This window comes from Paenibacillus lautus NBRC 15380 (assembly GCF_004000945.1).
Lineage (GTDB): Bacteria > Bacillota > Bacilli > Paenibacillales > Paenibacillaceae > Paenibacillus_AQ > Paenibacillus_AQ lautus.
Window position 1 is genome coordinate 115,343 of the sequence record NZ_BIMF01000008.1, and the last position, 57,671, is coordinate 173,013.

The 57,671-nt window shown below is 47.6% G+C and carries 53 protein-coding genes and 1 riboswitch (2 of these 54 running past the window's edge); of the genes, 9 read left to right on the top strand and 44 right to left on the bottom strand.

Annotated features, from left to right (window positions below; translation table 11 throughout):
• The 30 genes from PLA01S_RS16110 to PLA01S_RS33045 form a co-directional block, all read right to left on the bottom strand.
• Positions 1–566, bottom strand: partial view of a short chain dehydrogenase gene (locus PLA01S_RS16110; RefSeq protein ID WP_127593088.1) — the 5' portion only. Its footprint begins 34 nt before the window's first position; the window shows 566 of its 600 coding nt (coding positions 1–566); the start codon lies at positions 564–566; its stop codon lies beyond the left edge, outside the window.
• Positions 567–821: 255 nt separating this feature from the next.
• Positions 822–3,095: an FIMAH domain-containing protein gene (locus PLA01S_RS16115; protein WP_127593089.1), complete on the bottom strand. Its 2,274-nt coding sequence runs from the start codon at positions 3,093–3,095 to the stop codon at positions 822–824.
• Between the two features lie 297 nt (positions 3,096–3,392).
• Positions 3,393–4,766: an extracellular solute-binding protein gene (locus tag PLA01S_RS16120; protein ID WP_127593090.1), complete on the bottom strand. Its 1,374-nt coding sequence runs from the start codon at positions 4,764–4,766 to the stop codon at positions 3,393–3,395.
• A 198-nt stretch (positions 4,767–4,964) separates the two neighbouring features.
• Positions 4,965–5,894 (bottom strand): dihydrodipicolinate synthase family protein, encoded by a 930-nt coding sequence (locus PLA01S_RS16125; RefSeq protein ID WP_127593192.1) that lies wholly within the window; start codon positions 5,892–5,894, stop codon positions 4,965–4,967.
• Positions 5,895–5,933: 39 nt separating this feature from the next.
• Complete coding sequence (locus PLA01S_RS16130) at positions 5,934–6,902, bottom strand: phosphoglycerate dehydrogenase (RefSeq protein WP_127593091.1); 969 nt, start codon at positions 6,900–6,902, stop codon at positions 5,934–5,936.
• Positions 6,902–7,729: a carbohydrate ABC transporter permease gene (locus PLA01S_RS16135; protein ID WP_127593092.1), complete on the bottom strand. Its 828-nt coding sequence runs from the start codon at positions 7,727–7,729 to the stop codon at positions 6,902–6,904. Before PLA01S_RS16135 ends, PLA01S_RS16130 begins: the two co-directional genes overlap by 1 nt.
• A 12-nt stretch (positions 7,730–7,741) precedes the next feature.
• The gene (locus tag PLA01S_RS16140) at positions 7,742–8,668 is read right to left on the bottom strand and encodes a carbohydrate ABC transporter permease (RefSeq protein ID WP_127593093.1); all 927 of its coding nucleotides are present in this window, start codon (positions 8,666–8,668) and stop codon (positions 7,742–7,744) included.
• 107 nt (positions 8,669–8,775) lie between these two features.
• Positions 8,776–10,101, bottom strand: coding sequence for an ABC transporter substrate-binding protein (locus PLA01S_RS16145; protein ID WP_246059591.1), 1,326 nt, complete (start codon positions 10,099–10,101; stop codon positions 8,776–8,778).
• Positions 10,102–10,304: 203 nt separating this feature from the next.
• Complete coding sequence (locus PLA01S_RS16150) at positions 10,305–11,951, bottom strand: response regulator (protein WP_127593095.1); 1,647 nt, start codon at positions 11,949–11,951, stop codon at positions 10,305–10,307.
• A complete protein-coding gene (locus PLA01S_RS16155; protein ID WP_127593096.1) occupies positions 11,929–13,665 on the bottom strand; it encodes a sensor histidine kinase family protein in 1,737 nt (578 codons plus the stop codon). The genes PLA01S_RS16150 and PLA01S_RS16155 overlap by 23 nt, the downstream gene beginning before the upstream one ends.
• 33 nt (positions 13,666–13,698) lie before the next feature.
• Positions 13,699–15,003, bottom strand: a complete 1,305-nt coding sequence (locus PLA01S_RS16160) for an ABC transporter substrate-binding protein (protein WP_127593097.1) — start codon at positions 15,001–15,003, stop codon at positions 13,699–13,701.
• 223 nt (positions 15,004–15,226) lie between these two features.
• A complete protein-coding gene (locus PLA01S_RS16165) occupies positions 15,227–16,165 on the bottom strand; it encodes a copper amine oxidase N-terminal domain-containing protein (protein WP_127593193.1) in 939 nt (312 codons plus the stop codon).
• Positions 16,166–16,312: 147 nt separating this feature from the next.
• Complete coding sequence (locus PLA01S_RS16170; RefSeq protein WP_127593098.1) at positions 16,313–17,134, bottom strand: GNAT family N-acetyltransferase; 822 nt, start codon at positions 17,132–17,134, stop codon at positions 16,313–16,315.
• Between the two features lie 73 nt (positions 17,135–17,207).
• The gene (locus tag PLA01S_RS16175; protein ID WP_164817444.1) at positions 17,208–21,620 is read right to left on the bottom strand and encodes an S-layer homology domain-containing protein; all 4,413 of its coding nucleotides are present in this window, start codon (positions 21,618–21,620) and stop codon (positions 17,208–17,210) included.
• 179 nt (positions 21,621–21,799) lie between these two features.
• A complete protein-coding gene (locus PLA01S_RS16180) occupies positions 21,800–24,319 on the bottom strand; it encodes a winged helix-turn-helix domain-containing protein (RefSeq protein ID WP_246059593.1) in 2,520 nt (839 codons plus the stop codon).
• A 151-nt stretch (positions 24,320–24,470) separates the two neighbouring features.
• Entirely contained in the window at positions 24,471–25,091 is a 621-nt protein-coding gene (locus PLA01S_RS16185; RefSeq protein ID WP_246059595.1) for a histidine phosphatase family protein, read from the bottom strand.
• 238 nt (positions 25,092–25,329) lie between these two features.
• The gene (locus PLA01S_RS16190) at positions 25,330–25,983 is read right to left on the bottom strand and encodes a M48 family metallopeptidase (RefSeq protein WP_127593101.1); all 654 of its coding nucleotides are present in this window, start codon (positions 25,981–25,983) and stop codon (positions 25,330–25,332) included.
• Positions 25,984–26,599: 616 nt separating this feature from the next.
• Entirely contained in the window at positions 26,600–26,941 is a 342-nt protein-coding gene (locus PLA01S_RS16195; RefSeq protein ID WP_127593102.1) for an alpha/beta hydrolase, read from the bottom strand.
• 45 nt (positions 26,942–26,986) lie between these two features.
• Complete coding sequence (locus PLA01S_RS16200) at positions 26,987–28,492, bottom strand: arylsulfatase (RefSeq protein ID WP_127593103.1); 1,506 nt, start codon at positions 28,490–28,492, stop codon at positions 26,987–26,989.
• Between the two features lie 289 nt (positions 28,493–28,781).
• Positions 28,782–29,171, bottom strand: a complete 390-nt coding sequence (locus PLA01S_RS16205) for a YkvA family protein (protein WP_127593104.1) — start codon at positions 29,169–29,171, stop codon at positions 28,782–28,784.
• A gap of 270 nt (positions 29,172–29,441) precedes the next feature.
• Entirely contained in the window at positions 29,442–30,236 is a 795-nt protein-coding gene (locus PLA01S_RS16210; RefSeq protein WP_127593105.1) for a DUF2935 domain-containing protein, read from the bottom strand.
• A 155-nt stretch (positions 30,237–30,391) separates the two neighbouring features.
• A complete protein-coding gene (gene hprK / locus PLA01S_RS16215; protein WP_127593106.1) occupies positions 30,392–31,309 on the bottom strand; it encodes an HPr(Ser) kinase/phosphatase in 918 nt (305 codons plus the stop codon).
• Positions 31,310–31,536: 227 nt separating this feature from the next.
• Positions 31,537–31,983, bottom strand: coding sequence for a nitroreductase family protein (locus PLA01S_RS32615; RefSeq protein WP_246059597.1), 447 nt, complete (start codon positions 31,981–31,983; stop codon positions 31,537–31,539).
• A complete protein-coding gene (locus PLA01S_RS32620; RefSeq protein WP_246059599.1) occupies positions 31,983–32,564 on the bottom strand; it encodes a nitroreductase family protein in 582 nt (193 codons plus the stop codon). The genes PLA01S_RS32615 and PLA01S_RS32620 overlap by 1 nt, the downstream gene beginning before the upstream one ends.
• Before the next feature lie 74 nt (positions 32,565–32,638).
• Positions 32,639–33,112 (bottom strand): MarR family transcriptional regulator, encoded by a 474-nt coding sequence (locus tag PLA01S_RS16225; RefSeq protein WP_127593107.1) that lies wholly within the window; start codon positions 33,110–33,112, stop codon positions 32,639–32,641.
• 350 nt (positions 33,113–33,462) lie between these two features.
• A complete protein-coding gene (locus PLA01S_RS16230; RefSeq protein WP_127593108.1) occupies positions 33,463–34,626 on the bottom strand; it encodes an MFS transporter in 1,164 nt (387 codons plus the stop codon).
• Positions 34,627–34,693: 67 nt separating this feature from the next.
• A riboswitch (purine riboswitch) is annotated at positions 34,694–34,793 on the bottom strand.
• Positions 34,794–34,825: 32 nt separating this feature from the next.
• On the bottom strand, positions 34,826–35,251 hold the full coding sequence (locus PLA01S_RS16235; protein ID WP_127593109.1) for a VOC family protein: 426 nt from the start codon (positions 35,249–35,251) through the stop codon (positions 34,826–34,828).
• A 112-nt stretch (positions 35,252–35,363) separates the two neighbouring features.
• Positions 35,364–36,191, bottom strand: coding sequence for a helix-turn-helix transcriptional regulator (locus PLA01S_RS16240; protein WP_127593110.1), 828 nt, complete (start codon positions 36,189–36,191; stop codon positions 35,364–35,366).
• A gap of 111 nt (positions 36,192–36,302) precedes the next feature.
• Positions 36,303–36,905, bottom strand: coding sequence for an aminotransferase class I/II-fold pyridoxal phosphate-dependent enzyme (locus PLA01S_RS33040; RefSeq protein ID WP_371860422.1), 603 nt, complete (start codon positions 36,903–36,905; stop codon positions 36,303–36,305).
• Positions 36,884–37,168, bottom strand: a complete 285-nt coding sequence (locus PLA01S_RS33045; protein ID WP_371860423.1) for a hypothetical protein — start codon at positions 37,166–37,168, stop codon at positions 36,884–36,886. The genes PLA01S_RS33040 and PLA01S_RS33045 overlap by 22 nt, the downstream gene beginning before the upstream one ends.
• A 151-nt stretch (positions 37,169–37,319) precedes the next feature.
• Here PLA01S_RS33045 and PLA01S_RS16250 point away from each other — a divergent pair, with 151 nt between their 5' ends.
• A complete protein-coding gene (locus tag PLA01S_RS16250) occupies positions 37,320–38,525 on the top strand; it encodes an MFS transporter (protein ID WP_127593111.1) in 1,206 nt (401 codons plus the stop codon).
• Positions 38,526–39,342: 817 nt separating this feature from the next.
• On the opposite strand, the gene PLA01S_RS32000 is transcribed toward PLA01S_RS16250, so the two are convergent.
• From PLA01S_RS32000 to catA, 3 genes are all read right to left on the bottom strand, one after another.
• Positions 39,343–39,507 (bottom strand): hypothetical protein, encoded by a 165-nt coding sequence (locus PLA01S_RS32000; protein WP_164817434.1) that lies wholly within the window; start codon positions 39,505–39,507, stop codon positions 39,343–39,345.
• Positions 39,476–39,757 carry a four-helix bundle copper-binding protein gene (locus PLA01S_RS16255; protein WP_246059601.1) on the bottom strand — a complete coding sequence of 94 codons (282 nt, stop codon included), beginning with the start codon at positions 39,755–39,757 and terminating at the stop codon, positions 39,476–39,478. Before PLA01S_RS16255 ends, PLA01S_RS32000 begins: the two co-directional genes overlap by 32 nt.
• 257 nt (positions 39,758–40,014) lie before the next feature.
• Entirely contained in the window at positions 40,015–40,668 is a 654-nt protein-coding gene (gene catA, locus PLA01S_RS16260; RefSeq protein WP_127593112.1) for a type A chloramphenicol O-acetyltransferase, read from the bottom strand.
• 434 nt (positions 40,669–41,102) lie between these two features.
• Between catA and PLA01S_RS32280 the strand changes: the two genes are divergently transcribed.
• The 3 genes from PLA01S_RS32280 to PLA01S_RS32005 are packed head-to-tail and all read left to right on the top strand — an operon-like array spanning position 41,103 to position 42,586.
• Positions 41,103–41,309 carry a hypothetical protein gene (locus PLA01S_RS32280; protein ID WP_218033655.1) on the top strand — a complete coding sequence of 69 codons (207 nt, stop codon included), beginning with the start codon at positions 41,103–41,105 and terminating at the stop codon, positions 41,307–41,309.
• Positions 41,306–42,379 carry a beta-propeller fold lactonase family protein gene (locus tag PLA01S_RS32230; protein ID WP_218033656.1) on the top strand — a complete coding sequence of 358 codons (1,074 nt, stop codon included), beginning with the start codon at positions 41,306–41,308 and terminating at the stop codon, positions 42,377–42,379. The genes PLA01S_RS32280 and PLA01S_RS32230 overlap by 4 nt, the downstream gene beginning before the upstream one ends.
• A 36-nt stretch (positions 42,380–42,415) precedes the next feature.
• Positions 42,416–42,586, top strand: coding sequence for a hypothetical protein (locus PLA01S_RS32005; RefSeq protein WP_164817445.1), 171 nt, complete (start codon positions 42,416–42,418; stop codon positions 42,584–42,586).
• A gap of 200 nt (positions 42,587–42,786) precedes the next feature.
• On the opposite strand, the gene PLA01S_RS16270 is transcribed toward PLA01S_RS32005, so the two are convergent.
• From PLA01S_RS16270 to PLA01S_RS16310, 9 genes are all read right to left on the bottom strand, one after another.
• The gene (locus tag PLA01S_RS16270) at positions 42,787–45,033 is read right to left on the bottom strand and encodes a stalk domain-containing protein (protein ID WP_127593113.1); all 2,247 of its coding nucleotides are present in this window, start codon (positions 45,031–45,033) and stop codon (positions 42,787–42,789) included.
• Between the two features lie 235 nt (positions 45,034–45,268).
• Complete coding sequence (locus PLA01S_RS16275) at positions 45,269–46,498, bottom strand: S-layer homology domain-containing protein (protein ID WP_127593114.1); 1,230 nt, start codon at positions 46,496–46,498, stop codon at positions 45,269–45,271.
• Positions 46,499–46,549: 51 nt separating this feature from the next.
• Complete coding sequence (locus PLA01S_RS16280) at positions 46,550–47,164, bottom strand: histidine phosphatase family protein (RefSeq protein ID WP_127593115.1); 615 nt, start codon at positions 47,162–47,164, stop codon at positions 46,550–46,552.
• Between the two features lie 31 nt (positions 47,165–47,195).
• A complete protein-coding gene (locus PLA01S_RS16285; RefSeq protein ID WP_127593116.1) occupies positions 47,196–47,570 on the bottom strand; it encodes a VOC family protein in 375 nt (124 codons plus the stop codon).
• Between the two features lie 267 nt (positions 47,571–47,837).
• Positions 47,838–48,290 carry a hypothetical protein gene (locus PLA01S_RS16290; protein ID WP_246059603.1) on the bottom strand — a complete coding sequence of 151 codons (453 nt, stop codon included), beginning with the start codon at positions 48,288–48,290 and terminating at the stop codon, positions 47,838–47,840.
• Positions 48,291–48,345: 55 nt separating this feature from the next.
• The gene (locus tag PLA01S_RS16295; protein ID WP_127593117.1) at positions 48,346–48,855 is read right to left on the bottom strand and encodes a GNAT family N-acetyltransferase; all 510 of its coding nucleotides are present in this window, start codon (positions 48,853–48,855) and stop codon (positions 48,346–48,348) included.
• A 79-nt stretch (positions 48,856–48,934) separates the two neighbouring features.
• Positions 48,935–49,474 carry a GrpB family protein gene (locus PLA01S_RS16300; RefSeq protein ID WP_127593118.1) on the bottom strand — a complete coding sequence of 180 codons (540 nt, stop codon included), beginning with the start codon at positions 49,472–49,474 and terminating at the stop codon, positions 48,935–48,937.
• A gap of 51 nt (positions 49,475–49,525) precedes the next feature.
• Complete coding sequence (locus PLA01S_RS16305) at positions 49,526–50,398, bottom strand: phosphotransferase family protein (RefSeq protein WP_127593119.1); 873 nt, start codon at positions 50,396–50,398, stop codon at positions 49,526–49,528.
• A 355-nt stretch (positions 50,399–50,753) separates the two neighbouring features.
• Positions 50,754–51,044 (bottom strand): CD3324 family protein, encoded by a 291-nt coding sequence (locus PLA01S_RS16310; protein WP_127593120.1) that lies wholly within the window; start codon positions 51,042–51,044, stop codon positions 50,754–50,756.
• 378 nt (positions 51,045–51,422) lie between these two features.
• Here PLA01S_RS16310 and PLA01S_RS16315 point away from each other — a divergent pair, with 378 nt between their 5' ends.
• The 3 genes from PLA01S_RS16315 to PLA01S_RS16320 all read left to right on the top strand — a co-directional run bounded on the left by PLA01S_RS16315 (position 51,423) and on the right by PLA01S_RS16320 (position 53,367).
• Positions 51,423–52,292, top strand: coding sequence for a hypothetical protein (locus tag PLA01S_RS16315; RefSeq protein ID WP_246059605.1), 870 nt, complete (start codon positions 51,423–51,425; stop codon positions 52,290–52,292).
• A complete protein-coding gene (locus tag PLA01S_RS32625) occupies positions 52,267–52,704 on the top strand; it encodes a hypothetical protein (RefSeq protein ID WP_246059607.1) in 438 nt (145 codons plus the stop codon). The genes PLA01S_RS16315 and PLA01S_RS32625 overlap by 26 nt, the downstream gene beginning before the upstream one ends.
• Positions 52,705–52,953: 249 nt before the next feature.
• Entirely contained in the window at positions 52,954–53,367 is a 414-nt protein-coding gene (locus PLA01S_RS16320; RefSeq protein WP_127593121.1) for a hypothetical protein, read from the top strand.
• A gap of 40 nt (positions 53,368–53,407) precedes the next feature.
• On the opposite strand, the gene PLA01S_RS16325 is transcribed toward PLA01S_RS16320, so the two are convergent.
• Complete coding sequence (locus tag PLA01S_RS16325) at positions 53,408–54,511, bottom strand: threonine aldolase family protein (protein ID WP_127593122.1); 1,104 nt, start codon at positions 54,509–54,511, stop codon at positions 53,408–53,410.
• Positions 54,512–54,773: 262 nt separating this feature from the next.
• Between PLA01S_RS16325 and PLA01S_RS16330 the strand changes: the two genes are divergently transcribed.
• Together PLA01S_RS16330 and PLA01S_RS16335 are read left to right on the top strand one after the other, a co-directional pair.
• Complete coding sequence (locus tag PLA01S_RS16330; protein ID WP_127593123.1) at positions 54,774–55,697, top strand: cation diffusion facilitator family transporter; 924 nt, start codon at positions 54,774–54,776, stop codon at positions 55,695–55,697.
• Between the two features lie 155 nt (positions 55,698–55,852).
• On the top strand, positions 55,853–56,059 hold the full coding sequence (locus PLA01S_RS16335) for a hypothetical protein (protein WP_127593124.1): 207 nt from the start codon (positions 55,853–55,855) through the stop codon (positions 56,057–56,059).
• A 51-nt stretch (positions 56,060–56,110) separates the two neighbouring features.
• On the opposite strand, the gene PLA01S_RS16340 is transcribed toward PLA01S_RS16335, so the two are convergent.
• Positions 56,111–57,671, bottom strand: partial view of an SgrR family transcriptional regulator gene (locus PLA01S_RS16340; protein ID WP_127593125.1) — the 3' portion only. It continues 227 nt past the right edge of the window; the window shows 1,561 of its 1,788 coding nt (coding positions 228–1,788); its start codon lies beyond the right edge, outside the window; it ends in the stop codon at positions 56,111–56,113.

Sequence of the window (57,671 nt, forward strand, 5' to 3'; positions counted from 1 at the left end):
CCTTCTACGCTTTTTTTGAAAGCAAGGGCTACGCGACTAGCAGGAACTGCTTCAAAGCCCGGAAAAAATTCGCCATATTTTCCTAGTGATTCTTGTAAGACATTAGGGCTAACACTATTTATCCGGATTCCCCTAGGCATTTCAATGGAGGCGGACTTCACGAACGCTTTAACACCACCATTTGCCATGGCTGCCGATGCACCTAGCGGAATTGGATCATCCATCATGATCCCCGTAGTTAAAGTAAAGCTTCCACTGTCATTAACATAGTTCATTCCCAAAAGAACTAAATTGATTTGTCCTTTCAGTTTGCTTTCAATCCCTATTTCGTTTAACTCTGGCGTTAATTCTGTAATAGAAGCAAAATGAGCGCCACCTGTTGCACTGATGACTGCATCCACTTTCCCAACTTGCTCATACATGTTTTTGATGCTATCCATCGATGTAATATCAACCGTTACGTCCATTCCGTTCCTTCCGGCACGAATAATTTCATGTTTTTTTCCTAGTTCCTTGGCGACTGCTTGTCCAATCGTACCGCTTGCCCCGACAATGATTATTTTCATGTTTGCTCTCCTTTCCGTCTAAAAACTTGCACCATGATTCATTTTGGGAATTTCCCTTGGAGATAAGAATCCCATAGCTGATGAATAAGTTCAATATTGATCTTGTTTTGGAAAAATCCATTCAGCTCATCTTAAAAACCATGTTTATATTAACACATCATCGGGATGAGAAAAAAAGTCGCCCATTAGGCGACTTTTTATACGTAGATGTTTTTCCTGCAAAGTAAATCTATTTAAAGTGATTCTCTGCCAAAATCAGGACCATTCACCAATGACCGCTTGTATGCGCTGCTCCACTTCCGAACGTTTCTCTTCCGTAATATTTTCCGCTTTGGCTTTATTCAGATGTTTGAGCGCATCGTTCAGATGCTTCACGGCCTGATCCTTCTTGCCCTGCTTATGCTTCAGCTCTGCTTGTTTCAGCGCATTGCCGATCTGCTGACTAAGCGGATGGCTGATATCCCCCTGCGACTTCCAGGACTGAATATCGTCCATCAGGGAGCCCAGCCTATCCGGTGCCGCCGCATCAGACACTTCAATCTTCATCAGCTGCGTATCGTTCGTGTAGTATAAGTTGCCGTCATGTCCCAAGTTCACATGCTGGGATTCCGCCAGTGTCTTGTGCTCCATCGTTTCCGGATCGACCACGGTGACATGACCGGCAAGCGTCAGATACATGAGGCCGTCCTCGCTCCAGCGAATATAGACCGGACGCCAATTGCCGTATTTCTCAACACCTTCGTAAATCGTCTTGCTTTTCACAATTTCCTGGGTGTTCGGGTCTACAGCGAAGAGCGTTCCGTCAAAAGCCGCCCACAGCAGCCCGTCCGGACCAAAACTGGTACCGCTGATGATATGAGGCGTAGGAGAAGCGCCTTCAATGGAAGGTACCCATTCCTTCTCTACTTTACCGGTCGCGATGTCCCAGATAAACAATTTGGCCGCCGGTTCTGAAGGCGTGATGCCCAGTCCGCCAGCAACGGTAGTGGACCCGTAAACCTTGCCGTCTTTCACCGCAATGCCGACAATCGACTGATTGTTGATGACGTTCTTGTATTCGGTATAATTGCTGCCATTGGCCGGATCATAAATGGTTAGGGATCCGCCGAGTTTGCCGTAATCCGGAATGGTACCGATAAACAGCTTGCCCTCCGCGGCTCTCATGATGAACGGACGGTCCTGCCCGGTAATTTTAAACAGGCTTTTGCGCTGCGTCGGATTTTCCGCATTGTATTCAAAGATATCCGCACCAGGATAAACGCCCATATACATCTTGTCGTTCATGGATACCATCCCTTCCGACTGCCCCATAGGGAAGGTCTCGAAGGTACCGGTCTCTATCGAATACGCAGACCCTGTACCCCCAGGGTAACCGCTAATGAACAGACGTCCATCCGGACCGTTCTCCATCGTCTGAACAGGAATCGGGTTGCCATTCACCGGATACGGAATCGCCTTGACCTGCTTGGTCGTAAGATTCATGAAGGCCACGCTGCCGCCGAATTGAACGGTTGCAAGAGAAACACCTGGAAGATCCGGATCGTTCGGAACCTCCACCCAGGCCGTATTACGCAGGAACGTTCCGTACACCACACCGGTGTCAACAGCAGCAAGGGTATTCAAATCCACTTCCATCAGATGGTTATTCTGCACGAAATAGATTTTATTGCTGCCCTCCGGTCCATAAGAGAGACGAATGCCTTTATTGTTCAAGTGGTATGTCTCGCTCCACTGCTGCAGCTCCAGATCATAGAACAGAAGCGCGTTGTTTCCTTTGCTGATGCCCGCAACCAAATATTTGCCCGCGACATCCAACTGGTTCACCATGCCGATGTCAACCGCTCCGTTGTAGCTTGGAAGCTGGATGGTCTCCTTCTCGCCAGACTCCACATTGACCTTCACAATGCTGCCTTCTATCCCGATACCGACATACAGATATCCGTTATGATACGCAGTGGAACGACTGTAGCTTTGGCCCGTGCCTACGATGCCGTAGTCTTTCATTTCCCCTGTAGAAGGATCATAGCGGCCCGCTTTCGCATGGGGATAAGAACCGAAGTAGACCCGGCCCTCCTCATCGTGAGACAAGCCATATACGACCTGCTCACCGATGCCGCCCAGAACTTTCAATTGTTTAGTCACCGGAGAGTAGGAGTACAGTGTACCGTTCCCCCCGATATACACCGTCCCGTCAGGGGTCGTCAAATGCGTCCAAGAGCTTTCGGATCCCGTTAACGGGTGCGTGCTCAGCACTTCTTTGGTTTTCAGATCAATGACATGAAAGATAGCCGGCTTGCCGGATACCGTTGTATACATAACCTCGCGCCCGTCCTGAATTCCGAATGCCCCGTCATAAATCGCAACGCTTTGCATCGGGGAACCCAAATCGATAGGATGACTGTAAGTTTTTCCAATGTCCGCCGAGGCGCTTGCCGGGAAGAAAACCGCCGTCAGTAACGTGACACAAATCGCGAGACACAGGCGATGGAGTCCCTTCTTCAAGCGAGGCTTGCTGTGGGTTACGTTCATTAATTCATCCTCATTTCTATAATGGAATGTACTATAGACAAAACAACTGTCCGACCTGTAGCGGTAAAAATGGATCGTTTTACCAAGTAAGGATCGCGGCATCCCTCCCCGAATCAGAATGGTTACATCATGATGTTCTGGTATTTATGTAGTTCATATACTTGCAAAGAATTTAGCATATCCCCTCTACAGTGTCAATTGGTTCTTATCTGGTCATTATCTTAAAATAAAAGAATCGTTCAGCATCGCTAAAAACTTGTAAATTCCATAATGTAAAAAAAGCTGTGACCACGGTGGTCACAGCTTATGAATCCATTTGTCTCTTGTTGTTTTACTTCCCAGCACGGACATCAGCTCTTCCTCATCGATCAGATAAGAGAAGTATTGCTTCAACTGGTCGCGGAACAGCAGCATCTCATCCAGGCCCAGTGGTATATCTTTGCAGGTCTTATATAGATGAGCCATCTCACGGTGCAGGTTGAGACGGGATGGCCGTCCCTCCAGCTCCGGGTCTACATTCTCGGTAATATAGCGGTTTGCTGGTAGGCTGTACGAATGCTCGCGGATGTATTCCTGCACTTCGTCTGAGACCAGAAAATCGGCAAAGCTTTGGGCCAGATCCCGCTCTTTGGAGTGAGCACTTACGCCGATCCCGGTGCCCAATAGCAGAGTTGTCCCATTATCAAAATGCGGCAGAGGCGCCACGTCATAAGTAAAGGACGCTCCCTTCAGCTGGTTGAGCAGATAATACGTCGTCAGAATGACGGAGACCTTCTGCTCGCGGAACAGATTCTCCGCTTCAAAAGCCCCTTGAGCCAGCGCTAACGGGAACATGCCGTCCTCATGAATCAGCCCGCGGAGCCAGGACAGACCCTCGATCGCCCGGCTCCATGACGAATCAATCTTCGTATCGCCTCTACTCTGCATGAGGAAAATGGGCCACCGGTTCAGCGAATACAATTGCAGAGCCAGACTATATCGTCCGGGGCTTTTCAACTCCCGCAGCATTTGCTTAAGGTCGTCCCAGCTCCATCCACTGTCCGGCTCAAACTGGCGTTTTTCCCGAAGGTGCTCTTTGTTGTAAGCCAAAATCACGGGAGAATGAATGAACGGCTGTGCCGCCAGCTGGCCTTCTGCATCCACGAAGGGAGCATGCAAAAAAGTGTAGGTTGACGCATAGGGCTGCTGCGGGAGAAACAGATCGGTACTTCCGCTCTCCTGAAAGTGCATCATATCCTGCATGTTGACGGACAGCACGTCCACAATACCGAGCCGCATCAGGTTCGCGATGCTTTCCGCATGTTCATAGGGTAAGTCCACGATTTCCACCAAAATATCCGGGTGCCGTTCCTGAAATAGGGAAAGCAAGGCCACCATTTCCGCCTCTGCATATAGAGATGGATACATACCGAAACGAATCTTCCGGACTTGTCCGGAAGAGGTAACCACCTGGGTGCCCACACGGGGCACTTTAACGATCAACCCTTCCTGGACCAGCTGGTCCAGCGCTTGCCGGACTGAATTTTTGCTCAGACCGTACAGCTCGATCAAAGACATTTCCGACGGAAGATAATCGCCCTGAGCATAAATGCCGCCTTTAATTTTTTGGCGCAGGTCGGTCACCATACGCTTCATTTTATTTTGAAAAGTATACCGGTCGGATTTAGCCATATGTGTCCACCTTTATTTACCATATCTGGTTTACTCCATCAATCCATTCTTATAGTATACTCACTCTTCAGCACGTTTGGCAAAATGAATTCCCATGAAAACTGTATCTGGGCAGATCATCGTTGAATTAATAATCAACAAAAAAAGCCGCCATGATAGGCGACTTTACTCTTCAACGTTATATTATCCTAAATCGATTCAAGCAAAAACGGGATACTTTCGGGCATATTGTTTGGACACCCGGTACAATTGCTCGACCTCCAACCGGTGGGTGGCACTGAACTCCTCGTGATTTTTCGAACGGCAGCGATAGTTCGTCAGTACGCCCTCCAGCATGAGATAATACTTGGCGTTCACCGGGTAGAGCTGCCTTTCAAGAAATGACGACACACTGAGAAAATCGGACAGTTCCCCTGCCGCTTCCGGTTGACTTTCCCAATTTCGGAACAGCCACGTATACAACTCCGGGTGGAAGTTGGCCATCACGCCGCTGAAGCCGAAAGCGCCGAGCCGGTAGCTGTCCAGAAGCGTCGCCGTATTGGCGTTGAAGATTTTCAGACTCCCGCCCTGGACCGCCTTGAGTTTATCCCCGATCAGCTGCAGGTCGCAGCTCACATCCTTGATAAACCGGAAGCGTCCGGTATCCGAGCATTTCTTCAGCATCTCCGGCGTCAGAAGGCGCCGGTACGGGGCTGGACACTCATACAATCCGAGGAGTACGTGTTCCGGAATGCGCGCGAGCAGCTTATCGAGATTCGCCAGCCATACATCATCGGACTCCTCAGCACCGGCGAGCCGGTTCGTGATTAGGACGACAGCGTCGACACCGGTTTTCGCGATTGCGTTCAGCTCCGCTACTTGATCTTCAAACGCTTCCGATACATGACCCGATGCAATGACCGGGACCCGGCCGGCAGCCTTCGCTTTGACGAAGGCTGCGATCAATACGCGCTCCTCCAGGGTCAATGTATACATTTCGCTGGATTGACATACGGCAAACAGGCCGTCGGCCCCCCGCTCGATATACCAGTCGATAAGCCGCTCCAAGGCCTCGTAATCCACTTCGTTCTGCTCCGTAAACGGCGTTAGCATAACCGGCCAGTTGCCGTCGGTAATGATCTGATAGATATGCGTCCCCTCCCGAATGGTTCGTATCAATGGTTAACATTATTCTTTTGCTGTGAGTATATTTTGTGGTTCCCTTCCTTCGAATATATCCAGCAGCGCCTGAGCGGTAATCATGCTGACCCGCGTATACGTCTCGAAAGTCTCGGCTGCGGTGTGCGGCGTCGTAATCAGGTTCCCGATCTGCAGAATCGGATGGTCGGCGGATACGGGCTCGGACTCGTAGACATCGATTGCCGCCCCGGCGATGACGCCGGACGACAGCGCGCGCGACAGCGCCTGCTCATCCACGACGGCTCCTCTCGCGGTGTTAATGAAAATGGCAGATGGTTTCATCCTGGCAAAAGCCTTGTCATTCATCATATGGTGCGTCTCTAACAGGCTGGGTAGATGCATGCTGACGATGTCGCTATGCGCCAGCACATTCTCGAAGGTTGTCATTTTGACGCCGTATTCCGACGCTTTGGCTTTATCTGGGTATTTATCATAGGCGATAATCTCGACGTCAAAGCCCTTCAACTTCTTCGCGGTGAGCTGGGCGATATTGCCGAACCCTAGAAGGCCGATCGTTCCCCCAGCAAGCTCGGAGCCGACAAAGCGTTCCCAGTAACCGTTCTTCGTCGATCGATCCAGCGCCGGAATGTGCCGACGGACCGAGATCATCAATCCGATCGCCAGCTCGGCCACCGCGTTGGCATTGCCTCTTGGTACATTGGTCACTTGTATTCCATATTTCCTTGCAGCATCCAAATCGATATTGTCCACGCCGACGCCGAAACGGGCGATGCCTTGAAGCTGCGGCGCAAGCTTGAATATCGCCTCATTCCAAGTGTCCACACCGGCAATGACGCCGTCGACCGACCCCACCACTTCCTTCAGTTCCTCGAACGTCAGCGGACGTCCGAAACGATTCTCGATTATCTCGCATCCATGGCTTTCGAGCAGCCGCTTCGCATCCGCGCACAGTTTGGAGTAATTCGTAGCCGTTACTAACACTTTTTTCGCCTTCATTATTTAACTCCTCCTACCGTCATTCCGCTTACCATATATTTTGATGTAAACAAATACATCACGATGACCGGAATCGATGCAATAATGGAGCCACCCATCAGGGGTCCCCATGCGAAGACGTCGCCGACGATCATATCCGAAAGTCCCAGCGTGATCGTCTTGTCAGCGCCTTTTGTGACAACAACCAAAGCGTACAAGTATTCGCTCCAGCACAACGTGAACGAAAAAATGAAGGTAGCCGCAATTCCCGGAGCCGATAACGGAAAAATGATCTTGGTCATCGTACGGATCCGCGAACATCCATCGATCATGGCCGCTTCCTCGATTTCGTCCGGGATGGATTTAAAATAGGAAATGAGCATCCACGTAGCATACGGAATCGTGATCGTCGGATAAATCAGCATGAGGCCGTAAATGGAATTGTTGATGCCGATGGCCGTCACCAGCATGTACAGCGGGATAAACAAAACGGCTCTCGGCATCAGGTAAGCATAGAGGATGCTCTTGGAGATGAAGCTTCTCCCTCTAAACTTGAGCTTGGAGATCGCATACGCAGCCAGCATGCTGACCGTGATCGAGAACAAGGATACGATCAATGAGACAAACAAGCTGTTTTTGATATTCGTCATAAAGCCCTTTTCGTTGATCAGCTTATCGTAGGCGGTTCCGAGAAATTCCTTCGGCCAAAACGTAGGCGTCATGGAATAGATCTCCCCGTTGGATTTGAAAGAGGTAATCACCATCCAATATAAAGGGAAGAGAGCGAATATTAGCAGCAGCGCGAGCGTCGAGTATACCGTAATTTGCTTGCCGAGCGAATTCTTCATTAAGATCACTCCTTACTTGTCGGACGCCAGCGAACGCTTGGTCACATAATGGATCAGCATGATCAACGGCGGCAGCGTAATGAGGGAAATCGCAATGGCTTTGCCGAGACTCATGTTCAGAAAGCCGACGGTATAGCTAAGCGTGGACAGCACCTGGGTGCCATTGTCCGGGCCGCCGCGTGTCAGCAGCCAGATGATCTCGAAGTCGTTCAGCGTCCAGATGGTGGTGATGACGGAAGACAGAATGGTCACTTCTTTTACCGAGGGGAGCGTCATGTAGAAAAACCGCTTGACCGCTCCCGCTCCATCCAGCATGGCGGCTTCACACATCTCTTTGGACACCGTCTGCAGGCCGGCCAGAATGGCAATGCCCATGAACGGAATGCCACGCCACACGTTAACGAGTATGACGGAGAACATGGCCAGGTCCGGTGTGGCCAGCCAGCCGACGGGACTGTCGATGAGCCCTGTTTTGAGGAGCATGGCATTCAGCACGCCGCCGACGTCGGAATAAATCCACTGCCAGGTGAATACGGAGACGATCGTCGGAATGGTCCACGGAAGAAACAGCATCACCCTAAAAAAGTTTCGAGCTACGATATTCTCGTTGAGCACGAGTGCCATAATCATCCCGAACACCGCTTTCAAAATGACGGCCACCATCGTAAAGACAGCCGTGTTCCATACCGCCTTCCAAAACACGGAATCGGTAAACAACTCCGCATAGTTTCGTAAACCGATGAACGTTTCGGGAACGCCGACCACTTTGTTGGTCAAACTAAGATAAACCGCCCAGCAAAAAGGGATCGCCATGACAGCCAGCAAATATATTAGCACCGGACTCATGAGGAGATAAGCCAGCCTGCTGCTTGTATCGCCTCGTTCCCGCCTAGGCGCCGGGGTCTTCCCCGGTGTTGTTTGGACTTCCAAGCTTTTCATTGAGAGCACCTTCTTTCTGTAGCCTCAGGCTCGTCCGCAGCCACGGACCTTGCATCCATTGCCTTGTATTCGGACTGCGGAGCCTGATGCGCGGTTAAGTCATAACCCTACTTCGCGTATACCGCCTCGATCTTGCTCTGTAATTCGTCCACTGCTTGCTGAGCCGTGAAGCCGGAATCCAGCAGCATCTTTTGGAAGACGTCGTTGACATATCGAAGGTTATAAATCTCTCCAGCCTTCGGGTTATATTCCGCGGGGTATCCGAGGAAAGCGAAATGTGCGATGGAGTCGACGAATCCTTTGTTCTTCTCCTCCTGCCAGACGGATTCGTTTGCCAGACCCGTGTAGATCGGACCGGTCAATGGAGCTCCGTTATGCACCCACTGTCCGTACCACGCTTTGTCCGTCATATATTCGATGAAGGATTTGGCAAGCTCCTTGTTCGCGGATGCCTTGAATATGCCCAGATTGTTGCTGATGCCAGGCACTACCGCTCCCTTCGGTCCTGCGGGCAGCATGGCGATCCCCGTATTCTCGTACAATTCGGGATTATCGTTTTTGATCGTCGCAGCCAAGCTGCCGACGTTGAAGATCATGGCCGATTGGCCGCTTAAATACGATTTGTTGTTGCCGCTGTCATCCCATCCGATGGAGCTCGGAGGCGTCACCTTATCTTCGATGAAAATGTCCCTGATCAACTGAACCGCCTGAAGAGTTTCGGGTGAATTCACCGTTACATTCTTGCCGTCCTCGGTATCGAGGGAACCTCCATAGGACCAGATGATCGCCCGGGTCAGCCATTCGGCATCGGAATTGCCTTTCCCGTACCCGAGTCCTGCGCCGTATATCCCTTTGGAAGAATCCGTGAGTGCCTTCGCCATTTCGCGGAAATCCTCCCAGGTTCCAGGCGGCTCGCTGTAACCGGCTGCCTGAAGCATGTCCTTGCGATAATATAAAGCCGTGGACTCGGTCCAGAACGGCACTCCGTATAACTTGTCCTCGAACGTTACGGAGGTTTTCAGGCTGTCCTGTATTTCCCCGTTTGCGTTCTCCACGCTGCCCACAACGTCGGTTACATCCTCAAGAACATCCTTGGCATAGAATTGACCGACTTCCTGGTAGCCGAAGAAGGAGACGTCCGGCGTTGTACCCGATTCGATGGCTGCCGACCATTTCGGATAAAAGTCCTCGTACGCGATAAACTCCACGTTGACGTTCACGTCATGCTCTTCCCCGAACTGCTTTGCCCTCTCTTGGATCATCTGGTTTTGCTCTTCGAACATCTGTTTCTTCATCCAGAATGTCAGGGTTTCCTTGCCCGGCTCGGCATTCCCTGATCCGCTGCCTCCTGTTCCCCCTACGGTGCATCCTGCCATCAATATCATGACTAAAGCTGCCGTTACCCATCGTATGGAGTTTTTCTTCATCTTCATCATGTTCACCCCTCAGCATATAGTGGAATGTCCTTACACCATTCATTGTAAGGGCTTCATAAACAGGGTTAAATGATATAGGCTTAACATCCGCTCTCCTTACTTAACATGATGAAGCAATCGAAAGCAGCGGCCGAATGAGACAAAAAAAGCCCGCTTCCAGCGCAAACGCATGGCTGAAAACGGACGGAATACAGGCTTTATTACGGCTTTCCGGCTTCCAAGCTGTTTCGGTATTCTTGGGGCGTCACGGAATAATACTTTTTGAACACCCGAATAAAATAGTTCGGGTTGTGGTATCCCAGCTTCAGGGCAACTTCGAAGTTCTTCAAGGAGTGGTCGGCCAGCAGCTCGGCCGCTTGCTCCATCTTTAGCCGGAGCACATAATCACTCACGTTTGATCCAGTCTCCATTTTAAAGAGGCGGGACACGTGAACCGGATGCATATACATATGGTCCGCAATGGCTTGCAGGGAAATATCCTGAGACAGATGGTCCCGTATGAACCGTTTCATCCGGGACACGGCAGCGCTCCGGTCGCTGCGCGTTGCCTGTTCGGCGCTCGACTCCAGTAGAGGCAGCACTTGGCCCACCCACTTGCCGAGCGTGGCCGCTGTCGTGCATGGCGACAGTCCCGTTACGTCCGCAAGGGACGCTCCGACGATATCGGCCAGACTGCGTCCGTTCTTGTGCGCATACGCGCTTAGCGAGGAATATATATAGAAAAAGGCTTCGATTACATGCTCCTGCGATTGGCTGTGCGCGAGCGACAATTCCTTCAGAATCTGCTCAAACTTCTCTTTGATCTGCTTCCAACTGCCGGATTCCAGCAGATGAGGGAGCAGCGGAGGCTCATAACACTTTTGCAAGGAACGGACCGGATGAAGCTCCTCCTCATCCTCTGCGTAAACGAACATATCGCTGTGGCTGCCGATGTGGCGGCGCAAAGCGAAAAGACTGTCCTGATACAGCTTTCGGACATCTTCCGGAAAGGAACCCCGTTTTCCTATCAGGACGGAGATCGTTCCTTTCAGATAACGGCTTACATTCATCTGTAACTGCGCCGCGAGATGCTTGAGTTCATTCTCCTGCGCATGCTCATGGGGGTGCATCCTATCCGCCGATTCATCGCTTACAAAAACAAAAAAGACGAGATATCCGTGTATGTCCCTGCATCGCCACAGCCGAAACCGTTCCCCGAAGATCTCGTCCGCCATGTTACCGATCGCGTACTCCATGATGGAGGAGTCATAAGGGCTCATTTCCGTCAGGCGGTCCTCCATCCGTACGAGCATCAAGGCCGCTTGATTGCCGATGGCGGATTTCATATCAAGCAGCTCCAGTTTTTCGGCCCAAACGTTCTTCGGTGATTTCATGCCTTGAAGCAGCTGATTCAGGAATTCGCCTCGAATTTGAGGCAGATTAGCCCGAAAAGCCTGAACCGCGCGGTTGTAGGTTTCGCTGGACTCACGCTCTTCCCGCAGCGATTCCACAGCTCCGCCTACTTTTTCAAGAACGACTTCGTCGCTGACGGGCTTAAGCAGATACTCGTAAGTGCCAAGTGTTATGGCTTCCTTCGCGTAAGCAAACTCGGCATACCCGGACAGCAGGATTGTTTTGATCTTCTTCCATCTCGATCTCGTGATCTCGACAAGCTCGAGCCCGTTCATCCGTGGCATCGTGATGTCGGAAATCATAATGTCGACCGGCTGCGTCTGCAGGATTTCCAGCGCTTCGAAAGCGGAGTATGCCTTGTGCACCTCATCAATCCCGATTGTCTGCCAAGGTATCGTATGCGCCAGCCCCTCTACTACGCTTGCTTCATCATCAACGATCAGCAATGTATACAACGTCATCCCCCCTTGCCCTACTTGGATCTTCCCAACATAATTCTACGCGAAGCCCTCCTGACGGCGATTCCGAGAAGGTCAAGCCCGCATGTTTGCCGTACCGGGTGATCAGTCTCTGATGAATGTTCCACAGACCGAATCCCCCGCTTTCGTTCAAGGGCTCTTCGACCTGCCGCTTCAGCTTGTCAATGATGCCAACGTCCATGCCCTGGCCGTTGTTGTCAATTCTGATCCTGCATCGTCTCCCTTCGGTTTCTCCGGAAATATGAATCATCGCGAAATCCAATTGATCTTCAACGCCATGGATGACGGCATTCTCCACGATAGGCTGGAGCAGTAAGCGCGGAATCTCCAGCTGCATCATACTTTCGGGAACCGCGATCTCGAAGGTTAGGCGCTGAAGCCGCAACATCTGAATCGTTAAATAATTGTCCACCAGCTTCACTTCCTCTTCAAGCGGCGCGGTCGGTTTTTCCAGTCGAGTCGTGTACCGGTAATAGTCCCCCAAGTTCAGGGCCATGGCCACGACGGCTTCCTTCTCGCCGAGATTTGCCATGTTTTTGATGTAGAACAGGCAGTTATACAGGAAGTGAGGGTTAATTTGCGATTGGAGCTGCTTCAGCGTGGCTTCCTTGGATCGCAAAGACTCTTTGTATACCCGTTCGATGAGCTCCTCGATTTGCTCCGCCATGTTATTGAAGGAGTGAAATAGATACATGAATTCGTTCTTCGGCACATCCTTCAAGCGCGTCATGTATTGACCGTCCCTTATCCTTCTTACCGCATGAAGCAGGCGGGAAATCGGACGCTGAACATTGCGGTACAACAACAAGGTCAGCAGTAAGACGAGAACAAGCAGGAGCGATACGGAAATATAAAAGAGGGCGCTGCTTAAGGTAATCGGGGAATATACGCTGTCCAGCCGGACGAAATCCACCAGATACCAGCCTAAACTGCTGGACAAGACGTAATTCATTACATATTTGCCCTGCCCCGATTGCACGATTCGGCTGCCCTCTTCCCCAAGCTGCATCTCGTTCAGGATGCCCGCCGCCATTTGAATCGTCTCCTCGACCGATGTGCTGTTGGCAATAACGGTTCCGTCAGGGGCATACAGGAATGGCTCGCTGTCCCCATCCTGTTTCAACCGATTCAGCATATTGACCAGATTCTGGCCGGTGAAACGGACCTCCACGATCAGATCCTGCGAAGAAGCGGACGTTCTCATCCAGCTAAAAAAGGCTTGTCCTCGCGAATCCCGATGATAAGTCCAGTTCTGTTTATGGGCATGAGCCAAGTATTCGGCATCAAACCTTGCCGACAAGTCGGTAGTCAGCAATTCACGATACTGCGTCAGGTACATTAGGATTTGGCTGTCCCAGCTGCTAGTTGCAATCTGCATGTTCAACATATCCGTGATCCGCTGCTGGCTGTCGATTCGTTCCATGGGAGTGCTCCCTGAGCGCTCCGCCAGATAACTCCTAATCCCATCATCATTGCTCGCGATCACCGAATATTTCGTTAGCTGATCGATCATGGTGTCCATCTGACTCATGAAGAACGTCAGTCGGTTCCGCTGGCCCTCCTCCACAGCCGACCGGACGACGTTGATGCTGACCTGATGGGAGTAGGCATACAGCATAATAATCGGAATAACCAGGACCGCCAGCAATGTTGTAAGCTTCGCAAACGTACTTGTTCTTAACCGCTTCATCAAAAACATACCCCCGTGTCAGAGCGTTTCGCTCTACTTCTCGCTGTCGATCAGTTCTTGCAATTGAACGTTTGCCGACTCGGCAGCACCCCCGACATCTTCGCCGATAAGTCCTTTCACCACGATACTGCCGATAATGTCCCGTGCTTCCTTCACGTGAATGACTTTTGGACGGTCGTAGCTCATTCCGATCGGAATGGATTCGTTGATCACCGGAATCAGCTCCTCCGGAAAGCCGGAGATGCCTTCCTTTTCATGCCACAGTGAGCTCCGGGCACCCGGGTTACCGATCTTCTGGGCTTGCAGCACCATGTCACGGCTCGAAGCCCACTCGATGAAAGCCCAGGCCGCATCCTTACGGGCCGAATTCGCATTGATCGCAATGCCCCAAGCGGTAGTGCTGTAGGGTTTGCGGCCGGCATCGCCTGCCGGAAACAGTGCATACCCAATCTTCCCCTTCGCCAATCCTGATTGCGTGAGCATGGGGTAGATCGCGCTGGCATCGGTGAAAAACGCCGCCTTTCCTTGAGCGAACAAATCCGCAGACTGAGTCCAGCTGTAGTTCAGCACATCGGGTGGACCATATTTTCCGAGCAGCCTTACATACCGTTCAATTCCCTTGACCGCTTCCTTTGCGTTCAGTGCCGCCTGATCCTCGTTCATAAAATCTCCGCCTTCGGAGTAAACGAAGGACGAGAGCTGGGTGACGAGAGCGCTTCGCTGCCCTCTTGCAACAAAACCGTAGATGCCATGCTCGGGATCGTGCATTTGCTTGACCGCAGCTTCCAGCTCGTCCAAAGTCTGCGGCACTTCGATTCCTTTCTTCTCCAGCAAATCCTTGCGATAAAATAGAATCTGCTGCTCGGTTGAAAGCGGGACGGCAAGCAGCTTTCCGTTCACCGTTACCGATTCCAGCGCCGTTGAAGAAAAATCGGCAAAGTCGTAATGTGGGTCCGATACGGCATACGATTCCAAGGGCGTTAGCCAGCCATTGTTCTCATACAGACTTAGCTCTTCCAAAGGCCGGATCATGAACACGTCGGGACTTTCGCTACCTACCGTCATCTGTACGAACATCTTTTGGCTGAGCTGCTCATTGGTCAACGCTTGAAAATCAACCTTGATGCCCGTTTCCTTCTCGAATTCGGGAAGATGGGCGCGAAGGATATCCGCAACCGGGTTTTTGGCCATATATGCGGTAATCCGCACGTTGCCAAAGGGTCGTTCCGATTCGGACATTCTGTTGTCAGCTCCGTTCCTCCCCGCCATGCATCCAGTTGCCGACACCATCATGACAACAATCCATAACACCCTGCAGAAACGTCCTGCAACCTTCATAACTCCCCCTCCTGTTCAGTCGGTCATAAATCGATATTAAAGCGTTTACAATGAAGAAGACACTGAAAAAATTTAACATATGGTACACATATTTAGCGTCATGTATAGCCCTGATTCTCGTACAGCTTTACGGGAGACGAAATACCCATCTTTATCAAAGACTTTATTTATACAAAAAAGCCGCTGATCTCATTCCAGATTAGCGGCTAAAGAAATTTACCTATTATGCTTCCTCTTCATAAACAACAACGGTCTGACTTTCTGATTCCCACTTGACGGTTGCATTCAATGCCTCACTTATAAAGCGCACGGGCACATACGTATTGCCCTTTGTAACGGTAGCTGGTGCATCCAATGAGACCTTCTTCCCATTAACGGTTGCTGTTTTACTGCCCACCAGCAGTTGAATGCTCACTCCGTCCTTCGTAACGGTGATGGAACGCTTTTCCGGATTCCATAGGACCTCGGCTTCCAAAGCCTCGGCTATGGCGCGAAAAGGAACATAGGTATTGCCTTTTTTGACAAAAGGTTCGGTATCCGAAGCTTCGCCGTTCACATACAGCTTAACCCCATTCTTTTTACCTGCCTTTTCGTTAAGCTCACCCATGGTTTTGTATAGATCCAGATTTTTGAAATTTGCTTGAATAGCTTCTTCTTGCAAATACACGGCGTCCGTCACGCTGCCGTTTGTTTCAAGCATGCCCGCCGCCGCTTCTAATGCCTTGTCCTTTTCAATAATGGCTTCAAGTTGTTTTTGTTGTTCGTCCGTCAGCTTGGCCGCATAATCGGTAAGTAAAATATTCGCTAAAACGGCGCCTGCCGGTTTATCTCCCACGTTTTGTATGGCATTTAGCAAACCTTTGTATCCTTTGTGACCTTTGTTCTTGGAATCGACTTTATCGGTGGAATTGTCGTTTGTATTCTCTGTTTCTGAGAGCGAGGAATCCTCAACTTGCTCTTCTTCTTTGCTGGTCGTATCAGATCCCTCGACTTCCTCGGTTTGTGGCTCTTCATTTCGGGTTTCTTTTTCTTTAGGTCCCTTTGGCGATGCCGCGTTACTCGTCTTGCCAGGTGGGGTGTTACCCGGTTTGGCTGAGATCGTGCCTGCGGCGGTTGCAAACATCAATGCCGCACTGGTGAGCAGAATAACTGTTTTTTTCATCATAATTCCTCCTGAATGATAAAAATATATGCCCCTTCATTATCGGCAGAATAAATAGACTTCAATAGATACGTTAAATTGATTAATCCCAGGTAAAAGAAAAAGTCGCCCCGATGGCGACTTTTCTTGCGCATATTTCGATTTTTATCATCTGCATTCGTATTTATAATAATCTTGTACATGCACTGCCTTAAACCCAACCGACTCATATAACCTCAGAGCATGGTCGTTTTTCGTTTCGACTTCTAAGTGTACCGTAAATCCGGCAGAGCTTTGCTCTTTAACGACTTGGCAAAGCGCTTTTCTGCCTATCCCTCTGCCCTGATATTCTGGCAATATGGAGAAACCATAGATCCACGCCTGCCCCTCTTCACGACTTACCCGAAGCTTCCCAACCGTTTCTTCGTTCACGTCAATCATGAGCATATCCGTATGATCCGCGAAACGGTGGCTCTCCATCGCTCTGGCATCTTCTTCGTCCAATCCGAACGCCGTTACGGACAAACGAACACTCATTTCGTAGTCTTCTTCGGTTGCCTGTCTGAGAAGAATATCGGTTGTCTCCTCCAGAGGCGTATGTCGCCATTCCATTTGATGCTCCGAGAATGCATATTCAGCACCTTGTTTATTCAAAAAGAATGTTGCCGCATCGGATCTCGCAGGCGCGTTCAACAAGATTTTTTTGTATCCATTGGATTTTACTTGTTCCATTGCAAGGTGAAACAATCGCCCGAAATGCCCCTTTCGACGTTCATTAGGCTTTACCATGCCGCATACTTCGACAGTCGAACCAAAAGGATATAAACCTAGAAACGCTACAAGTTCGTTTTCCTCATAATGAAAAAAATCCAGATTCTCCGTTTTGCGTTCTCTGAGCATATCCCAGTTTAGCTTCAGTTGTACATGATCATGAAGTTCACACTCTTTTTGCAATTGTTCAATATCTTGTAGTTGCTGTGTCGTTAACATTTTTTTCTCCTTTTAACTGTCGAAATCAATAAACTCTGCTATAAATATTCGGCAACTCGTTAATCGACACCTTTTATTTTGCCTCTATGGCGCGCCAAATCACGGTAATCGCTTCTGCACGGCTAGCGTGAGATTTGGGTTTTAACATGTCGTTTGGATAACCCTTCATGATTCCATGATCTACGGCAATCAACATCGCTTTCTGTGCCCAAACCGAAATCTTATCCTGATCGGCAAAGGTTTTGCTGGTAAACGCATGGCTCAATTGAAAAGCTTGAACCACCATTTGTGCCATTTGTTCGCGCGTAATGAAATCGTCGGGGCCAAAGGTAACCGAATCGTATCCTTGGATGATTCCGAAAGCATACGCTGTTGAAATGGCTTGCCTCGCCCAATGATCCTTGGTATCGGCAAATTCCTTACTACCTTTATTAGTGAGACCTAATGCTTGAACCAAGATTGTCGCGAATTCTGCTCGGCTCATCGTACGGTCAGGTCTGAAGCTTCCGTCTGTATAACCGTTCACAACGCCTTTTTCTGCGAGATTCTCAATGTTCTTTTGCGCCCAATGACCTTTTATATCGGTAAACGCAACACCGATTTCAACAGGCACAATCGTTCTCGCAAAAATCGCAAATGGAGTAAAGTGGTCGGTAGTACCACTTATTGTCCCCGCATTCCAGTCTATGTTGACGTTATCCAGCGCTACCCATTCCTTCGTTTCTTCGTTAAACTGACGAAGTTGGAGCTCATGACTGCCTTTTTGTATGGTGTTGGCGTCAAATTTCAGGCTGATGGTTACGTCTTTATCGAATTTTCCGGACACATCTTTCTTAAACTCAACGACTTTGCTAGCTAATCGTTCTCCTTCGGATAGGGAAAAATCATCATCTGGAAGTGTTAGATTGATGGATAAATAAAATGGCCGATACAGTGCTTTAGCAGGGATGTGAATCTGTCCCCCCTCAAAAGCAATGGTTCTCCCTTCCAAGCCTACAAGAAAAGTGTTGTTCGGCAGCGGATAACCATGGCTACCGTTAGAGGGATTTGAATTGCTTGTTTCACTTGCCTTCCGGGTTATCAAACGATACCGGCTGGACGTCACACTCACGGCATTACCTGTTTGGTCTTGTGCTCTTACATGCAAGTACCAATCACCGTCAACGCCACTTTTCATAAGCGTGGCCTCGTTCACAAACGGTTTCCAGCCTGTAGTTGGCATGGACGAATCGGTCGTCCACTGAAACTCCAGCGAGGCTTTATCTATGCCGCTTCCAGAATCAATGACCGATACCCTCGGTGTTACCGATGTAACCTGCATTTCGCTTCCATTAGGGTGAATCGTAATCGATGGCGGTGTATGGTCAATCTTCACCGTGATGTCGAGGAATAACGTATTGCCTGCTTGATTGGACGCCTCAAATCGAATGTTCGTCTCGCCTTCGCTCGAAATCTCGATGAGTGCTTTGTTTTCGTAGGCTTGTGAAGGCCCCCCGTTCAGCGAGTAGGTAAGATTGGCGATCTCGCTGACTCCTGATTCGGCATAGACACTCAAGGTTACGCTTGACCTACTCCATTCGCCGCTCGTATATTCACTTCCGTCCGCCTTCACTAATGAAGGCGTCAAGTTTATTCCAGTTGTGCTGATGCAGACTGTGCGTCGTTCAATCGATTCATTGCCCGCAGTATCGACGGCTTTGAATGCGATTCTATGAACACCTTCATCGCGCAGGACGATATCAGATAAATAAGGGCTCCACGACACTCCGTCATTTAGCGAATACGTAAATGAAGTGACGCCAGACTCGTCAGATGCTTCTGCACTTACGTTAACCATTTGATGGCTCCACGTGCGATCAACATACTCCATTCCATCCGCCGTGGTCATCGTAATGGCGATGGATGGCGGTATATGGTCAACGGGACGAGTCAGGTTATCGACGATTCGATCCGTTAAACTGAGCAACGCATTGTTCGCGCGGTCGGAAATGTTTCCGGATGGTTTATCGTAGGATAGGAGAACTTGTTGGTCTTCTTCAAATGCTTTATCTACTTTAAGGACAAGCGTATTGGTTCCCGATCCGTCCACCCGAGAAATGGTAGAAGGCTTTCCGTCTGTTGTAATTATAATTCCCCCGGCGTCAGTGAGGCTGACTTCTTCATCAAAGCTCACGATGACGTTGCTCGGATGCTCGCTTTCGATCTTCGCACTGGTGATGGTTGGTGGAGCAGCGTCCCATTCGAGGTTGGCTGCAATTCCTTGCAAAACAGGAAACATGGCTCCCTCCTGTAACGCCCATATTCCGCTGAAGTCCCAATCGGTACCAAATCGTGCATACTGTTTCATTTCCGACGTAACCCGCGGTTCACCTTTACCGGTATCCGATTGTCCAGTCGTTTCCTTATTATAGAAGCTCGAGGTAACCGTACCGAATTCCCGCCCGACCAGGCCGCCGACTTCGCCGCTGCCAGTTACACTTCCGACGGCATACGTGGTCTTGATATCACCGATATTCCTTCCCACGAGGCCGCCAACATCGTAACGACCGTCAACGGAGCCGATTGCATACGAATCATTTACCTTACCGCTCTCATTCCGACCCACGAGGCCTCCGACAAAATCCATACCGGTAATGCTCCCGGCGGCGAAAGACAGGTTAACCTGGCTATTCATATCATTGTGTCCGACCAATCCGCCGATATTAAATTGACCATCGACTTGACCCGTTGCATACGCGTTATACACCAAGCCTGCATTCGAGCCGATCAATCCACCGATATGGCTGTTTCCGCTAACGGTCCCGGTAGCATACACAGCCTCAGTAACACTCCCCATGCCGTTCCTTCCGACCAGACCGCCTACTTCATCCACTCCACCGACAGCAGCACTCGAGCTAGAACTGCCAATCGTTCCGTCGTTATTCCCGACCAGACCACCTGTCATGCCTGCTCCGGTAACATTCCCTGTAACATGGACCTTCATAATCTGACTGCTGGGCCCGTTTAGTCCCGACAGCATGCCTGTCTGAAGGCCGCCGGTGACATTCCCGTTCTTCAAATGAACGTCTCGAACCTCACCACTAGAAATATTACCGAACATCCCGACACTCATTAAACTGCTCCTGTTGATATATAAGCCCGTAATATCATATCCTTGGCCGTCGAGTGTACCTGTGAACGGAGTGCTGCCATTACCAATGGGTTCAAAGCCAAAACCGTTCCCTGTGCTCGTCCCCCACATATCGGAGCGGGTGTTGTCAGTGAATGTCGTGTCGAAATCAATACCCTGCGTCAGTTTGTAGTTCGCCGACAGATCCATGGCCATCAACTGCAGTTGATGCGAGTTCCATATTTCGGTCGACCATTCGGAGCGAAGGAATGGTCGCGTCGAGTCCTCGACCATAAACCAGTCATTGTTGAAATCCCAGCCGGAATAACTCGATTGGGTTAGTGCCTGTGCAGTCGTGAGGCCGCTCGCGGTACAGAATCCGTATGTATCGTATCCACAGGCGCTATTCAAGCCGACAGTTTCAGCATCCCAGAAACTGTCGCTCAATTTCCCACTATTACTCCCAACCAGACCGCCCACAGATGGATCGCGCCCGCTGACGCTGCCACTGGCGTATGACTGAATGATCAACCCGTGGCCCGTGCTGCCCGCAAGGCCGCCGACAGCACTCCTGCCATGGACTGTTCCCGTGGCGTATGACCGACTTATAAGAGCGGAAATATTATAACCGACCAGTCCGCCGACGTGTTCAGCGCTCCCGCTGACGTCACCCGTGGCGTATGACCGGATGATTTCTCCACCTTCGCTGTCCCCTACTAACCCACCCACTATAGAGGTGCCACTGATCGTACCGGCAGCATAGGAGTCACTTACCGTCCCGTCGCTGCGCCCTGCCAAACCACCCACATAATCGGTCCCGGTGACGGTACTCGTAGAGAAGGAGGAGGTTATTTTACCCTGAATGCCATTGTATCCTACCAACCCTCCGACGGTGGCCATGTTGCTTCTAACCGTTCCGGTAACGTAGGACCAGTTAATGGTTCCATCGCTACGCCCTGCGAGCCCGCCCACATGGTTGTTTCCAATGATCGAGATACCTTCGAGAGCGATATTTTCTATCACACCATTGGAGCCTACAATTCCGAATAGGCCGACAATGTCCATCTTGGTCTGATTCATGGTCAGATTGCGGATGACATGTCCCGCTCCATCGAAGACACCGGTGAACGGGCTATTGCCGTTTTTGTCATCGCCGATAGGCATAAAGCCAGCCCCATTACTCCAATTTGCCGTCTCCGAAGCATCGATATCCGCTCCGAGCTTGTAATGAGCGTTCAAGTCATTACGCACGGCGTTTAATTGATCTAACGTTGTAATGACGTAAGGATTGTTCGCCGTCCCGTCGCCGGACATCGCATCATTTGAATTAGCGAATGCTTGAAACGGGATGATGCCGATCACGAGTAATAATGTCATCGAAATACAGAAGATGCGTCTCATCTGGTCTTTCCTTCCTTTCGTTATTCAATTGCCACGATGTACATTATATTGGATCTTTCGAGAGTTCGAATCTAACCCCGGTTATAGGCCCGGTTATAGTTACACAATAAAAGAGACCCGCCGTGCGGCGAGCCTCCTGTTATAACCTTCCGTTTTTAACCCTGGAACTCTTTACCTCTTTTAATCGCCTCGACTCGGTTTTTCGCCTGCAGCTTGCTGTAAATGCGATTGATGTGTGCCTTCAAGGTCCCCATTCCGATGCCGAGCGTTTCAACGATCTCCGGATTGTCCATCCCTTCCTCCATATAACGAAATATCGAATATTCGCGCGGTGTCAGAAGCTTCTCCAATGTTGCTTTGCCTTGTAGCGGAGGTTCGGCTGTTCCTCCGAAAGCGGACAAAATTCTCCGTACATAGGCAAGTGAAGGCGCGTTTTTATCTCGGATGTTTCCTTTTTGACGATGTTGGACATATACCGCAAGCAGCTCTGCTACCAGTTGGCCTTTATCAACAAACACACGGATATAATCATCGGGTTTCGCAAATATAAGCGCCTCTTCCAGCTTGAGCAGCGCTTGTTGCGGCTTATCCATCATCTGCAGCATCATTGCCTGAAGCACTTGGATCTCCAAGGCGTCCATCGGACGATGACCTTTTATCGCGATTTGCAGCAATCTCTCCGATAACGTCCATGCCTCCTGACTGTTGCCGGTCTCCATCAACACCCTAACGAGAAAGATATAGGCGAATAGCTGAAATACGGATACCGGATCATCCGACGAGACCTTGTAGCGATCCTTCCATTCGACAGCTGCGGACAAGTCTCCGGATTCCATTCGCAGACTTGCCATTTCGACATCGAGCAAGATGGGGGCTGCCTTAGCGCAATCCTCAATCGCCCTTCTATAGGCTTCTTCCAACCATTTTTCGGCCTGACTGATGTCCTGTCTGGATTTGCTGATACGCGACAAGAAAAGACTGGCGGGAACGTATACCTTCTCTGGTTGGTAATGCGCCTGACTTGTGCCTTGTAATCCAAGCTTTAAGTACTCCTCCGCCTGTTCCAGCTCGTTGCGTTCGTAGAGTAATTCGCCATAACATACAACGACCGAATCCTGTAGTCCCATTGGTTTCATGAATTCGATCATGCTCAAAAAGAAAGTATCCGAAAGGCCCCGAGGCAAATGTTCGCCACGCTTGCCATTGTATGACCTGTATATAGAAGGAGACAGTGGCATATGAGGAGATGCGAAGATCAGATCCGTTCCTTTCGGACTATGCTGAAGTGACAGATGGATATACTCCAGCCCTTTTATCATGTCCATGTCATATTGGGTCGCTTTAAAGTTCCTTACATAATACAGATAACCCAAATAACGATTATTCTCCTCCGGACTCCAGCTTGCTGCGGAAGCAGCATAATGCTTCTCTGCTAGCTGTAAATACCGTTCCGACAGCTCCAGCTCCTGAGACCACAATAACGAAAAAATGTAAGAAAAATAAAGGTAAGGATACTGCATAAGCAGTTCCTCGGGAATCGCCGACAACCAAACCTTCATGGTCGAGAATTCCCTGCGGACCATCAAGCTTCTCATCTGTTCTAGCAGACGTATCGCTTCCGAATGATAGTCTCCGGCCAAGTAGTAATCAATCGCTTCTTCGATCAGTCCCTGCGATTCACACCAGGCTGCTGCCGATTGGAAGAGCACGTTTGTCTTCGTAGGATCAAGGCGTCGCTGCTGCTTCAGCAGAAACTCGCCGAACACATGGTGAAATCGGTACCAGTCCCTATCTTCATCCAGCGGGATGAGGAACATGTTGCGTTTTTCCAGTTCCGCGAGCATCTGTGCACCGTGTTCTCCAGCAACAACCTTACATAGCTGCCCGTTCATCCGCTGTAAAATCGAGACGTTCAACAGAAATTGCCTCGTTGGCTCGTCCAACGATTCAAACACTTCCTCGAATAAATATAGCTCGACGCGTTCAGGGTTGGACTGTACGTGCTTGAAAGCTCCCATCCACTCATCATCATGAATAGACAACGAGATCAGCCTAAGTCCCGTCACCCAGCCCTCGGTCTGGATTTGGATTTGTTCAATCTGCTCCCTTTGCAGCTCCCTCTTCTCAACGATGTGGAAGAAATTCACCGTCTCCTGCAAATTGAAACACAACTGCTGGGTATGGATTTCATGGATCCAGTCCCGACTAATCCATCTCGACTTCAGAAATCCATGGATGCTTCGACTTGAGAAACAAAGATGCACCCGGGAAGGCAAATACTCCAGAAAATAAGAAACCGACGCCTGGATATCCGTATTATGTATGACATGCCAGTCATCCAATATCAGGATAAGCGGTTCATTCAAGCCGTTCAATTCGTTTAACAGAGCAACGATAAATGGCTCGTATTGACCCGGAGTCAGCATTGCGTTTGAGGCACGGACGGAATCTGGCAAACTGCCGATTGCCTGTTCGATCGCTTTCATGAAGTAGTTCCAAAATCGGATGAGGTCATTATCCTTGTCATCCAGCGATAACCACCCGACGGGTCGGTCCAGTTGTCTGGCCCAATCACTGACCAATGTCGTTTTACCGTATCCGGCGGGAGCCGTCACGAATGTCGCCCTGCGGTTTAGTCCCGCATTCAATCGCGCAAGCAGCCGGGGACGCGGCACAGATTGATTAAGGGGCTGGGGCAGTTTCAATTTCGTTAAAAGCAAGAAATGGCTTTCCTCTCTCTCTTGTATCATACAACCTCTTTTCGTTGGCCTCTGTGGGCCGTATATCTGGTTTTATTCATGATAAAACCCGAAACTTGGATTTTTGTCAACGGGTTAAGTGAGTTATGTTAGCAAAATCGACTAATGTAAAACGTCCATCACAACACCTGATATGCGTTACAGAACATTCTGGGACCAGTTCGCTTTGGGCAATTATAAAATTCGGGTGGATACGGTTCAACTCATCCTGGGTAAATTCATTTACCATAAAGTCTGTGATCAAACCGCCATGTGTCACAATAACCATGCTTTCATGTGGATGCTGATCCGACAGCTCTAGTAAGCAGGAAGACAACCGCTCACCGGCTCTTCTTGCGGAATCTCCGACAGGAGGCATATAGTCTCGGTCCTTATTGCAGCGATTCCACATCACAACAAACTCCTGAAAGGTTTGACCAGGCGAGTCTCCCCAGTTCGCACGTTCCCGTAACCGACTATCCTCTGATATGGTTATATTAACTGCTTCTGCAACAATTTGAGCGGTCTGCTTTGCTCGATTCAGCGGGCTGCTAATCATTCTATCTATGGACATTTCACTAAAATGATTGGCCGTTTTATGAGCCTGCTTTATCCCTTCGGTTGAAATGGAAACATCTCCAACACGCTTCTCTTTTTCAGCATGTCTAACTAAGTAAAACTCTGTGCTCACCATCATCATTCCTTTCATACGCCTATCAATTAGATAACGTTTAAATTAGATGAATATCTAATTAGATATTACATTGTCTTGCACGCAATGGATAGACCACGCTTCGATATTGGGTAAGAAAAAAAGCCGCCAAATTGGCGGCTTAAGCATGCATATGTTTTTATTTTTGATCATCATTCGTACCGTGTTGGGAATATTCTAAGTTACTTGTTTACGTTCATGTCAACGCATTCTGTTCACATTCTTCTCCATCGCATTATAATGTCATGGCGTGTCCGTACTTCGCGAGGAACGCTTCCTTCGCTTTGTAATCCTTCATCACGCTGCCAACGAGCCGCCAGAAGGAGCGATCATGATTCATGTGAATGAGATGGCAGAGCTCATGTATGACCACATAGTCAATGACCTCAAGGGGCGCCATCGCGAGCCGGTAATTGAAGGTGAGATGCTTCGTCGAGCTGCAGCTGCCCCACTTCGTTTGTGATTCCTCAATGGTGAAGGATTTAGGCGTGACTTTCAGCTGCTTCTGATAGATCTTAATTCGTTCCCCGATTACCTTCTTGCAGCTGGCAAAGTAGAACTTCTTCAGTTCATGCTGGAGCGCTTCTTCCGTACGATCATGCGTCTCGATTAACTCATCAAGCGAATAATATTTGCCAAGATGAAGGAACTTGCCACTTTCTTCGTATGCTCTAACCTTCGGAGCATTTCGAGCTGCCTCAATCGATTGCAGTTGTTTCAAAATCTTATCTCCATACTGCTTCACGGCGTTCAGCACCACATCATCAGCTGTATGATTCGGTGCCTTCACCGTAACCAGCCCTGAAGGATCGATATGGATCGAGATCTTTTTGCGTGGGCCATATTCTACATGACATTCTATTTGTTGTTGCCCTAGTTCAATTTTCATATTCAACTTCGTTTCTAAAAGGTTTTAATTTCATTGTAACAGAATAGTGCCGAATCCACCCCTATTTCTGGTAAGATTTACGGAAAATTTCTCTGGAGAAAATCGATCTGATCGGATATTATTCGCTCCCGAATACCGGACTCATAAAATTCGAAATGGGTAACAGGGTACGCTTTTACCTCCGCTTTAGGAAGACTTTTTATGAGCTCTGCCGTTTGGGGGCCCTGCGTCTCCTTATCGAACTCACCATAGCAAATCAAAACGGATGCTTCAAATACGGCTTGGCTTATATGGGATCATCTCTAATATGCCACGAGGTGCCACTTCGTTTCGCCAGGTTTTGGATTGCATGCCGGCAATCGTTTTAGCTGCCTCAACTCCCGCCATAACGGCCAGCTCCCCTTTATGTCCAACCGCTGGGATATATAGTGAGGAAAGTCCCTTCTTTCCACGCTTCCAGTCCCTGCGAATCACGTAGAGGAGCCTTAAGTTTTGCCCATAAGGAACGCCCGCTTTTTTTAGGAAACCCGTTAAATGGAATTTGGGCGATAACAACCGAAATATCTTTTGCCTACGCTGCTACTGAAATGACATGTCCACCGCCAAGCGACGACCCTCATAGTCCTAGCCGTGTTTCATCCACGGCGGGATGCTTCTTGATATAACGAATGGCCTGCATAAAATCTTCCTGTTGATCCGATACGCTCACCAACTGCCTAATCTCTCCTTCGCTCTCTCCCAGGTTGCGGTAGTCGAAGGTAAAGGCGTGAAACCCTGCCTGTGCAAAAGCCGTTGCGACGGCAACCATACTTGGAGTGTCCTGTGTCCCTCCAAAGCCTGCCCCCATAATGATGCAAGGCTTTGGGATTTCGGTTGACTTGCCATACAAATACCCGACGCAGGCAGTTCCGCCGCTTTTGAATTCCAATCTCTCCTTTCGTACAGTTGCTGTGCTCACGTTATATTCTCCCTTTCTTCTTGATTTATCTTACTGATTCTGTGTTCAAGAATCCGTTCCACTCAAGATATGGGATAATACTGCGGATGGTTTCCGGCCTCTGATCAGCTGTTGCCCATCAGTATAACCTTCCTCACGTCCATCAAGCTCCTGTATGAGAACGGAGCGCCAATATCGGATACGTTCCTGATGTTCTTCATCCGCAATCGCATTGTGCAGCTCTTGCGGATCATGAACCAGATCAAAGAATTGCTCCTCACCCGTTTGGGAGAACCAGATGTACTTCTCCTTCCCATCGGTCACCCAGTGATTGGACTGCATCCCTTGTGCATGCTCGCCATGAAGATGGTGGCGCCAAGACGAAGCGCTATGCCCTTCTTTCTCTTCTGCTGAGGCAAGTCTCCAGATGCTTTCTCCTTCAACTGTATCCGGTATAGGCACGCCGGCCGCTTCCAGCAGCGAAGGCATGATGTCCCGCATCTCCACCACTTGATCCGACACCATGCCGCGCTGCAAGCCTAATCGGTTGCCCGGATCATTGACGATAAACGGCACATGGGTGCTTCCTTCATACGGAAGAGACTTCCGGAATAAATGATGGTCTCCAAGCAGCTCGCCATGGTCCGATGTAAACAAGATCACGGTGTTCTGCAGCTCGCCATATTCATTCAACGATTGCAAGAAGCGGCCAATTTGGTGGTCGATATGCGTGATCAGGGCGTAATAGGCAGCCATCGCTTTACGCAGGCGGCGTTTCGGGACCAGCCCCCGCCCCGTTATAGGGGAGTATCCGGCCAAATCCGGATCTTCCGTCTGCGCCCAATCGCCAATCGGCGGCTCCGGAATATCAGCATCCTCATACAGATCCAGATACGCCTGTGGAGGGTCGAAAGGTGGATGGGGCCTGACGAATGACATCCACAGGAAGAATGGCTTTCCGGGATCCCGGCGACGTAGAAAATCAATAGACTGTGTGACTACCCAATTTGTCGGATGCTGCATTTCCGCCAAATGCCAAGGACGGGCGACGGTCGATGCATTGCAATCCAGACCGAGATCGATCATATCCGCGCCGGGCACCCGCTCACGAAGCCATTGCAAGTAATCGTCGACTTGATCGTAATGCTCCTGCATCGGAATGCTGTGGTTATTGCGGTTGTGATGCAGGTAACCGTCGTGAAGCATGACGTTGTGGAACCCCATCAGATTCCGTGCCGGATAGACATGCATTTTACCGATACATTGTGTGTGATAACCGGCATCGGCCAATTCCCCCGGCAGCGTTCTCTTATAATCCCATGGCACGCAGTCCTGATAGCCGACACGGCCATGAGCCCGCTGTGATTGCCCGGTGAATATGGCTGCCCTTGCAGGTACGCAAGTCGGTGTGGCGGAATACGCACGGCTAAACCGTACACCTGTCCTCGCAAGCTCGTCCAGATTGGGCGTCTCAACGACGGGATGACCCGCTATGCTGAGACAATCAAAACGCATCTGATCGACTGTAATGAGCAACACATTCGGCCTTCCTTGGTTTTGACTCAAATTCATCAGTTTCCCCCCTCCAACTACACCCCGCGGTTTCTTGAACATTTGGTCAACTCTACTTTATCGGGACGGCACCCACTGACTAATAAGTCATTGCAGTTTCCCAAAAACGAGATGTTCTCTTGAAAGTATTCGTCCGAATTCATTCATTTCCTTTTATTAAATTCCTAATGTCCCTGTTGAAGAAATTGTTGATGGGATCACCCAAGAAAGTGAAAAAAGAGCCGCAATTTTGCGGCTCCTATCGTTCTGTTGCTAGCAAACGCTCCATGATACATTGAAGCTATCGATCCTATTCGTTCAACACATATCGATATGCAAAAAGTGAAACCCATAGCAAAGCCGCTAACCATATAGCAATAATTACACTTCCTGCAAACCAATTTTTGGGTTTACCGCGCTTCATCCGTTCCTCGGCTTGTAGCTCATGCTCTTGGACCACGGCGTTAGGTATCATTTTCAATGTGATCGCAATTCCAAGGGGGACTAATATCACATCGTCCAGATAGCCTAGTATAGGTATAAAATCCGGAATCAAATCAATGGGACTGAAGGCATAAGCAACAACACATATGGCAAATATTTTGGCGTACCAAGGAGTCCGATTATCCTTGTAGGCATAATAAAGTAAAAAGACCTTTCTTTTTAACATCCCAGCCCATTTCTTTATCCGATCCATCATATCCATTCTCCTACGCTGCATTTTACTTCATATTACCACGCAATTCTGTACGGCGGCTAACTGATTTCCACTGTTAGTCAGGCGGCAATGGCTGCAAACTCCAGGCCCTTTTCGGTATAACAAAAAAGCCGCCAATATGACGACTTCGTAGATACTTTGCTTATTCCGAGACTACCTTGGTCAGTTCCAGATGCACCTCCATCTTCTTATTGATCAGCTTGCATCGCAAGACACGTTTCCGTTCAGATGTATGGCATGCGGCACAATTCTTCAACCTGTGACTCTCGGCTTTGTCGGATCGCAGTTCGGGTTCTGTACTTCACCCAAAGCGGCCAACTTGGACAAATAGTAGCACTCTTCTCGATACATATGATCCGGCATCAGCGGATTAATCCGGTCCAGCACCTCCCCGCGGAGTTCAAATTCTTCGAGTTCCGCCAGAAAGTGCATGAACACTCTCATTTCCAGATCAATATCAGCGTGAAATTTGCGGAGGGCAGGAAAATCCTTTAAATGGGTCCTTAAATAACCCGTCATTTCTACCGCCTTTAAATAAAAGCCTTCAAAATCCTTCTGGAACGCCAAACTTTTTGCAATTAACGGCTTTTCAGCAAAATCCAGATCGGCCGCCAGGCTTGCTGCATGACCAAATGCATCCTGCAGCCAAACCATATCATAATGCAAAGGATGGAACAGAGGTACGCCCTTACCTTCTTGTAATGCCTGTAATATCCGAAGGTATTCCTCCAATTCATTGACCATATGGTTGACAAAGGAAGGCGTCAGGAGCAAATCAATTTTGCCTGCAAGCTGTCGTTCCAGCAAATTCAGCTTGAATTCGCGCAGTTCATACGTGCCATTATAGGCATCATTCGTCAGTTTTGCGATGAATGTGGATGCATCCGGTCTTCGCGCCTCCCCAAGCAGCATATCAAATGTAGCCATTAAGGACTCGGCTGTGGCGATATCCCCTTTTTCCTTGGGTGAAAGCGCAGTAAATATAAAACGACAGTGGTCGCCAAGAATCTGTAGCCAGAACCGGTGTTCATACAAGGGATCACTCATTGATCTTGCCCTCCCGTAGCGTTATTCTCAGAAAATATATGCTGCTGAGAGCGGAGTAGAACGCGGAAGGGATAGTCGGACAATATTCGCGACTCGAGCATCATTCATGACATAATACGGGACAAGAAATTCTCTGTTTTTTGCTTAAAGCCGGTTCACGACTGCATCTCGTTTTCGATCCGTTTCATAAAGTCTTCAGCCGCGCTGTACCCGAGTTGTTTAAGATACCAATTGTTGGCCGCCGCCTCGATCAGACTGGCGACGTCACGTCCCGGCTGAAGCTGAACCTCGATATGCGGAATTTGAATGCCTAAATACTCGGTAAACTGAGGCACCGCCTCCAGCTCATTGTTCAGGGAATTTTCCCGCCAAGGCGACAGCTCAATATCGAGTACAATTCGCGTCTCGTCCTGAAACGCCGTGCGTCCGTATTGACGAACGACATTGATCAGACCGATGCTTCGCAGCGCCAGAAACTCGCGGGTTGTCTCATTGTGTGTGCCGAGAAGAGTCGAAGGACCCAGCTTTTTAAGCACCACGATATCGTCTGCCACAAACCGGTGACCTCGTCTGATCAAGGTGTGGGCTGTCTCACTTTTGCCAATCCCGGATTTACCCCGAAGCAGGATTCCTATGCCCGATACATTCACACATACCGCATGGATCGACATCTCCGGTGCCAGTGTCTTCACCAAATAGCTGTCCAACTTGGCGATAAATTCCGTTGTTGTCTCTGTCGTCCGCAATAACGGTATACCCTCTTCATTACAGAAAAGGGTCAGATATGGAATCTCCTGCTGTCCTGACGTGACAATAAAGCACGGCGGATGATATTTGACGATATTCCCGATATGTAACTTGCGTTCTTCTATGGTAAGCGTCAATAAATAGTTGATTTCTTTGCGACCGAGCACCTGCACTCGCTCCATAGGGAAAAAATCGAAATACCCGACAAACTCCAGCCCCGGTCGGTGCGTCTGTGGACGGGAAATCATACGATCCATGCGATTGGCTCCTGCAAGTACTTCCAAATGAAAAATTTCCGTAAGACTTTGAACGGTGATCGACTTCATGTTGCTCTCCTCCTGCGGTTGCAGTATGTATTCGGATATATTCAACGAACAACAGGTATTTTCCTGCCTATTTGTTCCCATTTATGAGCCCCCCACCCTTCCAGCTAATTAGATCTATGACGACCATAACTGCCTCCAAACATGAGTTTACATCAAAAAAAGTCGCCAATTTGGCGTCTCTTGTGAGTATATAATGTGATCAATATCGTAGGCTGCATGGCAACCTTTTACAACAACTCAAAAGTAAGGCTAGGTGTGTTCTCTGCCTTCACAGGCTCCATGGATCGATCATGATATCCCAATTCCAGCACGGCAACGATCCGTTCGTCATCATAAACACCAAAACGACGGGTGCAAGCTCTATCATAAATCCAGTCATTCATCGTCGTTCGCACTTGGAGCATACGATCCTGAGCGAGCAGACGAAAATTCTGCATGAGGCAGCTTGCTGCTGCGTAATCTTCTTCTCTTTTATGAGGATCATGATCTTCCTTAATGACCAATATCAGATAAGCCGGTGCCTGATCCTGCAATTCAGATAGCAAGTCTGTCTTGCCGGAGCCGATAAATATAAACCGCCAAGGTTCCCGCATTCCGTCATTAGGAGCCCATACCGCAACATTTAATAATTCCAGTATATGATTTTCGGAAACGGGTCTATCGATATAGCTCATCAAATGGCCCCTCCTCCACTCGATAAAATCGTCCATTTCTTTTCTGCTTGTGTTCGTGCTCTGGATCTTGGAGCCTTATCGAAGTATCCCAGATGAAAAATACCAACCAGCCTCTCATTGGGCTGCAGCTTCAACAGCTCGAATAATTCTTTGCTCTGCATCATCGGTTCAGTATCCCACAGCGTACCGAGCCCACGTAGCCAGGCAAGAAGCTGAAAATTTTGCATGATCCCGCAGACCGCCGCATAATTCATATCACTTTTCCTTCTGTCCGCATCCGTAGAGGCAATGATGATGAGATGGCCAGGTATATCGGTGACCCTCTTCCGAACGAAATCCCGAACCTTTTCCGGCAGCCATTTGACCAGTCTGTTCTTCACCAGCGGTTCCAGCATACTGACAGCCAAACGTTCCTTCGAATCCGCCGTCCCCGCATACATGCTTCGGAACGCCACTTCCTCTCTGGACGGATAAAGCTGCCGCGCAGCGTTAAGTAATTCGATCACCAGCTCCTGCTCCACGGGAATGGAGTTAAACTTGCGAATGCTTCTTCGTTCTCTGATCGTCTTCACGAAATTCATGTATTCAACCCCCAGCCATTGCTCGCTTGAATAACCCTTTAAGATCTTCAAGTATCACATCGGCGAACATATTCTTATTGATAAAAGTCAGCCAAATCTCCAAATAATCGCTTCATAAGGTCAAGCTCGGATTCGCTATACCTATCCAAAAACTCGTTCATCCTCTGCTGCTCCTTGATATGGAGCTCATCATGTATGGCAAAAAGCTTTTTCCCAGCCGTTGTCAGCCGGAAGTACACTTCTTTTTTGTTATCATTGAGCTGGGCCCTGCGAACCCAACCCGCCTTCAATAATTTATTGGTTATCTTGGAGGTGTTCCCTTTGCTCAGGCTCATCGTTTCGGCAATGGAAGTGACATTAATCGGTTCTTGCTCGCCAATACATGCGATGGTATGTAGTTCCGTTATGTTTAGGGTAGATTCTATCTCTATTATTTTCCGGAGCTCTTCGATAAAAGTGCTGCTTAACCGGTTCTCATATTGTTCTTTTTGCTGCAGAAATTGAATGAAATTTTCATGGATAGCGTTTTTTATTTTGCTCGTACTCATGATTATGCAAGCTCCTCGACTCATTGTTTTTTTCATTATAACCAAAATTAGTTTCACAAAAAACAATATGAGCATATTAAAGAAGTTACAACCCGGAAAGAAATGATGATTTCAGTTGTTTAGCCATATCACGCTCCTTCGTATTAGGATATTGTTTCTATTGAATAAATAATTAATTGATAAAACATGACATAATTATATGTATCACAAAATTATTTATTCATATGAAACAATTTAATTTTAAGGTTATTTTGATCCTGTGTCAATTCAGTAAGAATACCGCGCTCTCCTAACGGAGAAAAAAAGGCAGCTGCGTGATCGCAGCTGCCTTTTGGATAAGCAGTAATGGACTATTTGCTTGTCTTTAATGCAAGCGCAGGTCTCGTTAAGGAATAAACGGCGCAGACTAGCGCCACCATGACAATTCCTCCGCCTACCCAAGACGTACTGGCTACGGTACCTCCCTGCTCTAACACGAGACCGCCGATAGCGGATCCCAGCGCGATTCCGATTTGCAGCGCGGAATTGTTAAAACTCTGCTGAATATCAGACGAGCCTGGATCTACTTGAATCAAGTAATTCTGCAGCGGAGGAGCCAGACTCCAACTTAATGCTCCCCATATCATCATCACGACTAAAAATACGCCGATTGAGAATGTAGAGAACGGAAGTAGAAACAGAACCAACATGAATGACGTAATGATGATGACAATGCTCTTATGCGACCCCAGTCGGTCGGCGAGCGCGCCTCCAAACGCCCCGCCGCCGACTGCGGATAGTCCGAACAGAAAGTAGCAAATGCTGATCCAGTATGGACTCAGCCCAAGCTCGGATTCAAGAAACGGCGTGAAGTATGCATAAATCGTGTAGTGCCCTGCAAGCATGAACAAGGTGGCGAGATGCGCTCCGGCGATTTTCGATTTGCCCAGCGCCTTGATCTGGACGGATAACGGCGTGACATTTTCAGGCTTGATCCGATCCAGGAACATATAGATCAAGATCATGGAGCCAATTGACAGAATGCCGATACCGAGGAATAACACCCTCCATCCAAAAGCTTCACTGATCAAAATGCCGAGCGGCACGCCAAGCACCAATGACGAGCTGATCCCCATATAAATAACGCCTAATGCTTTCGCCCGATGCGCCGGCTCAACCACCTTGGCGGTAATGGTCAACGATAACACGATAATCAGCGCTGTACTCATGGCGGTTAATATTCTGGCAGCCATTAACAACATAAAACTTGGACTTAGATAAGCAAGTAAGTTACCAATGAAGAAAACGAATAAGGAAATCATATAGAGTCGTTTCCGCTCCACTCTTGCCGTCAGTGCAAGGAGAACCGGTCCAGCTACCGCATAGACCAGGGCGAACACAGTAATCAGCTGACCAGCCGTACCGAGTGAAATATGCAAGTCGTCCGCGATGAGCGGGAGTATTCCGCCAACAATAAGTTCAACCAGCCCGACGGATATCGTCGAAATCGCTAGAATTAATACTTTCAGATTCATCTGGAATGGAATCCCCTTTCTTCGATGTGATATTGGTCTATAATCAACAAAAAAATCCTGATTACAAAAAATGAGAAACATTTTCTGTAATCAGGATTTTACGGTTCCTGGTAGAGACCCTCAGACCATATTAATGAGGTTATACATTCAAATATTTTATTCAGTTGCGCAACAATCGTTGATTAATTTATCACATCCGTTACGAAAGATCAAGCTCCCAGGCAGGATTCCAGCAAATCTCCCACAAGTGCCCGTCCGGATCGAGAAAGTGTCCGGAGTAGCCCCCCCAGAATGTGTCTTGTGCCGGAACGGTAACCGTTGCACCCGCCCTTCTGGCTTGCTCCATCACCTCATCCACTTCCCCCTTGCTGCCGACGTTATGACCGATGGTAAATTCCGAGGAACTCGGAGGGGACAGCGAAACATTTGCCTCAACTGACAGATCTTTGCGATTCCAGATCGCCAGTTTCACACCTGCTTGCAAGTCAAAGAATGCTACAGCCCCGTGCTCAAATTCCGTCCCAATGATCCCTTCGGTCGGGAGGCCGAGTCCATCACGGTAAAACTTCAATGACCGCTCCAGGTCATCGACGCCGATTGTAAGTACGGATATACGCGCTCTCATTATGGTTATACCTCCTATGCATCATCTTCGTTACCCGTTACTATTTTCGTCGATTACGCTATTAAAAGATTGTAAAAAACGGACAACTTGCGCTTAGACATCAAGAATTCCATCATCGATCACTTAAAGCCTGTTTTGGTGACATGCCATATAAACGCCTAAAGCTGTTAATAAAATGAGGCTGATCATAGTATCCGTATTGTGCAGCGATGTCGGGAAACCGCGTCAGCTTGGCCTGATGCAACTCTTGCAGCAAATTTTGAAAACGAATGATCTCAGCCATGATCTTCGGACTGACGCCCAATTCCTTCTGAAATGTCCTTCTTATGTTTCTCTCGCTATAATTAAGCTTTTCGGCCAAGGCACGAACCGTTATTCTTCCTTTGGCGGCGTACAGATACTGCATGCCGTGCTCCAGCAGCGGCTCGGAACGGACGTTATTCTGTCCTAAGACGCCCATTAAAAACCTTTCAACCAAATCCATTCGGTGGGCGGAATCCAGAGCCGTGACCATTTCCTCGTTCAGCTGATTCACATTCAGCCCCCAGGCTTCCTCCAAGAATACAGGACCCTTCCGGAAATCGGAAGCGGGATAATGTATGAATGGGCGAACGGATTCCACGAAAAAGCGGATGCCGAACATTGACTGATCCTGCGTGAGCCTCATGGCTTCGTAAGATGACATCAGACCGGTAATGAAGCCGGAGGTTGAAGCTGCCGGTGCCTTCAGATTAAATATGATATCCACGCAACCGTCAGGAAGGATACGATGAAGCGGCTGCTGAAGTGACGAAGCTTTATAATCCAAGGTCCAATAACAGGCCACATAAGGAGTTAATGGCGGGCTTGCCAGATATTCGTGATAGGTGTAAGAAGAGTCCGGAGATGGATTCTCTATCGTTGGTGCCTGTATAGGGACATAGTTCCGCAATGTACTCACCCTTTATTAACGTTGGATATGCGAATGACTCAAATAAATTAATTTAATTATAGCATCTGATTCATGCTGCCCGCCGGCTTTGACATCCATATATCCGATTTCCTCCGTTCCTCAGTAGACATTCAGTATCACTTTGCCCGAGCTGTTCATGTTACGAACTTTAACCGTTAATGTCTTGCCATTATAAACTTCCCTATTCGCTGCGCTGCTTCGCGGAGTGCCTCCTGCCATGTTAAAGCTCTTGGAGAAGGAGTGAAATTCCACCGCGATGTCAATGGCGCCTGAAACCTGCAGAATACTCATGGGACGGTAGCCGTCAAACCCCATCTCGGAATATGCAAGGTCATGGACGATAAGCACGTCCCATTGTTTCGCCAAGCCGACCAATTTTTCAAAAAAAGCATCATCTGCCCGGACCGCAATCGGATTTCCCGGAAAATTCAGCAGAATAAATGTCGCCTTCGCCCAAATCTCCTCCGGAATGCTGTCCAGATCCGGTACAAATCCAAACTCTTCCTTCAGCGGAAGATACCAAGGCGTAACGCCTGCAATCGCAAGCGCTCCGGCATAGATCGGGTACCCCGGATTCGGCACAATGGCCACATCCCCCGGATTACATATGGCCTGAGCCAGATGCGATAATCCATCCTGGGATCCCATCAAAGCCAGTATTTCGGTATCCGGGTTAACATTTACACCAAAACGGCGCTCCATCCAACCGCTGACTGTTCTCGAAACTCCGCGATTCCTCTAGTGCCTGGGTATGTATAGTTATCTTCTTTCAACGCTTCTTGGCTAAGCACCTCACGGATATCCGCAGAAGGACCACGGTCAGGACTGCCGATGCTCAAGTCGATTATATGTCTTCCCGCTTGAAGAGCCTCTTGTTTCCACTCGCTGACCTCGGCAAATATGGAAGAACCGATCTGCGATAGTTTGTCCGCACGCCATGAGCGTTTTGAAGTTTGATTCGGCAAGATATCCACCCACTCCACTTTTTTTTCCTACATTATAGCATGAAGCTGGAGGAGCATCTCTTTGAAATCCTCATTTCAGACTTGACTAGAAAAGCCTTTCATAACGTAAGATCGAAGCATACAAAAAGAGAAATCAGGAGAAGAGACAACCATGACCAGAACACGAGAGACCATCTTTATTATCGCCTTTACTTTTGCCGCCTTTGTATTGGGTACTACCGAATACGTCATTGTTGGTTTATTAAAAGACATTAGCGCAAGTCTCAGCATATCGCTTGCTGGAGCCGGTGTCCTCGTTTCCAGCTTTGCCATTGCTTATGCTCTCGGAACGCCGTTTGCTGTGACGCTGCTCGGACGCATTCCGCGGCATGTTACCATTCTGACAGGGTATATTGCGGTGTTAGTGTTTAATTATTTGACCATCTTTGCCACCACGTACCCCGTCATGTTATTCATTCGCATCACCACCGCGATTCTGTGCGGTTTAACCTTATCGCTGGCCATTGCCGCTACAAGCGAGCATATGAGTGCTTCCCGCAGGGCTGGTGCGGTTGCCTGGATCATCGGAGGTTTCTCGATTGCCAATGTCCTGGGCGTTCCGGTCGGAACGCAGATCGGCCAGATGGCAGGCTGGCAAACGGCTTTCATTGTTACTTCATTGGTCGGGATCATCCCGCTAGTCTTGATGATGGCAGTCATGCCCAAGAGCAATACCATTAGCGTAAGCTCCATGAAACAGCAATTTGCCTTGTTCAAGAACAAGCGGATTCGTCTTGCCTTCTTCATTCCGGTCCTTGGCGTAGGTTCCGTATTTATCGTATACACGTACATAACGCCGCTCTTAGAGAATGTGATGGGGATTCCGCAGCAATGGATCAGCACCGTCCTGCTGGCCTACGGCGCTTTCACAATCCTTAGCAATTGGCTCGGGGCCAGGGTAGCGCAAGGCAATTCAAGGGTGAAATTGAAAGTGATATTCACCATCCAAGCGATGATTATGATGGCTCTTGCCCTTACCCTATCACTCCCGTGGATGGCCTTAGTGTCGTTAATGCTGGTCGCCTGCTTCTCCTTTGCGCTCAGTACCGCCGTTCAGTTATACCTGATTGACCTGGCGGATGAATCTTCACCCGGCTCCAAGGACTTCGCCTCCACGCTCATGCCGGTTGCATCCAATCTGGGTATCGCCGTTGGTTCCCTACTGGGCAGCCTAGTCGTGGATAACGTCGGACTCGAACACCTGCCTTGGGCTGCTGTTGTGTTCGCTATCGGAGCATTTGCCGTTACGTCCCGCTGCCATCAGCTGGATCAAGAGCATTTGGATATAACGCTGTTGACATCAGCTAAAGCTTCATAGAACGCTATTCTTCAATCCTTCTCATTTTCCGGTGAGAGGGATTTTTTGTACCGGCGGGAAATCGGTCTTTCTCGTGAGAACAGCAACCTTATCGGAAAAATGAACAGTAATAAGAACAGCTACCTTATGCCCCGGCATCGTTAATGTCTATCGAGTTGCGATATTTGAGGACACTGGTTCCGCTATTTCCTTGTTTTTACCCATTTCGAAGCAATAAGCGGACAAGAGATCCACTATTGCGAGTTATTCGGGGGTTTAATCCGTGATTATGGTGCAATAACCGATCCTCTGTCCGCAAGAATTCGATAATCGGACGATCCCCACAACATAGCGGATCCTCTGTCCTCTTGATCTCCATAACGCAAGTTACAGCAAATAATGGAGTCCCTTCTGCCCATATGTGCCCAAAAGAGGCCGATTCGGCGTATATCTGTTATTCCGTTCAGCAGCTATTAACCGACTACAGAATACCTCAATGATACCGCCACCCGGCATCGTTAATGTCTATCGAGTTGCGATATTTGAGGACACTGGTTCCGCTATTTCCTTGTTTTCACCCATTTCGCAGCAATAAGCGGACAAGAGATCCGCTATTGCAGGATTTTCAGCGGAATAATCCGTGACTATGTGGCAATAACGGATCCTCTGTCCGCAAGAATTCGATAATCGGCCGATTCCCACAACATAGCGGATCCTCTGTCCTCTTGATCTCCATAACGGGCAAGTTACAGCAAATAGCAGGGCTTCTTCTGCCCCGCATAAACACGAGAATACGCCGATTTCCGCAATTAACGGATCCTATGTCCTTATGATCTCCTTAACGGGCGATTTTCAGCATATTAACGGGGCCATATATCGGAGCCTCTTCTGCCCACATATGCCCAAAAAAGGCCGTCTCCCGCATATAGCGGTTCTTCCCGCATCGTCCTACTATTCGATGGATGCCGTCCTTAAGCAGCCATCTCCCGGCATGCTTTTGCACATCGAAAGCATGCCTCAGCACATTCCTGACAATGCTTCATATCATGCTTCTTGCACTCATTACCGCATGCTTCACAGACATCGGCGCAGATCCTGCATATCTCGCTGGCATACATACTGTTCGTGGACATCGCTTGAGCCGCAAATCCGCAAATATCCGCACACTGCCGATCCAAGCGAATGCATTCTTTCATTATCGCCACATCATGTTCATCCAAACTTGCGGTGTAACAATGGTTACAGGCTACCATACTGCGTAAGCATTCCTCGATACATTATTGAAATTGTTCATGGGACATCATACATACTCCTTTCGGTCTTAGCGATCATTGGATTACCTTTAAGGTTGTATGTAATTAACCAAAACTTGTGAAGATGATATGAGGATGGTTAATCATTTCGATACAATAAACAAATTGAAAAGGCGACTGCACAGCAGTCGCCTTTCATTTGTCGATTTATCGTGAATTGAACACTTTCGCGTAAATGAGGTCTAGCAAGATGAGCATTATGTTAACCAACCTTCACATGAATCCGCCAAATTTTGCAAATCTTGAAAGAACATGCTGGCATGGTAACCATCACACACAGCATGGTGCACCTGCAATGAAATCGGAAGTAGCATACGGCCACCCTGCTCGAAATATTTTCCGCCGGTTATGATGGGAAGAAGATAGTCAACTTCATTGATAATGTTTAGATTAAATCCGCTAAAGCCTGCCCAGGGTATCATGGATATGGGAAACGTGTTTGGTGGTGGATTCTCCTTAACGAAGATCCCTTTTGCATCCCGATAATGCTCCATGTCCTGCTCATAAAGATCATGGAATCGATGGAAATCATTCGTAAATTCTGTCCATAAGCAGGAGAAGGTATGGTCATCGTTATGAAAAAACGTATAGCTCGGCGTCATCCGATCCCAGTAACCCAATTGCCCTTCGGGACTATAGGAAGTTTTGAATTCGACCCGGTCATTGACAACTCTAGTAACCATATAAATAAAAGCTGGATAAAGCTTGAATCCATTGGATTTTAACGAATACAGCAATCGAGTAATGTCGATATCCACGGTGATGCTGAAGGTGCATTTATTCGATCCAAGATAATGTTCGTAATAAGGCTTTCTCGTCCACTGTTCAATATTAATAATATGAAATTTCATGGTTTATGCCCTCCTAAAATAAAATCGATCTATTTCAGGAGGGTACATCCACTGATCTAATCACACGCCATCACTCCAAAGTTTCCGTATTAGCAGATTTCTGTTAGATCTTCGAATTTATCCGATTGTGCCCCGCTTCCCTATTATAAATGATACAGCCATTGAAAAATAGGTGTCAGTCTATGCGCCCACTGGGTACTTGTGCACTCAACTCATGCACAGGATACGTATGATATACCAATTCAAGGGGAGGTGTTCGCGGATGGGATGTCCATCTAGGAAGGCCAAACGCTGCCGGAAGAAAAAAATGATCCTCATACGTAAACCGAAAAAGAAAAAACGTCGATGTATTATTGTCAGAAAGAAAATGTTCCGGGTAAAATGTCCTCCGCCTACGATCATAAACGGAACCGAAGGGACACAAGGTCCACAGGGTGCTACAGGATTACCTGGATCTCAGGGTATTCCAGGACCACCTGGATCTCAAGGTATTCCAGGACCACCTGGACTGCAGGGTATCCCTGGTCCACAAGGCGCTCAGGGCGTACCAGGCCCTCAAGGTCCCCAGGGTCCTCAAGGTCCTCAAGGTCCTCAAGGTCCTGCAGGTGATAGCCCAACGGATCCCTGTTTTGAAGAATTGAGAGATACTTTACTGCAATTAGACAATCAATACATTTCGGTTTCGACTTCCGGCTTCTCCGATAGTATCGAGGGCCGGATTTTACGAACCGGAGAAGGAACGGTTATTGTTACCGGTGTATTCGGAACGCGAATCATTCCGGTATGCTCCATCAATTCCGTTGATCATGGCCCCTTCGCTTATGCTTTATTTGCTTTCAATGATGTCATCACTGTTATCAATACAGCTACAAATACCATTATGGGCTTCATCCCGGTTGGGGATAGTCCAAACGATATTGTATTTACACCCGACGGCACCCGTGCCTATGTAAGTAATTTTAACGATGATAATGTACAGGTGATTGATACCGCCTCCAACACCATCATCGGTCTGCCAATTCCGGTTGGGGATGGTGCCAATCGAAATGCAATCACACCGGATGGCTCGCGGGTATACGTCACGAATTTTATTGACAGTACAGTCTCCGTCATCGATACAGCCACAAATACGGTCATCGGAACGCCAATACCCGTAGGGGCCGGTCCTAATGGAATTGCCATTACGCCAAACGGCTTGCGAGCCTATGTCGCTAACTCAACCGATGGAACCGTCTCCGTTATCGATACGGCTTCTAACATGGTGCTCGGCTTGCCAATACCGGTTGGTTTATTGCCTCAGGAGGTGGCCATTACGCCGGATAGTACGCGAGCGTACGTCACCAATTTGTCAAGCGCCTCTGTCTCCGTCATCGATACTACCTCCAACGTGGTCATTGCGACCATCCCGGTCGGAAATAGCCCTACCGGAATCGCGATTACACCTGACGGATCTCGGGCATATATCACCAATGCCGGCTCAGATACCGTATCCATCATTCATATTGCAGCCAACACGGTTATTGCTCCCACAATCACGGTTGGAGATAGTCCGAACGGTATCGCAATTACTCCAGATGGAACAAGAGCGTATGTAACGAATACGTTGAGTCCCAACATTTCAATCATTAACACATCATCCAACACGGTTACCTCATTACCATTAACCAATACGGGATATACAGGGATTGGCATAACTCCTATAACGATTTAATGGTTCATAAGGATAATCGATGAGAGAAGGTGTTTTATGCGGAAAAATGATATCCGTGCATGGATTCGAAAAGAGCTGAATGAGCATCCTGACATCACAAGCATTCAGCTTGCCGAGAAATATCAGATTCCATTGCATATCGTCCAAATGATGAAAGACAAATTATTAAAGGGTGTTGATCGTACACCACTTAAAGAGCATGAATAATACCATATTCCGCTTCCTGTATGAGGCGATACATGAACGAATAACACAACAAAGGAAGAAACTGTGCCCAGCAGAGGAATATGATCTAACGCATACCTTGCAATACCCCAGCTCTCTTTACCTCCTGCTCATATAACAACAATAAAGGCTTCACTCCTCAAGCAGCTGCTTAAGTCGTGAAGCCTATATGCAATCAGATATTAATGAATAGCTTCAGGCATTTGGGTAAACAGCAGGTTGACTGGCAAATTGCTTCCTGGCGCAGCCGTCAGCATGATTTCAACCTTTTGTTCGAAATCGCCTGTACGATAGAGGACCGCTTGCTCGCCAGGAGCGACCTGTCCAAGGGAATAGATCGGTACAATGGTTCCATTTACCATAGCATATCCCGAGTACTTACCGCCCCGCGGGTTAAACGAGATCAGGGTATCCGGTGCTACGCGATCCAATGTTATTTTATACAGGACACCAAAGTTACCTGTGTTGTGCGTAATGTCCCCAACCATAGGGTCCATTCCTTCCAAGTTAGGATCATCCTGATTGTCTCCAAGTACGAGACGCTCGGATTCTGCACCCACCAGTTCGGAATAACGGATGACCCGCGTCGAATCCGGATAGGTTCCACGATTATGAACACCATCGCGATTCAGGATCGGCAGCGTGCTTAGAACCTTCAACGGATCGGATTTCTCGTCAATCATCACGACATCAAACTGAATTGGCAGGTCGCTGTACATATCCGAGTAAAGAGAAATGACATGTCCTTGCTTCATTCTAACATCGCTCAGTTCCGTCATGACCAGCTTCTGTTCGCCTGGTGCAAGGGTCACTGAAGTCCGCTTCGAATTGTCCTGCATGGATTGGAAGTAATTCAGCACAGACTTCTTGCCTGCTGCCGTTGCGATCGGCGACGGACCTGCAAATCCCAAATAATCTTGTCTGAGCGTTACCGGGGTGCTGTTTTTATTCGTTGCAATAACGTACATTTTCACATTTTTATTCAAATTGTTCACATGGTGAATCATAAAGCGCATATCGCCAACCGCTGTCTCTCGGTACACAATACCTTCGCTGTTGACGGTTTCTGGACTGTTACTGCGAATCAATGTGCTTGGCTCGTCGTAAAAATCGTAATTAATCTTCGGACGCGAAGTCACATTGCCGAGGAACGTGAATTTCTCCCCTTCCGGGATAAAGAGCATATTGAAATCCTCTTCTTGATATAATGTCTCGTTTGTCACGTTAATTGTCGTCTCGTAGGTGGAGCTAAGTCCTTTCTTGTCCGTGGCCGTTAACTTGATCGTATAAACGCCCGGTGTGAAGAAAGCATACTGTTTATTCTCCCACTTGTACGTCAGATCCTCAGGCTTGTCCTGATCATCTGTACTTTGGTTCGTATAAGTAATCAACTCACCCATTTTATACTCGGACTTATCGGTCTCAAACATGGCAACAGGCGGAAGATTCGGCTGAATGACCGTAATCGTTTGGCTATAAGGCTCGCTCCACGCTCCTGTAGAATCCTGAACCGAGTAAGTGACTATGTATTGGCCTGGTGCATCGAAAATATCCTGTTTGCCTTCCCAGCGTTCGTCGATGATTTCACCTTGTACATTCTCCAGCTGCGGTGTATAGGTCACTGTAGTTTGTCCTGCAAAAATCTCTTTAGGTCCCACCGTAAACTTGGCTACGGGCTTCGTTTCCAGATTCATGATGACACGTTTACCTACATTATCCACTTTATATTGAATATCGAGCGCTTGGGTTATAGCTGTCAGCGGAACCATGAAGGTGCTCTTCGTCTGGTAGGAGGTGCCTTTCATCTCTTTCGTTACGCCATTCACGGTATACTTGCTGCTGTCTGTTTTGAAGCGAAGCTCATTGGTTCCTTTGGTAATGACGGTTTCTTTGGTCTTCTTATCGTAAGTGACCTTGAAGCCTACACGGTCCACTAGGGCACGAATGGGAACATAGGATACTCCCTTTTTGACTTGCATCGGCTGCGGTGCATTGTAGGTAACGCCGTCTTGTACCATTTTTGTACTATTAAAAAATAGAATAAGTTCTTTACCCGTCACGGTTTGCTGGTTATTCTGGTTGCCCTGCTCTTCCGTAGTTGTTGCCGGATCTTGCACTTCGCCGGTTTCCTCAACCGGTACTTCGCCGGTTTCCTCAACCGGTACTTCGGTTGTTCCTGCTTCATTCGGATCTTGAGACCCTTCTGTCTCTGTCTCTGTCTCTGTCTCTGTTGTATCGGTTGTCTCTTGAGCAGCGTCTGTACCCCCGGATGTTACTGCTTTGGTTGCCGCAGCGTTTTGCTCGTACACTTCTTGGGTGACTGACTGTTGTGGTTTGTCTGCGGTATTTGCATCCGCGCTCGCCGGATAAGCTGCCGCTAATTGGGCAACAGCCAATACGGTTAGCAATGATCGTTTCTTCAGTTTCATTCCATAACTCCTTCTAATCCTTTTTTGATATTTTATTTAGGTCATACTATTAGACGCAAATTTTGGTAAAAAAGTTTCTCTGTTTATGCATATTATCTCAATTAAATTGAATTAATCAATTTGATATTCAATACCATTTCGTTTTCTAGCAACTATAGTAGTAATAACTATTGAGTTAGCTTATAGCAATAATATGAAAAGGTAGCCTCGATGTTAAAGACTACCTTTTCTTGATTTAATTACGTTGATCTAACTCTTGATTAAAATTAAGGACTGTCTGGAAAGTAGAAACATTAATATATTCAACAATTAGGGTCTTTTTATTAAAAATAAAACTCAACATATAAGTGTTATCCGGATTCTTAATCGAGTCCCTCGATATTGTGTTAAATATGGGTTTATATTCTGTTTCATTAGCCTTCTCATAATAATAATTAGCAATTCCGTCAGCGGCGTATCCTGCTGTACCATACAGTTCAAGTACCTCAAACAATGTACTTTTATTAAGAACAATTCCCTTATAAGTTTTATAATTTGCATGCTTGTTATCTATCGTGTTAATTTCCCAGCCCATTAGCGAATTCTTGGAATCAAATTCGGCTGAAAAATATGGGTAGTTATTATAATTAAATATATTCATTTCGTTTGATTCACCGTACATATCCTCAATCTGATCTCTACTAGTTCCCAGTGAAATAACATTGTTGTTAGTCAAATCGTATAAGTTAAAATCCTCTGACGTAAGTTTTACTGCATTAAAATCCTCATAAATAACCTCCGGCCATTCCGAAGACTTTGATAGCTCAGGCAGAGCCAGGTTTGTAATGGCAACAGGACGTTGTTTTATCTCCATCATGCCTTTTAACATGAGTTGTCTAACCCATTTTACAGCTTCGCTTCGAGTAATTATTTGATCAGCCTCAAACTCTTCTATGGTTCTTGCGGTAACTCCCGTTAAGCCATGAACTATAACATATTTAATCGCATCATCTCCTTCGAGGTTTACACCTTGGGACGATGTAATAATCTCTGCAGCTTTTCTCCTCGTTATCGGAATTAAGCGAGAATTGAAATCAGTAGAACCAAGTGTCGGTATATTCAAAACTTTTGCCATTCTGTATGAGGAATCAGTCCAATGATGGTTCGATTCATTGAATACCCCCTGATTTGAAACATGATATCCAAACGCTCTTAAAAATACTTTCAAGAATTCTCCTTCTGAAATGGGCTTATCCGGCATGTAATTTCCATCAGGATAACCATTAATAATATTTTGATTAATTGCCCATTGAAACAGTAGCTTTTCCTGATGTCCATCAAGATCGGATGAATTTTGGTTAACCTTTCTATAATTGAAATCTGTGTAGTCTTGATCTTCTATGTCTAAATTAAAGGCAGCAGCCGTATCGGTTAGAAACAGTGTTGTCACTAAAAAACCAATAAGCCATAGATGCTTCTTTGTCATATTAGTCAACCTTTCAAGGGTAAATACAAGTCTGAGGTAAATTGATAGAATCTAAACCAGATGCTCCTGCAGATTCGTAGCCGCAATCATCTTTTTCCCGCTCCGATCATATCTCCATAGATGAACGCCAGTGTCGCCTGTCGGGATATGAATGTCCGTATGGTAAGGAAGATTCAAGAAGCTTCGGAATAACATCGTGATCATCCCGCCATGGGAGACAATACATACTCTTTTCAAGTCAGGCTCGCTATGGATTGTAGTAAACAGCTTGGATATGAATTGTTCGGCTCTTGCTCTGAACTGCACTTCAGATTCTCCACCTTCAATCGCATCGTGCCGCTTTCTCCCTCCAACAGGCAAGGGATATTTAAGTAAAGCCTCATCTCTCAACATACCGGCTATAACTCCATTATTTTGCTCCATTAAATCATCATCATAGGTTACGGGGACTTTTGTCATTTCAGCTATGGCTGCTGCGGTCTGCTTAGCCCGGTTTAACGTACTGGAAAAAATGGCATCTAATGCGTATTCACGATGAATCCACTCTGCCAGGAGCCGTGCCTGCTGCTGACCAAGATCCGTCAGTGCATAGTCAGCCCGTCCTTCACACCGATTCAAAATATCCGCTTCCGATTGTCCATGTCTAACGACCAGAATTTCAACCATGTCTCATCTCCCTCCTTTTCGCGCCTTGTTTCTATAGCTTATTACCAACTGCGATCCAGCGTCCGTCCACATCCTCAAACACAAACTCATGATTGTTATAATCCGTCGTCGATAAGGCTCTGACAATCTTCACGTCCAAATCCATAAGCGCTTGCTGGATCTCCCGTTGTCCATAAGTAATAAAATAAGCATCGTACCCATATCCGTAACGGATTCGATTCGGGACAACCTCAGTCTCCGTCTTCGTTAATACAATTTCAACAGAGTCCTTGTAAAGGCACACATGCGGTTCTGCTGCATCAAAATAGTTCACAGCACGGAACCCGATTCGCTCATAAAACTCGCTGGTCTTCTCGAAGTTAGACGTCGGGAAAATTTGCAAGCAATGGGAAAACCCTTTATTCATCGTTCTTTCTCCTGTTTATGCTTATCCACATTGCCCATCTATACATACTCCCCTAGACCGTGAATCTATTGTTTATTCTTTATCTCCCGTATATCTTTGATCATGAGATCGAGTCTCTCAATGATTCTCTCGTCATTATCCAACTTCTTTTTGAGTCTGACCTCAATCACAATGAGTTCAATAATGAGCACCACGATAAGAATGCCGATGATCATAACCCGCTCCTTTCTGAACCTGATACATTCACCTGATATATATACATTAAGCTCATGTCACTTCATCTTCCCCCATCCCCTCTGTAATCGGGGTAGTTCCAAACAGATGAAGGATAGCCAGATAGAACGGGTACAGTGCCAAAACTACGATGGCAATGAGCCCTGTTACAGGATTCGGTTTGTCTGCCGGATCGATGATCGGAAACCATGCAGTCACAATATAGGTCAGTATCATGAAATAGGGGATCCACAAAAGAAGCGAAAAGAAAGACGTTTTACGGCCACCCAACCAATGCCTGATCAACTTTGGAAATCCGAACCCCGATAGAAGCAGGCCAACAAAAAAGAAAACCAAGATCACAACATTCACGTGATCCAGGCCCCAACCTGTCACACGACTGAGTCGGTAAACGTTGGCCATGAGTTCAATCCCGGCAAAAGGGAACAGTGCATACAAAAAACTCGATAAATTTAATCGAATGAAAAAGCTCATGCTCACGCTCACGCTCACGCTCCTGAAACTTATATAACTGAAGCCGATTATTTGCAAAGACGATTTATTAATCCAGCTCTTTAATTAGATACAGATTTAGATCGTCATCCGCACACACCATGTCACCGGGCACCACAGATTCGTTGTTGTACATAATTCCGTTGCCGTCCGGAATATAGCCGCGCCGGACATATATTCTTTGAGCCGCACCGTAGTCCCTGTACAATCCAACTCCGATACCGATACGCGGCATTTTTTTGCGGACGATGTTCTCGAATTCTTCTATGATGCGGTTCGCGATGCCGTTCCTCCGGTGATCGGGGAATACATTCAGATCATTGATTTCCGGAATACTCTGCTCTCGAAAATAGGGATAACTCGATTCGTATTTCAAGTGGGAAACACCGGCCAGCTCCTCATGAACAAAAGCCAACAAGGTGACACGCTTGCCGATTTGGTTCTCATATTCGCATAAATCATAATACTCATCCGGGCGCATTATATTTTGCTGCTGAAACGCTTCCTTCCAGATGCTTTTAAGCTCCGTGTTATCTAACACCTTTAATGTAACGTTCATTGGTTTACCTCGCTGTTTTGTATTTTGTTGGTAGGATTCAAGCTCATCATCCGAGATGTTATGTTGGAGATTACCTTCATCATTTTAGCGTGTACTGCTTTAATACCCGCTGGATAAAATCAGATTTGCCTTCCGTATAGGCCTTCCGATCGTTTCGAAAAATTATGGCTAGTTCTTTCTTTAATGAGGCATATTCTTCAACCAGCTCCGGGTTATGAATGAGAGCATCCCGAAAAGTAATGTGCCTGTATAGCTCTTGGCTGTCCCGATGGCAGACATATAAATGCTGGGTCATTCTCAATTTAAGCTCCTCGCTGTATGGGACATACTCATCTTTCCTTTCAAAAGCTTCCCTGCCCTCGACCCCTAAATCCCCCTGATGGTTATAGCCAAGGGTTTCTAATTTCGCAATGACAACCGGAAGCGATTTCATGGATTCGATCACAACATCGATATCCAATATTGGCTTTGCGGCCAGCCCCGGAACGGAGGTGCTTCCCACATGCTCGATACTCAGCACATCATCACCAAGGGTAGGTGCCAATATGGATTGAATCTCCTGAAACATTTTCGGCCATTCGGGATTAAATTCCTCGATGATGACGGGTTTGGGTGTCATTTATGGGATACCTCCAGTACTTGTATCATGTATAACCCCCATGATTATATTTCATCTAAAATCACGTATGCCTGCCTCAAACGCTTCAGCGTCTTGATGAATGACTCCATGCAGCGCCTCTTGCAAGGCAAACGTGCTTCTATAAAAATGTACGCGCTGCGCGATTGGGTCTCCATTCGGATACATGGCGATACACTTATCGAAGAACGCTTGACCATACCCCGATAGGATTCCCGCTAGATCATAAGCCGGGTCTCCAATCCCTGAACCTCCAAAATCAATGATACCCGTAATTCGGCCTTTCTCCTGACTCCAGAGTATGTTGGACGTGCCAAAATCACCGTGAATGAAGGTTGGACGAATGTCACGATTCGCAGGGTTGTTCAGAAATCTTGTGAAATTGCTAGAGATTTCCTCTTGTGCATCGGGCCTGATGTAACGAAACAACCGGTCTTGAATTTGTGTGTACAATCCGGACATCTCTTCGTGGACATTTATGACATTTCTATCGTCAGCGATCCATTCATTGATCTCCACAGCATGAAGTTGAACGAGAAATTCGACCATCTGTTCTACTACCCTGTCCTCGATGTCCGAATTTTGGTGTGAAAGCAGATCTTCTGTCCATAACGGTTGACCCTCGATTAAAGGATAGCCCATGAACATTTTGCCCACTTGCATATCGTCAAATGAAACATACATCGGATTCGGTATAGGCAGCGTCAACTTGGTCTTGATCCCATTCAATATTTGGGTTTCTCTGATCAACGCTTGGAAACTTTCTGCGTACTTAGGAAATCTGAAGACCAGCGTCTGATTCACAATCAACACATCGTTGTTCTGGCCTATGTTGTTCATCTCAACGTCTTGAATATCCAGGTGTGGATAAACTTCTTGTATGCGCCGGGTATATGACGGGTTCATGCATAACTCCTTCTACTTGTAATGTCGTTAACCTCTATTTTAATGCTTTTCCTTAACTTGGTAAATCATTACAGAGCAATTTTGCACTTTCGTTGAAAATACTCTTGCATGACAAGCCCAAATATGACATTATATTCCACGCAATAAATCTGGCGTGATGAGGAGAAAATCCGGATATTCATCGGATGATACCGCCAAGAGCGACTATCAAGGTATGTTTTTTGGACGTGCAAAATATCAAAAGTTCGTTCCAAATTTCTGACAGGTAATTTTCTTAATTGAAAGCGGCCAGGACAAGTGTCCTAGCCGCTCTTTCCTGATGATAACTAACGCTATATAAACAATCTTGCTAAATTTATCTCCGATCTCGCCTATCTTTCATTCGTTCTGCCCGAATAATTCTACGGATCGATTGCTCCGTTAAATAATATCGTTCTGACAATGCTCGGATGGAGTCGCCATGCATATAACACTTGAAAATATCCTGATTCCGGATATCCAAATCCTTCTTTACCCCGGTTTGTTCCCCCCAGGACTTGCGGTTCTCCGACTTTCTCGGAATATAGATATAACTTCCATCAATATATTGTTGAATGGTTTTGACTACGTGTTCTGGCAAAATATCTAATGCTTTCTCGTATTTCATTCTCCCTGCTCCTATCTACATAGAATCTTGTAAATAGTGAGCAAAGCAGCACATGAAATATTGCAGCTCGAATTAATGCTGAGGTAGGCTCCGAACAAATTCTATGCCCGATATTCCCGTGCTGCTTTGCCCGGAGCCTGATTTAACGACTTGAACGGTTGTGCTTCTAATGTGAGCCATCATGATTTTCACCTCGCCGGATTGAATGATTCAAAGTTTTCTCGCTTCTTCTTTCTATTCTAACAAATTCCTTGCTTACCCGCACTCACCGCTCACAAGTGACTAGGTCCTTGCTCCTCTTTTAACCATCAGTCCGGATAGGTCGCGCCCGGCATGGTATACTTTTCCCAAAATCCAGTTATTAAGGAGCTTGTTCCCGTGTTAAAAGAACGAATTGATTTCTTGTGCAAGAAAAAAGGAATATCCCGCAAAGAGCTAGTTGAGGGATTCGTGACAACCACTCATTTTGCGAACATCCTTGCCGATCGTTATCCATTGGCTGAGGACCTTGCCGGGCATCTGGCACAGCGTTTGCAAGTGACCCCCTCCTATTTAATCCATACGGCTAATTCCGATAAGGATACACTCGAGACCGCGGAACGCATCTTTGAAGAATTATCCCAATCGGTCTCTCACGTTACAGAGGAACGCATACACGATCTTCCGGATCGACATGACTGTCTGACGGTAGAACTTACAACTGCCTTGATGAAGGCGGTCTATTATCAACAAGTGAACGATGCGGTATCCCATGATTATCTGCACCAGAATTACCTCAATTTTTATCTGGAGAAATACGGCCGTCCCGACGACGCTGAGCTCCCGCTGCCCGCGAAAAAAGCGATGCTGTTCTATAAAATCCAGTTCTATCGCTCCAAGAACCGCTATCGTGAGGCTTTAAGCCAAGTGAACCGGTTAAGCGAATATGTGCAGGACGGCACCGATTTATGGCTGACCACCCAAAACTTCAAGATGGAGGCCTGTATATTTTTGAAGCAATATGACCAGGCCAAGCAGGTGTTTGAAGGAACGATGAGACGGGTTTATGAAGACCGATTGTTTCACCGCTTATCCGATCTGTACATCGCGTATAGCGGCTATTGTTATTCCATGGGATTATATCAGGAAGCGCTGGTTACCCTCTCCATGGTCCGAAGCCCATTTGGTCTATGCGGTAAACCAGGGGAACATGGTGTCAACCATCCTAAACAACCGGATCATCATGCTGACGATGCAGGGAGATCATGAAAAAGCCGAAGAAGAAATCCACCGTTTTGAAGGACTTCTCGAGCGGGAAGCCGTAGAGGTGCGTCAGCAATTCCGCCCAATCCTATTGATTTACCGGTGTGAATTGGCATTGGCTCAAAAGCAGTGGGGGCTTTTAACCCAGTATATTCAAGAGCTGAAAGCGATAGAGCTGACAACGGATCAAGAGATGTCGGCAGCCTACTACCAATGCCAGCTGGCCTTGGCTCACGGTCATCATGATGAATTTATGGGTTATGCCCTGTCTTGTTTACCGTACTACGAGTCCAATCAGCTTACATTGCGACTCGAATCCTTATATGAAGCATTGGCCGTGGTATCAGAGGAAGCAAGGAAATACAAAGAGTCAGCTTCTTACTACAAAAAGCTGGTCTACCTGCTTCGAAGTAAATAACTCATCCGCCAAAAAGGTTACAAAAGCATGCTTTACAAGCAAAACTTTTGCCGTTCCCTTCATTTTATTCGCTGTGTGACAGGATAAAGAGTGCGCAAACCATTTCATTCGGCAAAAGTTTTATAAGGAATATCGTGTTGATTCCCTCCTGACGCCGGAAGTTTTGTATCCTTGCCAAACCATTGTCTCCTTTAGACCCCACGGGTAACATGGAATTATAAATAATTTAACTAGTGAGGTGCTGAGCTTATGGGATGGTTTGGAAAAAAGAAAAGTCCGCTGGATGCGTTGGAAAAAGCAGATAAAATGATGAACAAGGGTTTAACCGGCATGATGATGAAAGGTTTTGTACCGAAGGAGCATCGCAATGCCATCAACCAAAGTTTAGAGCAGGCGAAGCAAGCGCAGTTGGCAGCGACCGGAGCGCTGGCAATAACGGCCACCGCTAAAGTACGAACTGTACGGGATACCGGGAAGCTGATCAATTTCGACCCGGTTGTCATCTTTGAATTGGATGTAACGGAGAACGATGGAAGCCAATATACCAAAACGCTGGAGACCCTTGTATCGAAGCTGCAAATTCCCAGAGCCGGTGATATCATTGGTCTTGCCCAGCATCCGGCCAATTCGTCCGAGCTTGTCTATATGGGACCGATTGGGTGAATATAGGCAAATGAAAAAGGACCTGATTCTGGTCCTTTTGTCATGTGCTCGCAGCTTCCTGCAATTTCTCATTCAACAATTGAAAAGCTTCTTGAATGCTTTCTCTCGGCGTCTTGCCGAACCGTTCCCCAATGTGAACTTCCGTATAACATTGATGTTCCCCTGCTTCGTTTAGATAACTGATCAATCCGACGCCTGTCGCGCGGAAAACCTCGATAAGAATGGGTTCAAGCTGTTCCTTGTCCCATTCAAAATGGACATGAAACATATTCGATACGGGCACGGCAGGCTTCGTATTCACGCCCTCGCACGAATTAAACAAAGCTGCAAGCTCTTTAGCCTCCTGGTAATATCGGCCCATGTTACCTATTCTTTCCGTGTAATAATAACTTGAACTAATGATATACGGGTAAAGACTGACCAGATCCCCGCCATGCCTCCTTTTCCATACCTTGGATTTCGCCACAAAATCGGTGCCGCCAGCCAGAATGGCGCCGGCAATCCCGCCTATACCTTTATAGAAGGACACATATACACTGTCAAATAGAGCACAGAGTTCTGCCGCCGTTTTTTGATAATACGGGGTGATCTCGAACAATCTTGCCCCGTCCAGATGCAGCTTAATCCCTTGAGAACGACAATACGCCGATATTGCCTCCAACTCTTCGTAATCGGGCAGCTGACCTCCGATTTCACGCTGCGGCAACTCCAGCAGCAAACATGCAATGTCACGATCCAGGCTCTGCACGTCTTCAAGCGTGATCAAACGCTCTTTATCGGCGAGAAGAATCGGTTCGATATGATGCAGCTCCTTAAGCCCGTCCTCTTCGTGGATCTCCAGATGACAGAGGGGATGATAGGCCACTCGTTTCAGCCCAGCATCATCGCACCAGATCCGCAATGCAATCTGCTGCGCCATGGTTCCGCTTGGAAAAAAGACAGCCGATTCCTTGCCCAGTACGTCTGCCATGCGCGCCTGAAATTCCTCAATGATGGCGCCTTTGCCGTATGTATCCCCCATCTGCGACCCATCCACATCCCGAAATGCCTCCAGCAGCACCTCGAGATTCCTGCGGCTATGTCCAATCAATGGATAGGCTGTTTCGCCATAAGCTTCACTAATCGATTTACGTTGTTCTCCCATGTCGCATACCACTCCTTCTCTACAACCGATATTAGTTCCAAGATCATCACACGGAGATCTAATTATCTCGCTAATCAAGCATACTAGATAAATGAACAAGTGGAAAATGATTTTCACATTCGCAAACTCTCCGGAAAAACTTGACAAAAACAAACGGAAAGATTGCATTGTATATGAGCATATGTTCATATTATATATAATGTAAATTATTTTATGATTATGGATTACTTTTAACAGATGGATCCGAAGGGAGTTTTCGATTATGCATCATCATAACCATCATCATGGGCTTGACCATAGCCACCATGATCATGCCCGCTCAGGAAACAAAAAAGGACTTGCCATTGCCCTCATCATCACACTTGGCATCATGATTCTAGAGTTTGTAGGGGGCTTGCTAACCAACAGTTTGGCGCTGTTATCCGATTCCGGACATATGTTAAGTGATGCCAGTGCGTTGCTGCTCAGTCTGGTTGCATTATGGTTTGCCACGAAGCCCTCATCGCCGAATAAAACCTATGGCTTTTATCGTTTTGAAATATTGGCAGCACTATTAAATGGCGTCGCCTTGTTTGTCATCGCCGGCTTTATCGTATGGGAAGCGATTCAGCGCTTTGATGACCCGCCTACCGTCGCCAGCGGAAGCATGATGCTCATTGCAGCTATCGGCCTGTTGGCTAACCTTCTTAGTGCCTGGTTCTTGATGCGGACGGGGGATGTGAAGAACAATGTGAATCTCCGCAGCGCGTACCTCCATGTTATCGGTGATGCACTCGGCTCTGTAGGCGCAATCATCGCCGGAATCGTGATGCTTGCCTTCGGATGGTACATTGCGGACCCGATCATATCCATCCTTGTGTCGATCTTGATTCTGAAGAGTGCCTGGAGAATCATACAGAATACCGTTCATATTCTGATGGAGGGTGCACCGGCAGCGATAAACCCTGAAGAAGTAACGAAGTCCCTGCTGTCTATTCCAGGGGTCACCGGCATCCATGATCTTCATATTTGGACGATTACGTCCAATTTCGATTCCTTGAGCTGCCATCTCGTCGCCCAGGATGACGCGAACAGTTATGAGATTCTGCAACAAGCGATTGATCTTCTGGACAGCCGATTCCACATCGAGCATTCAACGATCCAGATTGAGAATTCCACCATCACGCATCGTGATAATAAAGTCTAATCTCTTCTCTGCGGTAGTCCTTTAGTTCGTGAAAAGGGGAAAAAAGGCGGCCGAGGTTTACACTTTTTACAAGTTCGGTTGACCTCCATAATGAGAGTATCAAGACATTCTACCGGCGTTACAGCGAATTCCGAATGTCTGATAGGGAGGTTAACATGAACAACGATTTTTATACTTTGGAAAAATTGAACGAATACCAGCAAGCTAAATGGGACGAACTTGATCGCCAAGGAAGATTCATTATTCATGACGAGATCGCAAGTGAATCGGAGCATACCACAAGCAATACCCGAATTCTCGATAAACTTTATGGCTTCTTTCGAAAGCGGAGATCCCGAAGAAGCCGCACGAAATCCTTATAAGAAATAAGAGCAAGCGCGGTTATTCGCGCTTGCTCTTTTTATGGGAAGAAATCATACTCGCCAAATCTGCTTGAAATCCAGCCATCCCAGATTATTGATGACAACCCCTTTATAAGAAGGATCCAAGCTTGCGTAAAATCTCGTATGATTCAAGAAGGATACATGCGCTTCCTCCCGAAGCCTCTCTTCAATATGGGATAACAAACTCATACGCTCCTCATACCACTCGCTGGCAAGCGCATCATCTACGCAATCTTTCACCCAATGATGCAGCGATGGATCCATGAACTCCTTGACTACGCTTCCCTTCTGTTCGTAATTCTCGATTAAACATACTTCTTCACCTGGAAGAACCAGACCGTTCAAGATACAATCCATGCTGTTCATCACATCCGATTGGTGTATGGTATCCATCCTCTCCTCCCGGATGATCAATGGAATCCCGATGGAAGCGCACTGATTCTGCACCCATTGGGCGTCTTTGATATGATTGGCGAGCGTACCCATGGTAATGGGAGAGCCGTCATAACCCGACTGTTCCAGCAGTGATTTTGCAAGCTCGGGATCATATCGGTCTTTACGGTAAGGCGCTTGCTCATCCATAATGAATCCTTTGGCCGGGTAAAGCCGATTGTCGCCAAGTTCGCGTATCATCTCGGTACGATTCAGAATCAGGCTGAATGCCCGGCGAAATTCGATGGACTGATAGGGCCCCTGCTTTTTCATATTCCATGTAATCAAAGTCGTACAGCCTTCGGATGATTCGATGATATCCACTGCATGTTTCTCATCGCTATGAATGACATGCTCCGGATCCCGCAGCAGCCGCTCCCAGCTGACCTCGCAATGCTCCGCATCTTCCGGCATCAAGATAATGTGGATGTTGTCCAAATGCGGCCGCCCTTGATAATAATGGGGGTTTGCATGAATGGTCAGCCGTTCATCGGTCCATTCCTCTACCCGAAAGGGTCCCGTTCCGACAGGTTGCTTCCAGAACTGTTCTTCATGGACGCTCGCCAAATGCTTAGGCACGATGGACATGCAAGTGGAGCTAAGAAAACGGATAAAAATCCGATTCGGCTTGTTAAGAATAAAACGAACCTCACGAGGGGACACCACCTCTACCCGCTGCAGTTCACGCACGATCCAAGCATTTCGTTTATCCCGTCCCAGACGTTCCACCGTGAATTTCACGTCCTCCGCCGATAATTCCTTACCGTCATGGAATAGTATTCCTTTACGCAGATGAAAAGTCCAAATCGTTCCATCCTCATTGCTCTTCCAATAATGCGCGATAACTGGGAGGTATTGATCATTTGCATTATCGTATATTACCAACCGGTCAAATATCTGCTGGACCATGTGAGCTTGAAAACTGTAGTAGCATTCGGCAGGATCCAACGTTTCAATCAGGCGGTAAACCGGAAGCCGCAGAGAATCCCTTGCTTCTTCTTCCCCTTCTTTCATCTCCTTGCTAAAACCAAAATGCCCGTTCATCCATTCCACATAAGAATCATTGGTGTAAATACCCTGACCAAAGGTACGCAGCAGTTCGAAGGCCTGCTTATATTCCCCTTTTATCGCAAGCTGCTGCGCCGCTTCCTTAAGCAGA

Coding starts and splice junctions, on each gene's coding strand:
- PLA01S_RS16115 (WP_127593089.1), bottom strand. CDS start 3,095: ATGAACGTAACCCACAGCAAGCCTCGCTTGAAGAAGGGACTCCATCGC.
- PLA01S_RS16120 (WP_127593090.1), bottom strand. CDS start 4,766: ATGGCTAAATCCGACCGGTATACTTTTCAAAATAAAATGAAGCGTATG.
- PLA01S_RS16130 (WP_127593091.1), bottom strand. CDS start 6,902: ATGAAGGCGAAAAAAGTGTTAGTAACGGCTACGAATTACTCCAAACTG.
- PLA01S_RS16135 (WP_127593092.1), bottom strand. CDS start 7,729: ATGAAGAATTCGCTCGGCAAGCAAATTACGGTATACTCGACGCTCGCG.
- PLA01S_RS16140 (WP_127593093.1), bottom strand. CDS start 8,668: ATGAAAAGCTTGGAAGTCCAAACAACACCGGGGAAGACCCCGGCGCCT.
- PLA01S_RS16145 (WP_246059591.1), bottom strand. CDS start 10,101: ATGAAGATGAAGAAAAACTCCATACGATGGGTAACGGCAGCTTTAGTC.
- PLA01S_RS16155 (WP_127593096.1), bottom strand. CDS start 13,665: ATGAAGCGGTTAAGAACAAGTACGTTTGCGAAGCTTACAACATTGCTG.
- PLA01S_RS16160 (WP_127593097.1), bottom strand. CDS start 15,003: ATGAAGGTTGCAGGACGTTTCTGCAGGGTGTTATGGATTGTTGTCATG.
- PLA01S_RS16165 (WP_127593193.1), bottom strand. CDS start 16,165: ATGAAAAAAACAGTTATTCTGCTCACCAGTGCGGCATTGATGTTTGCA.
- PLA01S_RS16170 (WP_127593098.1), bottom strand. CDS start 17,134: ATGTTAACGACACAGCAACTACAAGATATTGAACAATTGCAAAAAGAG.
- PLA01S_RS16175 (WP_164817444.1), bottom strand. CDS start 21,620: ATGACATTATTACTCGTGATCGGCATCATCCCGTTTCAAGCATTCGCT.
- PLA01S_RS16185 (WP_246059595.1), bottom strand. CDS start 25,091: ATGAAAGGAATGATGATGGTGAGCACAGAGTTTTACTTAGTTAGACAT.
- PLA01S_RS16190 (WP_127593101.1), bottom strand. CDS start 25,983: ATGAAAATTGAACTAGGGCAACAACAAATAGAATGTCATGTAGAATAT.
- PLA01S_RS16200 (WP_127593103.1), bottom strand. CDS start 28,492: ATGAATTTGAGTCAAAACCAAGGAAGGCCGAATGTGTTGCTCATTACA.
- PLA01S_RS16205 (WP_127593104.1), bottom strand. CDS start 29,171: ATGATGGATCGGATAAAGAAATGGGCTGGGATGTTAAAAAGAAAGGTC.
- PLA01S_RS16210 (WP_127593105.1), bottom strand. CDS start 30,236: ATGAGTGATCCCTTGTATGAACACCGGTTCTGGCTACAGATTCTTGGC.
- hprK (WP_127593106.1), bottom strand. CDS start 31,309: ATGAAGTCGATCACCGTTCAAAGTCTTACGGAAATTTTTCATTTGGAA.
- PLA01S_RS32615 (WP_246059597.1), bottom strand. CDS start 31,983: ATGAGCTATATCGATAGACCCGTTTCCGAAAATCATATACTGGAATTA.
- PLA01S_RS32620 (WP_246059599.1), bottom strand. CDS start 32,564: ATGAATTTCGTGAAGACGATCAGAGAACGAAGAAGCATTCGCAAGTTT.
- PLA01S_RS16225 (WP_127593107.1), bottom strand. CDS start 33,112: ATGAGTACGAGCAAAATAAAAAACGCTATCCATGAAAATTTCATTCAA.
- PLA01S_RS16230 (WP_127593108.1), bottom strand. CDS start 34,626: ATGAATCTGAAAGTATTAATTCTAGCGATTTCGACGATATCCGTCGGG.
- PLA01S_RS16235 (WP_127593109.1), bottom strand. CDS start 35,251: ATGAGAGCGCGTATATCCGTACTTACAATCGGCGTCGATGACCTGGAG.
- PLA01S_RS33040 (WP_371860422.1), bottom strand. CDS start 36,905: ATGGAGCGCCGTTTTGGTGTAAATGTTAACCCGGATACCGAAATACTG.
- PLA01S_RS16250 (WP_127593111.1), top strand. CDS start 37,320: ATGACCAGAACACGAGAGACCATCTTTATTATCGCCTTTACTTTTGCC.
- PLA01S_RS16255 (WP_246059601.1), bottom strand. CDS start 39,757: ATGGTAGCCTGTAACCATTGTTACACCGCAAGTTTGGATGAACATGAT.
- catA (WP_127593112.1), bottom strand. CDS start 40,668: ATGAAATTTCATATTATTAATATTGAACAGTGGACGAGAAAGCCTTAT.
- PLA01S_RS32005 (WP_164817445.1), top strand. CDS start 42,416: ATGCGGAAAAATGATATCCGTGCATGGATTCGAAAAGAGCTGAATGAG.
- PLA01S_RS16270 (WP_127593113.1), bottom strand. CDS start 45,033: ATGAAACTGAAGAAACGATCATTGCTAACCGTATTGGCTGTTGCCCAA.
- PLA01S_RS16275 (WP_127593114.1), bottom strand. CDS start 46,498: ATGACAAAGAAGCATCTATGGCTTATTGGTTTTTTAGTGACAACACTG.
- PLA01S_RS16280 (WP_127593115.1), bottom strand. CDS start 47,164: ATGGTTGAAATTCTGGTCGTTAGACATGGACAATCGGAAGCGGATATT.
- PLA01S_RS16285 (WP_127593116.1), bottom strand. CDS start 47,570: ATGAATAAAGGGTTTTCCCATTGCTTGCAAATTTTCCCGACGTCTAAC.
- PLA01S_RS16295 (WP_127593117.1), bottom strand. CDS start 48,855: ATGAACGTTACATTAAAGGTGTTAGATAACACGGAGCTTAAAAGCATC.
- PLA01S_RS16300 (WP_127593118.1), bottom strand. CDS start 49,474: ATGACACCCAAACCCGTCATCATCGAGGAATTTAATCCCGAATGGCCG.
- PLA01S_RS16305 (WP_127593119.1), bottom strand. CDS start 50,398: ATGAACCCGTCATATACCCGGCGCATACAAGAAGTTTATCCACACCTG.
- PLA01S_RS16310 (WP_127593120.1), bottom strand. CDS start 51,044: ATGAAATACGAGAAAGCATTAGATATTTTGCCAGAACACGTAGTCAAA.
- PLA01S_RS32625 (WP_246059607.1), top strand. CDS start 52,267: ATGCTGACGATGCAGGGAGATCATGAAAAAGCCGAAGAAGAAATCCAC.
- PLA01S_RS16320 (WP_127593121.1), top strand. CDS start 52,954: ATGGGATGGTTTGGAAAAAAGAAAAGTCCGCTGGATGCGTTGGAAAAA.
- PLA01S_RS16325 (WP_127593122.1), bottom strand. CDS start 54,511: ATGGGAGAACAACGTAAATCGATTAGTGAAGCTTATGGCGAAACAGCC.
- PLA01S_RS16330 (WP_127593123.1), top strand. CDS start 54,774: ATGCATCATCATAACCATCATCATGGGCTTGACCATAGCCACCATGAT.
- PLA01S_RS16335 (WP_127593124.1), top strand. CDS start 55,853: ATGAACAACGATTTTTATACTTTGGAAAAATTGAACGAATACCAGCAA.